This is a genomic window from Delftia tsuruhatensis NBRC 16741 (assembly GCF_001571325.1).
GTDB classification, from domain to species: Bacteria; Pseudomonadota; Gammaproteobacteria; order Burkholderiales; family Burkholderiaceae_C; genus Comamonas; species Comamonas tsuruhatensis.
In genome coordinates, this window is sequence record NZ_BCTO01000023.1 from 167,808 (window position 1) to 225,478 (window position 57,671).

The following is a 57,671-nucleotide window of genomic DNA, read 5'->3' on the forward strand; positions in this document are numbered from 1 at the left end:
CGCTGTCGCTGGGCGTGCCGGCCGGCACCGTGCTGGGCCAGTGGGTGGGCTGGCGGCTGTGCTTCGGCCTCATGAGCGTGCTGGCGCTGGCGCTCATGGTCTGGGTGCGCGCCCGCCTGCCCGACTTCGCGGGGCAGGCGGCAGGCCGCCACCTGCCGCTGCGGCGCGTGTTCACCCTGGCGGGCGTGCGCCCCGTGCTGTTCGTGGTGCTGGCCTTCGTGCTGGCGCACAACATTCTCTACACCTATATCGCGCCCTTCCTGGCGGTGGCGGGCATGGCCGCGCGCACGGACCTGGTGCTGCTGGTGTTCGGCGCCACCTCCGTGCTGGGCATCTGGATCACCGGCGTGCTGATCGACCGCCACCTGCGTGCGCTCACGCTGGCCAGCATTGCGCTGTTCGCCTTGTCCACGCTGATGCTGGGCGTGGCCGCAGATGCGCCGGCCCTGGTGTATGCGGCGGTGGCCGTCTGGGGCCTGGCCTTTGGCGGCGCCGCCACGCTGCTACAGACTGCCATTGCCCACACGGCGGGCGAGGCCGCCGACGTGGCGCAGTCCATGCTGGTCACGGCCTGGAACCTGGCGATTGCCGGCGGCGGCATCGTGGGCGGCCTGCTGCTGGCGCGCATGGGCGTGGGCGCCTTCACGCCCGTGCTGCTGGTGCTGCTGGGCGCATCGCTGGCCGTGGTGTGGGCGGCCAGGCGGCATGGGTTTCCTGCGGTGTGCAGGTAGGTAGGGAGGGAGCAGGGCGCGGCCTGCCCGCCTCAGGGGAACTCAGAGGTGCCAGGCTGCCGCTGAAGCGCTTCATTGCGCTGGCCCAGCCAGCCCAGCAACTGGCCCTTGTCCATCGGCCGGGCAATGTGATAGCCCTGTCCCTCCTGGCAGCCCATGGTGCGCAGGGCCTGCCAGGCGCTGGCGTCCTCTATGCCTTCGGCCAGGACCTGCAGGCCGAGCTTGCGGCCCAGCTGGGCGATCATTTCGGCGATGCGCGCCTCCTGTGATTCGCCAAGCTGGCGCACGAAGCTGCGGTCGATCTTGATGCGGTCCAGCGGCAGGCGCTCCAGGTAGCTCAGCGAGGAGTAGCCGGTGCCGAAGTCGTCGATGGCAATGGTCACGCCCAGCGTGCGCAGGGCGCTGAGCGTGGCCTGCAGCAGCTGGGTGGGCAGCACGGCCACCGACTCGGTGATCTCCAGCTCCAGCTGCGCGCCCTGCAGGCCGTGCTCGGCCAGGGCATGGCGCACCGTCTGCAGGAAGCCCGGGTCCTGCAGCTGCACGGTGGAGACGTTGACGGCCATGCGCCTGGGCGCGCGGCCGGCGTCCAGCAGTTCGCGCATGGTACGGCAGGCCGTGGCCAGCACCCATTGGCCCAGCGGCACGATGAGGCCCGAATGCTCGGCCACGGGAATAAAGCGGTCGGGCGGCACGAAGCTGCCGTCCTGCCGTGGCCAGCGCAGCAGGGCCTCCAGGCCGACCAGGGCATGGGTTTCCAGGTCCACCTGGGGCTGGTAGACCAGGAAGAGCTGGGCGCCGTCGATGGCGGCGCGCAGGTCGGACAGCAGCAGGGCGCGGTCGCGTGCCTCCATACCCATGTGCTCGGAGTACTCCAGCAGCTGGCCCCGGTGGTCGCGCTTGGCGCGCTTGAGGGCGATGGTGGCGTCCTTGACCAGGTCGGTGCCGGCCTGGCGTTCACGGGGCAGGTGCACGTAGCCGCAGGTCAGCGAGACCTTGTGCGGCACGCCGTCCACGGCCAGGGGCTGGCGCGCGCAGTCAAGCAGCTGGCCCAGTGCCACTTCCCTTGTGGGGCCCAGGATGCCGAAGGTGTCCGAGCCCACGCGCGCCAGCAGCACGCCGGCGGGCAGGGCGCCGGCCAGGCGGCGGGCCATGGCTTCGAGCAGGCGGTCGCCGAAGCGGTGGCCCATCACGTCGTTGGTGGCGCTGAAGTCGTCGATGTCCACCAGGGCCAGCACATGGTCCTGCGTGCCGCGCCACACGCATTCGTCCACTTTTTCCACGAAGTGGGCGCGGTTGGGCAGGCAGACCAGGGGGTCGAAGTAGGCGGACTGGTGCAGGCGCTCCAGCAGGCCGCGGTTGTGCAGCAGCGTGCGCAAGTTGGCGCAGAAGACTTCGAGCAGCTGGCGGTCCAGTGCGCTGTGCGAGGCCGGCGCGTCGATGAACACGGCCATGTCCTGCTCGTCGCCCCGGCCTATGTACAGGGCCACGCCGCGCTGCACGCCATAGATGTTGCGGCGGGTCTGCAGCGCCTGGCGCAGCAGGCGCAGCCCGCGCGAGGCCAGCACGGTGGCGATGGGCTGGTCGATGAGCCGGGCGAATGGCCCCGTGGCCGCGAGCACGCGGTAGGGCTCGGCCGGGTGCGTGCCCTCCGAGCAGACCAGGCCTTCGCTGGCCACGCCCAGCAAGGTGGCCAGCTGGGTGATCACGCCGCGTGCGAAGGCGTGCAGGTTGGTTTCCTCCAGCAGCGAGGCGCTGGAGCGCACCATCAGCTCCAGGCTGCGGCGGTTGGCCTCGATGGCGCACAGCTGCTCGTAGGAGCGCACGGCGGTCACCACGATGGCCAGCAGGCGGTCGGGCGTGAGTTCGGTCTTGGTGCGGCAGTCGTTGATGTCGTAGCGCAGCAGGGTTTCCAGATCGGGCGCCTGGCCCGGGCGGCCGGTGCGCAGCACGATGCGGCTGTTGCGCAGGCCGGCCGTGTAGCGGATGAAGTCCACCAGGTCCAGGCCGGCGCCCGTGCCGTCGGTCACGGCGTCGAGCACCACCACGGCCAGGTCCTGCTCGCTGCGCAGCAGGTTGCGTGCCTGCGTGCCGGAGCGGGCGTAGAGGAACACCAGCGGCCGGCCGAACAGGCTGTGGCCTTCCAGCGCCAGGCGGAAGGCGGCGTGCACATCGGGGTCGCTGTCCACGATCAGTACCCGCCATTCAGGCCCGGGCACGGGCGATGGCGGGGGCGGCTGCAGAGCCGGCTGCAGGAGGGCGGAAGCAGGGGCGGGCGCCCTGGGCGCCCGTGCGCGCATCACGAAACTCATGCCTCAGCCCTGTCTGTGTCCGCGCCGCTCAGGCCGTGGCATGGTCTGCCGCGCGCACGACCTGGTTGCGCCCGCTGCGCTTGGCGGCGTACAGGGCCTCGTCGGCCAGGCTGTAGGCCTCGTCGAAGCGGCCGCCGCTCGGGCGCCAGCTCACGCCGAAGCTGGCCGTGATGCAGCTGGCGTCGGGCAGGCCGAAGGGATGGGCCTCGATGGCGGCGCGCACCTGCTCGGCCACCCGCACGGCGCCGTCGCTGTCGTGCTGGGGCAGCAGCACGGTGAATTCCTCGCCGCCCACGCGGCCGATGTGGGCCGTGTCCGGCACGGCGGCCTTGAGGCAGCGCACCACGCCCAGGATCACGCTGTCGCCCACGGGGTGGCCGAAGCTGTCGTTCACGCGCTTGAAGTGGTCTATGTCCAGCACGATCAGGGCCAGGCCCTGCTGGGTGAAGTGGCGGTTCACGCGCTCGATGATGGCCGCGCGGTTGAGCACGCCGGTCAGCGGGTCGTGCGTGGCGCGGTACTCCAGCTCGCCGGCCAGCTCCTGCAGGCGCTGGTTGAGCTGGGTCATCTCCAGCTCGGCGCGGTCGCTGCGGCGCACCAGCCGGCGCGTTTCGCGCAGCAGGCGGTCATAGGCGGCCAGCAGCGCGCCCAGGGCCTGGTGGCAGGCCCGGGCGCCGGCTTCCTCACCCAGCTCGTGGGCCGCGCGGGCCGCCAGCAGGGCCCGGTGCTCGGCATCGAAAAGATCTGCAGGAGCGGCGCAGGCGGCGGGTGCTGCCACGGTGTCCATCACGCGGCCTTCACGGGATGGCCGGTGAAGGCAATGGCGGCAAAGTCGTCGCGCAGCTCCTCGCCGAATTCGCAGATGGTGTCGTCTTCCTCGTCGTAGTACCAGTGCAGGGCCACGGTGCGGCCGGCCTCGGCGGCCTCGCTCAGCGCCTCGATGAGGTTGAACAGCATCTTGGTGCTGGAGCTGTTGAAGTAGGCCAGCGCGATGTGCACCTGGATCGGTGCCTGCTGCTGCGCGGGCTGCGCCAGGGCCAGGTAGTCCTGCAGGCGGGTGAGGATGCCGCCATAGAAGGCGGCGGCGTTCTCCGGATAGGACTCGCCACGCAGGTGCAGCGTGTGCGTGTCGAACCGGAAGTCCACTTCCGGGGAGCTGGGGGTCGGAGCGATGTAGAGGTTGTCCATGCGTGATCTCGGTGCGTTGTCCGTGCCTGCGCGCCCGGCCTGTCCAGGTCCGGTGCCGGAGCGTTCCTGGCTGGCCGGTGCGGCTCAGAGCGTGGCTTTCAGGTAGAAGACGGGACGACCGTCCACGGTCTGGGCGGGATCGAAGTCGAACTGCAGCGGCTCGCGCGCATCGCGGGCCAGGGTCAGGAAACCCATGCCCGCGCCCTTGCTGCCTTCGGGCGCGTCGTCGCGCAGCGACTGGCGGCAGGCCTTCTTGATCTCGTCCAGGGTCATGCTGCGCAGGGCGTCGAGCTTGGCGCGCAGCGCCTCGCCCATGCCGGGCTCGATGGGGTTGGCGCACAGCAGCACGAAGCTGCCGTCGTCCTCGCGGCGGATGCAGACCGCGCCGTGGCGCAGCTCGCCATCGTCCTGGTGGGGCGGGGTCAGTGCATCGGCCGAGTAATGGATGATGTTCTGCGCCATCTCCACGAAGGACGAGAACAGCTTGCGCCGCGTGGGGCCGGGCACGCCGGCCACTTCCAGCTGCAGCCGCACGGCCTCGGCCATGGCCGCGACGATGTTCTGCGAGAAGTAGCCCACGTAGTAGAAGATCACCTGGTGCTGGCGCGCCAGGTGGAAGAAGCTGCCGTACTTGTCGGCGATCTGTGCTTGGGGCATGGGAGGCATTCAGGTTCTGAAGCAGAAGAAGGTCAGGTCGTCACGGCGGTGGTGCTCGCCTTGCCAGGCCTGCAGGGCGTCCAGCAGGGCGCGGTTGATCTCGGCGGGCGTGCGGCCGGCCTGCTCCAGCAGCAGCTCGCGCAGGCGCTTCTTGCCGAAGGTGATGCCGCGCGGGCCGCCGACCTGGTCGATCAGGCCGTCGGTGGTGGTGAAGACCAGGGTGCCTGCGGGCAGCTCCAGGTCGATGTTGTTCCAGGCGAAGTCGAATTCGCTGTCCACATAGCCCACGCCCTTGCGCTGGCCGTCCACCACCTCCACCGCCTCGGCGCCGGGGCGCAGCAGGAACAGCGACAGGCGCGCGCCTGCAAAGCGCAGGCGCCGGTGCGCGGGCTCGAACCAGAAGCAGGCCGCGTCCAGCCCGTCGTCCGAGCCCGGCGTGCCGTCCTTGCCGTCGAGCTGGCCCAGCATCTGCTTGACGCTGCGGTTCACATGGCCCAGCAGCGCGGCCGGGTCGCGCGGGCCGTGTTCCTTGATGGCCTGGCCCAGGCTGCTGGTGGCGATCAGCGTCATGAAGGCGCCGGGCACGCCGTGGCCCGTGCAATCGGCCACGGTGGCAAACCAGCCATCGCCGTCCTGGCTGAACTGGTAGAAGTCGCCGCCGACCACGTCGCGCGGCTCCCAGACCAGGTCGGCGCCGGGGCAGGCGCGTGCCAGGGCCTCGCGCGAGCTGCGCAGCAGCGACTGCTGGATCACGCTGGCGTATTCGATGCTGTGCATGATCTGGCGGTTGCGCGCCACCTGCATGTCCGCCACCGCACGCATCAGCTGCAGGCCGTGGCCCACGCCGGCGAACAGGCCGCCGCGCGTGATGATGAAGCCGTCGGTCAGCGCCTTTTCACCGTACTCCACGGTCTTCACGGTCAGGGTGTCGATGTCGGTGGAGGCATCGACCACCAGCGGCTCCTTGTCCATGAAGGCGATGCAGCTCTTCTTGCCGTACAGCTCCATGCGAAACGGCTTGCTGAACTGCGACAGGAAGATGCTGCGGTTGATCAGGCCGATGGGGCGGTCGCCCTCCACCACGGGCAGGCTGGCCAGATCGCGGTGGCGCGTGAAGACCTCGAGCACCTTCTCGTTGGTCTCGTCGGCGGTCATGCAGGGTACGGGGGTGCACAGGTCCGCGGCGCTGGGTGGGCGGAAACGGGGCCGGGAATCGCTCAGGTAGGCGCGGGACTCATCCATGGAATGCACATCGCAAAATTGTTAGGGAATGTTACGATCTCCCTGTTTCAGTTTTGTGACGCGGATGGGCCTGAGGGGCAGGCACCTCTTTGGAGGACTGTGAGCCGACAGCCTTCGTCCTGGCGCGGCATGGCCGTTCGCGGCCTGGGGCTGCCGTCCATGCAGGCCACCGGGGTGGACAGGCAGCCTCGCTTCAGCTCAGGCCTTCGGCGCGCCGCCTGACGGCGTCCTCGTGCAGCGACTCGCTGAGCTGGTCCACGACGATGGACCACGACGCATCGGCCTTGAGCTGCTCGGCCAGGAACTGGCGCTGCGCATCGCTCCAGTAGGGCGCATCCACCACATCCACATCGGCGGCCAGCTGGTGGGCGCGGATGAAGTCGGCAATGGCCTGGTCGCTGGCATCCAGGCCCAGCTGCAGGAAGAGATTGGACATGCGGACGACGGAGTTGTTCATGGAGGCGTGTTCGGTGCGTGTGGGATCAAAAGGAGCCGGCGGGCCGGCTGCAGGAAGGGGCCAGGGCGCTATCTTCCCCGATTTGCAGGGCGCCGCAGGCCAGTTGCGGCAGCATGGCAGCGCGGGTAGGTGCAGGCTGACAGCCTGCCGCGCTCCGGGCCAGCGCGCGCCCATCGACTGCCCCACTAGCATGGGGACATGAGCACTGCTTTCCCCGATCCCGCATGCCCGCCGACCTGATCGTGGCCCGCCCCGAAGGCCTGTACTGCGCGGCCGGCGACTTCTACATCGACCCCTGGCGGCCCGTGGAGCGGGCCGTGATCACGCATGGCCACTCCGACCATGCGCGCGCCGGCCACGCCCATTACCTGGCCCATGACGACAGCGCAGGCGTGCTGCGCGCACGGCTGGGCGCGGACATCACGCTGCAGACCCTGCCGTATGGCGAAGCCATCGATCACCACGGCGTGCGCATCTCCCTGCACCCGGCCGGCCATGTGCTCGGATCGGCCCAGGTGCGGCTGGAGCATGGCGGCCAGGTCTGGGTGGCCTCGGGCGACTACAAGACCGAGGCCGACGGCACCTGCACCCCCTTCGAGCCCGTGCGCTGCGACACCTTCATCACCGAATCCACCTTCGGCCTGCCCATCTACCGCTGGCCCCGCCAGCCCGAGCTCATGGCCGACATCAACGCCTGGTGGCAGGCCAACGCGGCCCAGGGCCGGCCCTCGGTGCTGCTGTGCTATGCCTTTGGCAAGGCCCAGCGCATCCTGCACGGGGTGGACAGCGGCATCGGCCCCATCGTCGTGCACGGCGCGGTGGAGCCGCTCAATGCCGTGTACCGCGCAGCGGGCGTGGACCTGCCGCCCACGCTGCGCGTCACCGACCCCGGCGTGGATGCACAACGGCTCAAGACCGCACTGGTGCTGGCGCCGCCCTCGGCGCAGGGCACGCCGTGGATGCGCCGCTTTCCCGGCCATGCCGATGCCTTTGCCAGCGGCTGGATGCAGCTGCGCGGCACGCGCCGCCGCCGTGGCGTGGACCGCGGCTTCGTCATGTCCGACCATGCCGACTGGCCCGGCCTGCAATACGCCATTGGCGCCACGGGCGCCGAGCGGGTCTTCGTCACCCACGGCAGCGTGGCCGTGCTGGTGCGCTGGCTGCGCGAGCAGGGCCTGGACGCCCAGGCCTTCCAGACCGAATACGGCGATGAGGACGAGGCTGCCGCCGCCCAGGCTGCACCGGATGAGGCGCCCGCCCCATGAAGGACTTCGCCGCCCTCTACCGCGCGCTGGACGCCAGCACCGCCAGCCGTGACAAGCAGGCCGCGCTGCAGGCCTATCTGCGCGCCGCAGCGCCTGCCGATGCGGCCTGGGCCGTCTATTTCCTGGCCGGCGGCAAGCCGCGCCAGCTGGTGCCCACCAAGGTCTTGAAGGAGCTGGCGCGCGAGGCGGCCGGCCTGCCCGAATGGCTGTTCGACGAAAGCTACGAGGCCGTGGGCGACCTGGCCGAAACCATTGCGCTGCTGCTGCCGCCGCCCGGTGACGTGCACGACCTGGGCCTGGCCGCCTGGGTCACGGACCACCTGCTGCCGCTGCGCGGCATGGCGCCCGAGGCGATGGCGGACACGCTGCGCATGCAATGGGCGCGGCTGGCGGCCGATGAGCGGCTGGTCTACTTCAAGCTGATCACGGGGGCCTTCCGGGTCGGCGTGTCGCGGCTGCAGGTCACGCAGGCGCTGGCGGCCGTCAGCGGCGTGGATGCCAAGCGCATAGCCCAGCGGCTCATGGGCTACACCCACATCGGCGCGCGGCCCGGGGCGGCCGACTACCTGCGGCTGGTGGCAGGCGAGGAGGAGGGCGATGACGCGCATTCGGGCGAAGCCCGTGGCCACCCCTATCCCTTCTTCCTGGCCCATCCGCTGCAGTTGCCGCTGGAGCAGTTCGACGCCGTGCTCGGCCCGCCGTCCCAATGGGTGGTGGAGTGGAAATGGGACGGCATACGCGCCCAGATCGTGCGGCGCGGCAGCGGTGACGCGCTGGGCACCTGGATCTGGTCGCGCGGCGAGGAACTGGTGAGCGAGCGCTTCCCCGAGCTGCAGGCCATGGGCGATGCCTTGCCTGCGGGCACCGTGATCGACGGCGAGATCGTCGTCTGGGCCGAGCAGCAGGGCGAGGCGCCCGCCCATGTGCGCCCCTTTGCCGACCTGCAAAAGCGCATAGGCCGCAAGACCCTGGGCCCCAAGCTGCTGCGCGAGCTGCCCGTGGTGCTGCTGGCCTATGACCTGCTGGAGGAGGGCGGCCAGGACCTGCGCGCCTTGCCCCAGCATGAACGGCGCGCAAGGCTGGAACGGCTGGTGGCCCTGGTGGCGCACCCGGCGCTGCTGCCCAGCCCCGTGCTGGCAGGCGACAGCTGGCAGGCCCTGGCCGAACTTCGCGAGCAGGCCCGCTCCCTGGGTGTGGAGGGCATGATGCTCAAGGCCCGCGATGCCGCCTACGGCGTGGGCCGCACCAAGGACAGCGGCGTGTGGTGGAAGTGGAAGATCGATCCGCTGAGCGTGGACGCCGTGCTCATCTACGCACAGCGCGGCCATGGCCGTCGCGCCAGCCTCTACAGCGACTACACCTTTGCCGTCTGGAACGCGCCGCCCGGCACCGAGGGCCGCGCCCTCGTGCCCTTCGCCAAGGCCTATTCGGGCCTGACCGATGCCGAAATGGCGCGCGTGGACGCCGTCATCCGCAAGACCACGGTGGAGAGCTTCGGCCCCGTGCGCAGCGTGCGGCCCACCCTGGTGTTCGAGCTGGGCTTCGAGGGCATTGCACGCAGCGCACGCCACAAGAGCGGCATCGCCGTGCGCTTTCCGCGCATGCTGCGCTGGCGCGAGGACAAGCCTGTGCAGGAGGCCGACTCCATCGACACGCTGGCGGCCCTGCTGCCGCACTCCGACCCGTGACCCACCCTTGACGCACCGCGCCATGGCCACCCGTTCCCCCCACCCCCTCGCCACCGCCTGGCTTGCCGCACGGGGCTGGAAGCCCTTTGCCTTCCAGCGCGCCGTGTGGAAGGCGCTGGCCCAGGGCCACAGCGGCCTGCTGCACGCCACCACGGGCGCGGGCAAGACCTATGCGGTCTGGCTGGGCGCGCTGCAGGCCCTTGCGGGCCCGCCGCAAACCCCGATGCCGGCGCACACCGGAAAACGAAAACCGGCCTCCGCACCGCTCACCGTGCTGTGGATCACGCCCATGCGCGCCCTGGCGGCCGACACGCTCAAGGCGCTGCAGACGCCCCTGCAGGCGCTGGCCCAGGGCCATCCCGCGCTGGCGCGCTGGACCGTGGGCGCACGCACGGGCGATACGGGAAGCGCCGAGCGCAGCGCGCAGTCGCGCCAGCTGCCCACCGTGCTGGTCACTACGCCCGAGAGCCTGTCCCTGCTGCTGGCGCGCGCCGATGCGCGCGAGCTGCTGGGCTCCGTGCGCCTGGTGGTGGCCGATGAATGGCACGAGCTGCTGGGCAACAAGCGCGGCGTGCAACTGCAGCTGGCCCTGGCGCGGCTGCGCGGCTGGAGCCCGCAGCTGTGCGTCTGGGGCATGTCGGCCACGCTGGGCAATCTGGACGAGGCCATGCAGACCCTGCTGGGCCTGGACGACCATGGCCAGCCGCGGCCCGGCGTATTGGTCCAGGGCCAGGTGGACAAGCGCCTGGTGGTGGACACCCTGCTGCCCGACCGGCCCGAGCGCTTTTCCTGGGCCGGCCACCTGGGCCTGGCCATGCTGCCGGCGGTGGTGCGCGAGCTGGAGGCGACGGCCGGCTCCACCCTGGTCTTTGTGAATGTGCGCTCGCAGGCCGAGCTTTGGTACAAGGCGCTGCTGGAGGCCCGGCCCGACTGGGCCGGCCTGCTGGCCATCCACCATGGCTCTCTGGACCGGGGTGTGCGCGAATGGGTGGAGGCCGGGCTCAAGGCCGGCACGCTCAAGGCCGTGGTCTGCACCAGCAGCCTGGACCTGGGCGTGGACTTCCTGCCCGTGGAGCGCGTGCTGCAGATCGGCTCGGCCAAGGGCATCGCGCGGCTGCTGCAGCGCGCGGGCCGCTCGGGCCATGCGCCGGGCCGGCCCTCGCGCATCACCCTGGTGCCCACGCACAGCCTGGAGCTGGTGGAAGCGGCCGCCGCCCGCGCCGCCGTGCGCGCGCAGCAGGTGGAAATGCGCGCCAGCCCCCGCCAGCCCGCCGACGTGCTGGTGCAGCACCTGGCCACCGTGGCCCTGGGCGGCGGCTTCGTGCCCGATGAGCTGTATGCCGAAGTGCGCCGCACCATCGCCTATGCCGGGCTGGCGCCTGCGGTCTGGCAGTGGTGCCTGGACTTCGTGCACCGCGGCGGCCCCTCGCTGGCCGCCTATCCCGACTACCAGCGCGTGCGGCCCGATGAACAGGGCATCTGGCGCATGCCCGATGCGCGGCTGGCGCGCAGGCACCGCGCCAACATCGGCACCATCGTCAGCGATGCCAGCATGAGCGTGCAGATCCTGCATGGCGCGCGGCTGGGCAGCATGGAAGAGAGCTTTCTGTCGCGCCTGTCGCCCGGCGATGCCTTTGTCTTCGCGGGCCAGGTGCTGGAGCTGGTGCGCATCGAGGACATGACCGCCTACGTGCGCCGCGCCGCGAGAACGCGGCCCACCGTGCCGCGCTGGGCCGGCGCGCGCATGCCGCTGTCCACCGTGCTGGCCGACTTCGTGGTGCAGCAATTGGCGCTGGCGGCGGCGGGCGACTACCACTCGCCCGAGCTGCGCTGCGTGCGCCCCCTGCTGGAAGTGCAGCAGCGCTGGTCGGCCCTGCCCACGCCCGCCACGCTGCTGGCCGAAACCCTGCGCACACGCGAAGGCTGGCACCTGTTTCTCTATCCGTTTGCAGGCCGCCATGCCCATATGGGCCTGGCCAGCCTGCTGGCCTGGCGCGCCGCCCAGGGCGAGACGGGCACCTTCTCCATCGCCGTCAACGACTACGGGCTGGAGCTGCTGAGCGCCACCGAGCGTGACTGGGCCGCCATGCTGCCCGAACTGCTGCGCGCCGAGCCGGTGCAGGCCGTGGCAGTGCCCGGGCGCGTGTCCGCCAGCCAGGCGGTCGCCACGCGCAACACCGCCAATGCGGACCGCCACTGGGACCAGGCCGCCGACGATGCCCACCTGGCGGGTGAGGACGCCCATCACGCCCGCCATGCCCTGCTGCACGAAGTGCTGGCCAGCCTCAACGCCACCGAGATGGCGCGGCGGCGCTTCCGCGAGATCGCCCGCGTCTCGGGCCTGATCTTCCAGAGCCACCCGGGCGAGCGCCGCAGTGCGCGCCAGCTGCAGGCCTCGTCACAGCTGTTCTTCGAGGTCTTTCGCAAGTACGACGACAGCAACCTGCTGCTGCGCCAGGCCGACGAGGAAGTGCTGAGCCAGGAACTCGATGTCGCCCAGCTGCTGGCCGCGTTGCGCCGCATGCAGGCGCAGACGCTGGTGGTGAGCGCGCTGCGCCGTCCCAGCCCGTTTGCCTTCCCGCTCATGGTGGAGCGCTTTCGCGAAAAGCTCACCAACGAGCACCTGGCCGACCGCATCGCGCGCATGCTGGCCCAGCTGCACGAGGCGGCAGACGCCGGCGGTGCAGCCAGCGAGCCGCGCACGCAGGACCTGGTCCCGCCCGATCCGCCGCTGCGTCCACGGAAAAAACCCAAGGCAGACCAGCCCCCCGCCGTGGACGAGGACACGGCCGCCGTGCGCCGCACGCTGGATTTCTCGCTGCAGGCCACCGACGGCCCCGAGGCCGATGCCGCCAGCCGCCGCCCGCGCCGCGTGCGCAAGCCCTCGCGGCCCTTGCCGCTGCTGTAGAACCATTGCACCGCTGATGAAAGGCCACGCACCGTTGCCAAGTCCTGTTTCCCCCGACGCCCTGGCCGGCAGCCTGGGCATGTTCCTGGCCGGCGAGCCCGTGCACCTGCTGGCCCAGCATGCGCTGTGGTGGCCCGCCCAGGGCACGCTGTTCATCGCCGACCTGCACCTGGGCAAGGCCGCCACCTTCCGCGCGCGCGGCATTCCCGTGCCGGCGGGCACCACGCAGGGCAACCTGGAGCGGCTGTCGGCCCTTCTTCTGGGCCTGCCCGTGCGGCGGCTCGTGGTGCTGGGCGACTTCCTGCACGCGGCCGAGGCACGCAATCCTGCCGTACTGGCTGCACTGGCCCGCTGGCGCAGCCGCCATGCGGCCGTGGAACTGGTGCTGGTGCGCGGCAACCATGACAGCCACGCAGGCGATCCGCCGCCCGCGCTGGGCTTTGCCATCGTGGACGAGCCCTGGCACCTGGGGCCGTTCGCCGCCTGCCATCACCCCCCGCCGCCAACGCAGGACCTGCAGGCGCAGCAGGCCCGGCCCTGGCATGTGCTGGCCGGCCATGTCCATCCCGCCATCGTGCTGCGCGGCACCGGCCGCGACGCCCTGCGCCTGCCGTGCTTTGCCGTGCACGCGGGCTTTACCCTGCTGCCCGCCTTCGGCCTGTTCACCGGCATGGCCAGCCTGCCGCCCGAGCCAGGCCGCCAGCTCTTTGCCGTGGGCGCGGACCGGGTCTGGGCCGTGCCTGGGTGAGCCCAGGGATGTAATCGGGCGTAATTCTCCGCAAGGCCGTTGTTCCCTACAGTGACTCCCGCAGCAAGCGTGGCGGGACAGCAGGCAGTGCCCGGGGATGCCGCAGCGCTTTTCGTTCCACCAGGAGGAATGCATGGGCGTTCAACTCAATTTCTTCAACCAATCGAACGACGCGAACCACCCGCAGATCGTCATCTTCCAGAAGAACGTCGCCAGCGACCTCGATGCGCCTGCCGTGGCCTGGCGCGTCATCAAGTACTGCGGACAGGGCGACAACCATCCGTTCACCTTTCCGCTGGGCCTGCAGGTCGGCGCCAGCGACAGCCATGGCAACTGCACGCCGCAGCTGGAGGCGCAGTACGGCCAGCAGTTCCAGATGGCGCCGTCCACCGCCGGCGATCGCCTGGCGCCCGCAGGCTACGGCGCCAGCTCCAAGGAAGTGCAGGTGCTCAACGCGCTGCCCCAAGGCGCCATCAACGCCAGCTGCTACAAGGACGGCAGGCTGCTGGCCGTCAAGACCGCGATTGCCCCCCGGCAAAAGGCCGTCTTCGAATTCAAGCCCAGCATCTGGATCGGCGTGGCCTCGCACATCCAGCAGGGCCAGATCATGAACTCGGCCATCGTCTCCCAGATGAACACCGAAATCTCCCTGCTGGGCATCTCCCGTGCCGACATCGTGATGCGCGGCGGCGGCTCGGGGGCGAATTCCCGCCCCTTCTCGTTCTCGCTGGAGAACGTCGTGATGTGCTGATGCAGGGTCGCGGCAAGGGGAGGGGCGGAGAAGGGGCGGTGAGGGGACGCAAGGGCCTGTGCATGACACCCTGATGACGGCTGTCACATCCCTGTCATGGACGCAGCCAAGAATCCCGCACTTGCCCGGCCCGCGCAGGCCACTTCCGCAGGTGCTTCCTCCTCCCCATGACCGATGCAGCCTCCCCCCTGGCACAGGCCCACGAAGACGCAGGCCTGATCTGCGGCTGGCGCTTCTTCAGTGACACACGGCAGTGCGTGCAGGCCGTGACGGCGCCATCCGCCGCGCAGTGGCTGGCCGATGCCGCAGCCCGGTCCGATGCGGGCCGGCGCGATTTCCTGTGGCTGCACTTCAACCTGACCCACACCCAGTCCCTGCGCTGGCTGCAGCGCCATGCGGGCCTGCCCGACGTGTTCTATGCCGCCCTGCGCGAGGGCCTGACCTCCACGCGCATCGAGCGCGCCGACGACAGCCTGGTCGCCGTGCTCAACGATGTGAACTTCGAGTTCAACTTCGATTCGGCCGACATCGCCACGCTGTGGATCTGCCTGGACGAGCGCCTGGTCATCACCGCGCGCACCCAGCCGCTGCGCTCTGTCGATGCCCTGCGCGACGCCGTGCGCCGCGGCGACAGCCCCGCCAGCACGGCCGAGCTGCTGGAGCACCTGATGCGCACCCAGGCCGATGTGCTGGTCAAGGTGGTGCGCGAGACCACGGCGCGCGTGGACGACATCGAGGACGCCATCCTGGCCCAGCGCTACCACCATCCGCGCGCCCACCTGGGCCGGCTGCGCCGCCTGCTGGTGCGCCTTCAGCGCCTGCTGGCGCCCGAGCCCGCCGCGCTGTTCCGCCTGCTGCAGCAGCCCCCCGGCTGGATGGGCGAGGAAGACCGGCGCGGCCTGGCCGCAGCGAGCGAGGAGTTCTCGCTCATGCTGCGCGACATGCAGACCCTGCAGGACCGCATCAAGCTGCTGCAGGAAGAAGTGGCCGCCGCCGTGAACGAGGACAACAGCAACAGCCTCTTCGTGCTGACCGTGGTCACCGTGCTGGCCCTGCCCATCAACATCCTGGCCGGCCTGTTCGGCATGAACGTGGGCGGCATACCGCTGGCAGAGCACGAGCACGGCTTCTGGATCGTGGTGTCCATCGTGATCGCCTTCACCGTCATCGCCGCCTGGCTGGCGTTTCGCAAGAAGCGGTACAGGGACTAGGGGACGTGTCAGGGAATCTTGCAGAAGAACTCGCAAAATATCTCGCACCAAACGGATTTCATCTATATAAATCAGCTGCTTATATAGGTGATCAATGTCGCAAGAATTCCTGCTCTACGACCATCCTGCCCAGATGGAGCCGCTGCTGCCGGGGGAACACAAGCTGGGCCCTTTGCTGGAGCTCTCCCATGACCTGATCAGGTTGGGTGAGCGGCTGGCCGGCCGCTTCCGACCAGACACATTGCCAGGCCTGCGCCGGCTGCTTCGGGCCATGAACTCGTATTACTCGAACAGGATCGAGGGGCAGCACACCTTTCCGCTGGATATCGAGCGCGCCCTGCACAACGACTATGCGCAGGACGAAGATCAGGCCCGCCGTCAGCGATTGGCGCTGGCGCACATGGCCACTGAAGAGCAACTGGAGTACAGGTCCACGCAATGGACGAATGCGCAGGTCTGGACCCCCCAGATGCTGGCCGATATCCACCAGGATCTCTTCGCCCGTCTGCCCCAGGCCGATCTGGAGGCCGGCGCCCTTGGCGACGATGCCATCGAGCCGGGTCGATGGCGCACGCGGGAGGTTAGCGTGGGCAGGCATGCGGCGCCTGCAGCGGGGCAGTTGCCATTTTTTCTGGACCGCTGGTCGAGCTTCTACTCAGGCGTGCGCCGTGGCGAGTTGCAGTTGGTGGCCATGGCCGCTGCGCACCAGCGCCTGGCCTGGATCCATCCGTTCCGGGACGGCAACGGGCGCGTGGCCCGGCTGCATTCACATCTCGTACTAACCCACATGGGCCTGAGCAATGGTCTGTGGTCCCCCCTGAGGGGGTTCGCACGGTCGCAGGAGCGCTATTACGCCTTGCTTGCCGCCGCAGACGAGCCGCGCCGTGGTGACCTTGATGGCCGTGGCAATCTGACCGAACTGGGGTTGATCGACTGGATCGCATACGTGCTGGAACTGTGCATGGACCAAGTGAGCTTCATGGAGGGACTTCTGTCGCTGGACGGCATGAAGGAACGCATGGCGGCATGCCTTGCCTATGAGGAACGGGTGGTGCGCCAAGGCGTGCGCAGCGAGGCATTGCGCGCATTGCACTATCTTTTTGCGGCCCAGGCGGAGATGGATCGGGCCGACTTCAAGGCCATGCTGGGGTTGGGTGACCGGCTGGCCACCGCCCAGGTATCGGCACTGCTCAAGCGCGGCCTGCTGGAGACGGATTCACCGTATGGAAGAGTGCGCCTGGGCGTGCCGCTGCACGCCCTGCGTTTTTACTTCCCCCGCCTCTGGCCGGAAGCGGAGGCTGACTCGCTGTAGACGGCTCCTCTCAGGCCGCCACAGCCCTCGCCCCGAACGCCATCGCCCGCAGCCTGCCCAGCAGCGGCCACACCAGCATCAGCAGGGCCAGCGTGGTGATGGTGCCCGACAGGCCGTTGTGCCAGAAGATGCCCAGCTCGCCCTGGCTGGAGAGCATGCTCTGGCGGAAGGCGTCTTCCATTCGGTCGCCCAGCACGATGGCCAGCACCATGGGCGCCAGTGGATAGTCCAGCTTCTTGAACACGTAGCCGACCACGCCGAAGACCAGCATGAGCCAGATGTCCGTGGCATTGCCGTGCACGGTGAAGGCGCCGATGGCGCAGACCATGAGGATCATGGGCGCGACGATGGAAAACGGCACGCGCAGGATGGCGGCGAACAGCGGCACGGTGGCCATGACGATGACCAGGCCGGCGATGTTGCCCAGGTACATGCTGGCGATCAGGCCCCAGACGAAGTCCTTTTGCTCGGTGAACAGCAGCGGGCCGGGCTGCAGCCCCCAGATCATCAGCCCGCCCAGCAGCACGGCCGCCGTGGCCGAGCCCGGAATGCCCAGGGCCAGCATCGGCAGCAGGGCCGAGGTGCCGGCCGCGTGGGCGGCGGTCTCGGGGGCGAGCACGCCTTCGGGGTTGCCCTTGCCGAAGCTGTCGGGGTCGCGCGAGAACTTCTTGGCCAGCCCGTAGCCCATGAAGCTGGCCGCCACGGCGCCGCCCGGCGTCACGCCCATCCAGCAGCCCACCAGGGCCGAGCGCAGCATGGTCAGCCAGTAGCGCGGCAGCCGGGCCCAGGTCCTGAACACCACCTTGAGGTCGATGGAGGCCTTCTTGCCCTTGAAGGCCAGGCCTTCCTCGATGGTCATCAGGATCTCGCTGATGCCGAACATGCCGATCACCACCACCAGGAAATCAAAGCCGCGCAGCAGCTCCGTGGAGCCGAAGGTCATGCGCAGGTCGCCCGAGATGGTGTCCATGCCCACGGCTGCCAGCAGCAGGCCCACGGCCATGGCGGCCACGATCTTGGCCTTGGGCTCCTTGCCCATGCCGATGAAGGAGCAAAACGTCAGGAAGAAGACCGCAAAGAACTCCGGCGGCCCGAACTGCAGCGCGAACGAGGCCACGACCGGCGCCAGGAAGGTGATCAGCATCACGCCCGAGATGGCGCCGATGAACGAGCCCGTGAAGGCCGTGGTCAGCGCGGCCCCCGCGTGCCCCTGCTGGGCCATGGGATAGCCGTCGAAGGTGGTGGCCACCGACCAGGCCTCGCCCGGGATGTTGAACAGCACCGAGGTGATGGCGCCGCCGAACAGCGCCCCCCAGTAGATGCACGACAGCAGGATGATGGCCGAGGTGGGCGACATGCCGAAGGTCAGCGGCAGCAGGATGGCCACGCCGTTGGGGCCGCCCAGGCCCGGCAGCACGCCGACGACGATGCCCAGCAGGATGCCCGTGAGCATCAGCCCCGTGTTCTGCCAGGTGGTGACGGCCGCGAAGCCGTGGGCAAGGTATTGGAGTTCGTCCATGGTGTTGCTCCGTGGCGGCGACAGGGGTCAATAGCCGAGCCAGGCTTCAAGCGGACCCTTGGGCAGGGGCACCTTGAACTGGATCTCGAAGACGTAGAACAGCAGCACGCTGGTGAAGCCCGACAGCGCCACGGCCTTCCACCAGGGATAACGGCCCGCAAACACCATGAAGCCCGTGATGAACAGCACCGAGGCCGCGTAGATGCCCAGCGGCGCGATCACGGCGATGTAGGCCGTCAGCGGCAGCAGCACCTGGGCCACGCGCTTGAGCTGCAGCCAGCTGGCGAACTGCTCCTGGCTGCGGCTGCGCAGCGCCTGCACGAAGACGGCGATGGCGCAGATGCCCAGCACGGCGCCCACGCGCAGCGGGAAGTAGCCGGCCTGCGGGCCGGTGTCGCCCCAGCCCGCGCCAATGCGCTGGTTGTCCCAGACCACGAGCACGGCCAGCGCCAGCAGCACGGCGGCCACTCCGTACTCCACATGGCGGCGGGACAGGCCGGGGGCCTGGGCTTCGGTGGCGGGGATGGATTCGGTGGCCGCGCTGGAGGGCTGGGCCGGGGCTGCTGCTGCCGCTGCTGCCGCTGCATTGGAGGAGGGCGGGGCAAGGTGGATGGCGGTGTCCATGGCGCGGCCCCTCACTTGGCTGCGGCGGCGGCCACGCTGGCCGACAGGAAACCGGCCTTCTTCATGATGTCGAGGTGGCGCGTCTCGTCCTTGGCCAGGAAGTCCACGAAGGCCTGCCCCGTCATGTACTCGGGCTTGAGCGCGTTTTTCTCCAGGTACTCCTTCCACTCGAGCGTGTCCACGATCTTGCGCATCACGCCCGCATAGAACTGCGCCTGCTCGGGCGTGGTGCCGGGCGGCAGGAAGAAGCCGCGCAGCATGGTGTATTGCACATCCAGGCCCTGCTCCCTGCAGGTGGGGATGTCCGACAGCGCCTGGCTACCCGTGACCTTGGCCGTGTACTCGATGCGCTGCGTGTCGAACACGCACAGCGCCCGCACCTGGCCCGCGCGCCACTGCGCCATGGACTCGCTGGGGTTGTTGACGTTGGAGTCGATGTGCTTGCCCACCAGCTGGGTGCTGGCCTCGCCGCCGCCCTTGTAGGGGATGTAGGTGAACTTCACGCCGGCGGCCTGTTCCATGTTGGCGGTGATGATCTGGTCCTCGCGCTTGGAACTGGTGCCGCCCATCTTGAACTTGCCGCCGGCCTGCCGCGCGGCGGCCAGGTAGTCGGCGGGCGTCTGGTAGCCGGTCTCGGCATTGACCCAGAGCACGAACTGGTCCTGGGCAATCATGGCCACGGGATTCAGGTCGCGCCACTGGAAGGGCAGGGCCGTGGCCATGGGCAGGGTGAAGATGGCCGTGGAGGCCACCAGCAGCTTGTGCGGGTCGCGCGCCGAGGCCTTGACATCCAGAATGCCCTCGGCGCCTGAGGCACCGGCCTTGTTGAGGATGACCACGGGCTGCTCGATCAGCTTGTGCTTGGTGACGATGGCCTGGATCACGCGCGCCATCTGGTCCGAGGCGCCGCCGGCCGAAAACGGCACGACGAGTTCGACGGACTTGGCGGGCTTCCATTGCGCCCAGGCGGCAGGGGCTGAGAGGGCGCAGAGGGCGGTGGCGGCGAGGGTGGCGACGGCAGTTGCCGCCAGGCGGTTGCGGGGCGATGTCATGTCTCTTGTCTCCTGTTATTTCCTGGTATTGGTGCAATCCACGATCAAGGGGGCGAGCCATGTGCTCCGGCTCTGCCAAGGGTTTTCGGCGCGGGGCCGATGGGTTCAGGCGGCCTTGCGCAGCGCACCGGCTGCGGCGTGGGCAGCGAAGTAGTCCATGGACGCCTGCACGCCGCTGCCGGCCAGACGGATGCCGGACAGCTTCAGCCCCATCTCCACGCCCGCCACCATGGCCAGCAGCGTGAGATCGTTGCTGTCGCCCAGGTGGCCCATGCGGAACATGCGGCCCTTGAGCTTGCCCAGGCCCGCGCCCAGCGACAGGTCGAAGCGCGTGTGGATCAGGCGGCGCAGGGCGTCGGCATCCACGCCCTCGGGCGTGATCACGCCGGTGAGCACGGGCGAGTAGACCTGCGGATCGGCGCACTGGATGGGCAGGCCCCAGGCCTGGACGGCGGCGCGCACGCCGGCCGCCCAGCGCTGGTGGCGCGCAAACACCGTGTCCAGCCCTTCGGCCAGCAGCATGTCCAGCGATTCGGACAGGGCGTACAGCAGGTTGGTGTTGGGCGTGTAGGGCCAGTAGCCGGTCTGGTTCATCTCCACGATCTCGTCCCAGGCCCAGAACGACTTGGGCAGCTTCGCGCTTTTGGCGGCCTCCAGCGCACGTGGCGACAGGGCGTTGAAGCTGATGCCGGGCGGCAGCATCAGGCCCTTTTGCGAGCCGCTGATGGTCACGTCCACGCCCCATTCGTCATGGCGGTAGTCGGCGCTGGCCAGGCCCGAGATGGTGTCCACCAGCAGCAGGGCCGGGTGGCCCGCCGCGTCGATGGCGCGGCGCACGGCGGCGATGTCCGAGGTCACGCCCGTGGAGGTCTCGTTGTGCACCACGCACACGGCGCGGATCCGGCGCTCCGTGTCCTTGCGCAGCCGTGCCTCGATCAGCCCGGCCTGCACGCCATGGCGCCAGCCCGGCGCCTGGGGCAGATGCTCGTCGGAGCCGCCATAGGACAGGAACTCGGTGGACAGGCCCAGGCGCGTGGCCATCTTCTGCCACAGCGAGGCGAAGTGGCCGGTCTCGAACATCAGCACATGGTCGCCAGGGCTGAGCGTGTTGATCAGGGCCGCCTCCCAGGCGCCCGTGCCGGAGGCCGGATAGATCACCACCGGATGCCGGGTCTTGAAGACCTGCTGGATGCCGGCCAGCACCTTGAGGCCGAGCTGGCCGAACTCCGGCCCCCGGTGGTCGATGGTGGGCAGGCTCATGGCCCGCAGGATGCGGTCGGGAACCGGGCTGGGGCCGGGGATCTGGAGGAAGTGGCGGCCCGTGGGATGGTTGTCGAGCGTGAGCATGGTGCGTCCCTTTCAAGGAAATGCCAGGTCGGTCTGCGGGGGAGGGTGTTTGCGAATTTTTGCATTCAAAATTCATAAATGCCTTGGTGATAACCATGAATGCCTTGAGAAATGCCTGCGTAAAAATGAATGCAAAATTCATTCGACCAGGAGAATCCATGGCGGAGATCATCGAGATTTCGCGGCTTGCCCTGCATGACCAGGTGGCGGCGCGGCTGCGCACCTGGCTGGTGGAAGGGCGCATACCGCCCGGCGCCAAGCTCAACGAGCGCGCGCTGTGCGAGCAGCTGCGCGTCTCGCGCACGCCGCTGCGCGAGGCCATCAAGCTGCTGGCCTCCGAAGGGCTGGTGGACCTGGTGCCCAACCGCGGCGCCGTGGCCGTGCGCCTGGGCGAGGCCGATGTGCTGCAGACCTTCGAGGTGCTGGCGGGGCTGGAGGGCATGTCGGGCGAGCTGGCCGCGCAGCGCATCAGCGAGCAGCAACTGGCCGAGGTGCGCGCCCTGCACTTCGAGATGCTGGCCAGCCATGCGCGCCAGGACCTGTCCGGCTACTACCGGCTCAATGCGCTGATCCACTCGGCCATCAACCGCGCCGCCGCCAACCCCGTGCTGGCCGAGACCTATGGCCGCATCAACGCCCGCGTGCAGTCGCTGCGCTTTCGCACCAACCAGGACGCGGCCAAGTGGAAGCGCGCCGTCCAGGAGCACGAACGCATGCTGGAAGCGCTGCAGGCGCGCGACGCCGCCGCGCTGCGCCAGGTGCTGGTGGCCCACCTGGAGCACAAGCGCGACACCGTCATCGCCCTGCTCAAGGCAGGCCAGATCTACCCACGAACCATGAACGAATGAGAGCCGCCATGCTGATGGAATCCACGCACCGCCTTGCCGCTTCCCCCGACGACACCGTGCCCGCCCCCGGCACCGTGCTGCCGCCCGACGATGTCAGCCAGATGCTGGCGCGCCGCCTGCGCTCGGACACGCGCGGCCAGGTCCTGTTCGACGCCGCCTCGCGCGGGCGCTATGCCACCGATGCCTCCATCTACCAGATCATGCCGGTGGGCGTCTTCGTGCCCACCTGCGAAGAAGACATCGCCACGGCCCTGCAGATCGCCCGCGAGCTCAAGGTGCCCGTGCTGCCGCGCGGCGGCGGCACCAGCCAGTGCGGCCAGACCACGGGCGCGGCCCTGGTCATCGACAACAGCAAGCATTTGCGCAACATCCTCTCGGTGGACCCCGATGCAGGCACGGCCGAGGTCGAGCCCGGCCTGGTGCTGGACCACCTCAACGCCCGGCTCAAGAAGCTCGGCCTGTGGTATCCGGTGGACGTATCGACCAGCGCCCAGGCCACGCTGGGCGGCATGGCGGGCAACAATTCCTGCGGCTCGCGCTCCATTGCCTACGGCAACATGGTCCACAACGTGCGCGGCGCCCGCGCCTGGATGGCCGATGGCGAGCTGCTGGACTTCGGCCCCGTCGCCCAGGCCACGGGCCGCGCGGCGCGCATTGCGCAGTTCGTGCACGGGCTGGCGCAACAGCACCGCGAGGACATTCACGCCCACTGGCCCAAGGTCATGCGCCGCGTGGCGGGCTACAACCTCGACATCTTCGACAACCAGAGCGAGCGGCCCTACACGGCCGACGGCAGCGTCAACCTGGCCCATCTGCTGATAGGCGCCGAGGGCACGCTGGCCTACACGCGCTCGCTCACCCTGCAGCTCAGCGCGCTGCCGCGCGCCAAGGTGCTGGGCGTGGTCAATTTCCCCACCTTCCACGCGGCCATGGACTCGGCCCAGCACATCGTGAAGCTGGGACCCACGGCCGTGGAACTGGTGGACCGCACCATGATCGAGCTGGGCCTGGCCAACCCGGCCTTCAAGCCCACCATAGAGACCGCGCTCATCGGCCGCCCGGCTGCCATCTTGCTGGTGGAATTCGCCGGCGACGACCGCGCCGCGCTGCTGGCGCGGCTGCGCCAGCTGGTGGAACTCATGGGCGAGCTGGGCCTGCCCGGCAGCGTGGTGGAAATGCCCGAGGAAGCGGCCCAGAAAAACCTCTGGGAAGTGCGCAAGGCGGGGCTGAACATCATGATGAGCCTCAAGGGCGACGGCAAGCCCGTGAGCTTCATCGAGGACTGCGCCGTGCCGCTGCAGCACCTGGCCGAGTACACCGACGCGCTCACCGAAGTGTTCGCGCGCCATGGCAGCCGGGGCACCTGGTACGCCCATGCCTCCGTGGGCACGCTGCATGTGCGGCCCATCCTGGACATGCGCACCGACGGCGCGGCGCGCATGCGCGCCATTGCCGAGGAAGCGGCCGAACTGGTGCGCAAATACAAGGGCGCCTTCAGCGGCGAGCACGGCGACGGGCTGTGCCGCGGCGAGTGGATTGCCTGGCAGTTCGGGCCCGCCATCACCGAGGCCCTGCGCGCCATCAAGCAGGAGTTCGATCCCCAGGGCCTGTTCAACCCCGGCAAGATCATCGATACGCCCAGGATGGACGATGGCCGGCTGTTCCGCTTTGCGCCCGCCGATGCGCCCCGGCCCTACCGGCGCATTCCCATCACGCCCGTGCTCGACTGGTCGGCCTGGAACGTGCAGGCCGACCCGGTCACCGAGGTCACCACGGCGCCCGGCACGGGCGGCGACGTCACCGGCGGCTTTGCCAAGGCCGTGGAGATGTGCAACAACAACGGCCACTGCCGCAAGTTCGACGCCGGCACCATGTGCCCCAGCTACCGCGTCACGCGCGACGAGCAGCACCTGACGCGCGGCCGCGCCAACACCCTGCGCCTGGCCATCTCGGGCCAGTTGGGGCCGGACGCCTTCACCAGCGAGGCCCTGCACGACACCATGGACCTGTGCGTGGGCTGCAAGGGCTGCAGGCGCGACTGCCCCACGGGCGTGGACATGGCCCGCATGAAGGTGGAATTCCTGGCCCACTACAAGGCCCGCCATGGCCACACGCTCAAGGACCGGCTGGTCGCCCATCTGCCGCGCTACGCGGCCACGGCCAGCCGCATGCCCTGGCTGCTGAACCTGCGCAACCGCCTGCCCGTGCTGCGCCAACTGGGCGAAAAGCTGCTGGGCCTGTCCGCCCGGCGCTCGCTGCCGGCCTGGCGCAGCGACACCTTCTGGCGCGCGCCCGAAGCACATACCTTTCTTGACCGCGACCAGGCCCTGGCCCGCGCGGCGGCCGGCGAGCGCGTGGCCGTGCTCTTCGTGGACACCTTCAACGGCACCTTCGAGAGCGAAAACGCCCTGGCCGCCGCGCGCGTGCTGCAGGCGGCCGGCTATGCGCTGCACACCGCCAGCAAGTCCGGCAAAGAGGGGGGCGGCCACCACTGCTGCGGCCGCACCTACCTGGCCACCGGCATGGTCGAGCAGGCCAAGGCCAGCGCCGGTGCGCTGATCAACGCCCTGGCGCCCTTGGCCCGGGCCGGCATCCCCATCGTCGGCCTGGAGCCCTCCTGCCTGCTGACCCTGCGCGACGAAGCCCTGGTCATGGGCCTGGGCGAGCCTGCGCAGGCCGTTGCCGCCCAGGCCCTGCTGTTCGAGGAATTCATTGCCCGTGAAGTCAAGGCCGGCCGCTTCGCGCTGCCGCTGCGCGCCGCCGAGGCGCCCATCCTCGTGCACGGCCATTGCCACCAGAAGGCCTTTGGCGCGGTCAGCCCCATCCTCGACGTGCTGCGGCTGATTCCCGGCGCCCAGCCCGAGCTGATCGAAAGCTCCTGCTGCGGCATGGCCGGCAGCTTCGGCTACGAGGCCAGCCACCACCAGGTCTCCATGGACATGGCCGAGGCGGCCCTGCTGCCGGCCATACGCCAGCGCCCCGAGGCCATCGTCGTGGCCGACGGCACCAGCTGCCGCCACCAGATCGCCGACGGCGCGGCGCGCGACGCCGTGCATGTGGCGCGGCTGCTGGAAAGCCTGCTGGAAGCCCGCTGACTGCCCGCTGACCGCCATCCTCCATCCCGCACAAGACCAAGGCACTCCCATGAAGCACAAGCCCTGCCTGGACCTCCAGGACATCAAGGCCATCGCCCAGGCCGCCGAGGCGCATGCCACGGCGCGCGGCTGGGCCGTCAGCATCGCCATCGCCGATGACGGCGGCCACCTGCTGTGGCTGCAGCGCCTGGACGGCGCGGCACCGGCCTCGGCCCACATCGCGCCGGCCAAGGCCCACGCCGCAGCACTGGGCCGCAAGGAAAGCCGGCTCTATGAGGAAATGATCAATGGTGGCCGTACCGCCTACCTGAGCGTGCCCGCGCTGCAGGGCCTGCTGGAAGGCGGCGTGCCCATCACCAGGGAGGGCCACTGCCTGGGCGCCGTGGGCGTCAGCGGGGTGAAGCCGGCCGAGGATGCGGAGGTGGCGCGGGCGGGGATTGCGGCGCTGGGGGCCGCGCCGCAGCGGTAGGGGCCCTGGGCTTCAGCGCGCCTTGCGCGGCTGCAGGGCCTCGGCGCGCAGCATGGCCAGCACGGCATCGCGCTTGTGGTGCAGATGGGTGACCAGCAGCTCGCGCAGGGCCGTGGCGTCGCGTGCGCCCAGGGCCTCGATCATGGCTTCGTGCTCCTTGACGGCCTGCTTCCACTTGGCCGTGTCCAGGTTGGTGCGAAAGCGCAGCGACTGCACGCGGTTGTTGATGCGCTGGAAGGTCTCCGTCAGCACGGGGTTCTTGGCGGCGCTGTTCAGCGCCGCGTGGATGGCAGCGTTGAGCCGGTAGTAGGCAGACACGTCGGCGCGCGCCACGCTGGCCATCATCTCGTAGTGCAGGGCGCGGATTTCGGCGAATTCCTGGTCGGTGATGCGCTGGGCGGCCAGTTCGCCCGACAGGCCCTCGATGCCTGCCAGCACTTCGAAGGCGTGCATGACATCGGCCTCGCTCAGCTTGACGGCGATGGCGCCGCGGTTGGGCAGCAGGTCGGCCAGGCCTTCGGCGGCCAGCAGCTTGATGGCCTCGCGCAGCGGCGTGCGCGAGACGCCGAGCTGCTCGCACAGCTCGCGCTCGTTGAGCTTGGCGCCCGGGGCGATGCGCCCCTCGATGAGCATGGACCGCAAACGGTCCGCCACCTGCTCGTGCAGCGCCGCCCGCGATATCTCGATGATCTCCGCCATCTAGCGGTCTCCTTGGCTGTTCCTGGCTGGTGGATGCCCCCGCCACAGGTATTGCGCCATGCGGGGCGGCGCCGATGTTAGCCGAGTTTGCATCCCCTGCGGGCCGCCGGGCGGGCGCACGCGCTGTCCCTGCCAAGCACTACAGGCTTTTCAGCAGGGGCCTACGGCCGGCGGAGACTCTTGATCCCACCATGGATGCCGATCCGACAGACCAACCAGGGAAAAACAATGGCCCAACCAGGAATCAGGCTGCAGATCCAGGTGGATCTTGCCTATGACATCCGCGATCCGGCCGGGGCCGACTTCGTGTTCAACATCCATGCGGCCCACACCTCGCACCAGACAGTGGAGAACGAGCGGCTGGTGCTCAGCCAGCCCGTGGAGCCCGACATTGCCACCGAGCCCGCCACCTCCACGCGCTTCATGCGCCTGCATGCCAACCCCGGCCCCCTGCACCTGACCTACACGGCCACCGTCTGCATCGCGCACCACCGCGAGGATCCGGCGGCGCTGGGCGAGGTTCCGGTGCGCTGCATCCCGCTGGAGGTCCTGCCCTACATCTACCCCAGCCGCTACTGCCAGTCCGACCGGCTGATGCAGCTGGCCTTCCGCAATTTCGGCCACTTGGCGCCCGGCTATTCGCGCGTGCTGGCCATACAGCAGTGGGTGCAGGAGCTGGTGACTTTCGCTTCGGCCACCAGCAACTCGTCCACCTCGGCCGTCGATACCCTGGTGGAGCAGGTGGGCGTGTGCCGCGATTTCACGCACCTGATGATCGCCCTGTGCCGCGCGCTGAACATTCCCGCCCGCATCGCCACCGGCACGGACTACGGTGCCGACCCTGCGCTGGGCCCGCCCGATTTCCATGCCTACGTGGAAGCCTACTTGGGCGACAGGTGGTACCTGTTCGATGCATCGGGCACGGCCATTCCCATGGGCTTCATGCGCTTTGGCACGGGCCGTGACGCGGCCGACGTGGCCTTTGCCACCATCTTCGGCAACGTGGTGGCCATGGCCCCCATGATCCAGACACAGGCCCTGGAAGACGAGCGCAGCCAGCTGCCCCGGCAGTGCAGCGAGGCGCTGTCGACCACCGCGCCTTCGCCCGCCGTGCTGTCGGGCTGCGCATCGTTTGGCAGCACGGCGGACCGAAGGAGCTTCAGGCAGCTGCCTGCCTGAGCTGCCTGCGCTGCGTGAAATGCCTGGGCTGTGTGAGGCGCGCGGCGGCGGTCCTCAGAAGCGGTGCGTTCCCGTCACCGCAAAGGTGCGCCGCTGGCCGTAGAAGCAGTCGCCGCGTGCCAGGCACTGCGTGATCTGCACCTTGTCGGTCAGGTTGACCACGTTGAAGGCCAGGCGCCATGGGCCGGCGTCATAGGACACCATGGCATCCAGCAAGGTGGCCGAAGGCGTGTCCACCAGGCTGGTGCCCGTCCACTGCGAACCCGTGTAGCGCACGCCTGCACCCAGGCTCCAGCCGCCGCGTCCTTCGCTGGCAAAGCGGTGGGTCAGCCAGGCCGATGCCGTGTGGCGCGGCACGCTGGTCACGCGCTGGCCCTGGTCGCCGCCATTGCTGCGCGAGATGATGGCGTCGGTGTACGCATAGGCCAGGGTGGCGTCCCAGTGGCGGGCCAGGCTGGCGGTCAGCTCGGCCTCGAAGCCGTTGACCTTGACCTCGCCGATCTGCAGGCTGTTGAGCGGGTTGGCGGGGTCGGTGGTCTTGCGGTTCTTCTCGCGCAGCGTGTAGACGGCGGCGAAGGCCGACAGGCCCTGGCCCGGCGGCTGCCACTTCACGCCGGCTTCCCATTGCTCGCCGCGCTGCGCCTTGTAGGGCGTGCCGTAGACGTTCACGCCGCCCAGCGGCTGGAAGGACTCGGAGTAGCCCAGGTAGGGCGCCCAGCCACCATCCATCTGGTAGGTGGCGCCTGCGCGCTTGGTCCAGGCCTTCTCGTCCACGGCGGAGGCGGGCCGACCTTCGGTGTCCGTCTGCGCGCTGTCGTGGCGCAGGCCCAGGGTGGCGGTCCAGCGGCCCCACTTGATCTGGTCCTGGGCGTAGAAGCCCAATTGCTTTTGCGACACGCCCGGCTGGCGCACCAGCTGCGAGGCCGTGGGCGGCGTGAAATTTCCGTAGACGGGGTTGTAGACGTCAAACGGCGCGGTCAGGCCGCGCCAGGTGGACTGGCTGGTGCTGTTGCGCTGCGCATCCATGCCGGCCAGCACGGTGTGCTCGGCCGTGCCCCAGCGCAGCCGGCCTTCGAGCTGCGTGTCGATCACCAGCATGCGCCCGCCGTTGACCTGCCAGGAGGCATCGCGGTAGACGCTGCGGTTGTCGGGGTTGAAGACCGGGCGCGCAGGGCGGCCCTGGCCGGGGATGGCGGTGAAGCTGGTGTAGATGGAGCGGTAGTCCACGTCGCTGATGGTGCGCCGCAGGTTCTGGCGCACGGTCCAGTCCGCGTTCAGGCGGTGGCTGAACAGGTAGCCCCAGGATTTGTTCTCTGTGTCGAACGAGTCCCAGCCGGGCTCGCCGATGAAGGTGCTGGTGGGAATCTGGCCGTAGGGGCTGGGCAGGCGCGTGCCCTGCCAGGGGAAGAAGCCGATCAGCGAGCCGCTCTTGTCCTTCTGGTAGAGCGCCTGCAGCGTGAGCGAGGTGTCGGCGCTGGGCCGCCAGGTCAGGCTGGGCGCGATCACCAGGCGGTCGTCGTTCACATGGTCCACCTGGGTGCCGCTTTCCCGGCCCACGGCCACCAGGCGGTACAGCCACTGGCCGTCTTCGGTGACGGCGCCGGTCAGGTCGGCGGCGATCTGCTTGCGCCCGTAGCTGCCCACCTGCACCTGCACCTCGCGCAGCGCCTCGGCCTGCGGGCGCTTGCTGGTGAGGTTGAGCACCCCGCCCACGCTGCCCTGGCCGTAGAGCACGGAAGAGGGTCCGCGCAGGAATTCCACGCGTTCCAGCGTGTAGGGATCGGGCCGGCTGGTGTTGTAGGTGCCGTAGGTGCGCAGCAGCCCGTCCTGGTACTGGCTCACGTTGCCGCCGCGTGCCGAGAAGCTGTCCACCCGGCTGTCGAAATAGTTGGACACCACGCCGGCGCTGTAGGCGGTGGTCTGGCGCAGCGTCTGCACGCCCTGGGCCTCGAACTGGTCGCGCGTGACCACGCTGATGGCCTGGGGCGTCTCTATCAGCGGCGTGTCGGTCTTGGTGGCCGAGATGGCGCGCTTGGCGGTGAAGCCCACCACAGGGCCGGTGGGATTTTCCTTCTCGGTGCCTGCGTTCACGGTGACCGGGGCGAGCGTGGCCTCGGGGACCTTGTCAGGCTGGGCCTGTGCGTGGGCTGCGCCGCACAGGGCAAGCAGGGCGGCATGCGCAACTGCCGTGCGCGAAAGTCTTTGGATAAGCATGGTCAATGGTCGAGAGCTGGGAAACCTGTGCCGTGGGGCGTGCTCTGGGTGCGTCGGCGCTGCTGCCGGCCTGGGGCCAGCGGCGCAGCCTGTCATGGCGGGTGCGGATTTTAGAATGGCAATGAGAATGATTGCTTTTTCTTTTCATTTGTATGTAGCATGCAACGCATTGTTATCAATTTGATAGCGTAGAAGCTTGTTTTGAAGGGACCTGCGGGTCGATGTGCAGGGCGGTGCGATACGCTACGGTCTTGCTTGCGGGAAGTCCGCGCAGCGTGATAGCCCTCTTCGTGCCGGGGCGCCAACGGCCCCGGTCGCCTCAGGCCTGGGCGGCCTGCAAGGGGTTGCCTGGGTGTGAAACGGCCTCGGGCCACAGCCGACCGGCCGCCGCCTGCAACGCTTGCACCAACTGCTGCGTATCCCTCTTGCCGGTGGCGTGCAGCGCTTCGGTCACGATCAGCGCGTTGACGGTGGATTCGCGCACTGCCGAGTGGCCGCTTTGGCGGTTGCACCAGCGCCGGGCGTGGGCGCGGCCAGCCGTGTCGGCAAAGATGATTTCGCCGGGCTCGGGATATTCGATCTCGCCCGAGAAGGTCTCGTAGACCTCGCTGCCGGTTGCGGGGCGCACCTGCAGGCAGCCGCTGATGCGGTCCAGGTCGAAGACGGCCACGGGAATGGCAAAGGCCACCGAGGCCGCATTGCACAGGTCCACCAGCGGATGCAGGCCGGGAAGATCACCCTCCTTGCGCAGGCGGCGCAGCAGGGCCTCGGCGGCGCAGCGGTATTGCGTGGGCTTGAGGCCCATCCTGGCAAAGCCGCGCCGCCAGGCCTGGATGGATGGCATCTCGCTTTCCGGGGTGCAGGCCAGGTTCTGCCTGGCCTGTGCCATGAAGGGGGCGATCACGGCGTGTGCGGGCACGTCGGGCGACAGGCCGCGCAGCAGCAAGGTCTGCGTGGCCAGTTCAGGAAAGTCGCGGGGGATGGAGGGTGCGTAGGAGAACGGCAAGATCGGGCCTTGTGATTGGAGAGGGGATGTGATCCCCATCCTCGCCAGGCCGGTTTGCGTGGTCTTGAAGGAAATTGCAGCGCGTCACGCAGCGCAGGCCTTGGCTGCCCTGGCATAGAAGCCGGGCGCCATGCCGAAGCTGCGCACGAACAGGCGCGTCATATGGCTCTGGTCGGCAAAGCCGCTGTGCGCTGCGGCCTCGGCCAGCGGCACGCCGCTGGCGATGAGCCCGCGCGCCTGGTGCAGGCGCCGCTGCAGCAGATAGGCATGGGGCGTCATGCCCGTGGCGCGCGCAAAGGCGCGCAGGAACTGGTAGCGGCTCAGGCCCGCCTCGTGGGCCAGGGCGCCCAGGGTCAGGGGCGCGCCGGGATCGTCGTCCATCCGGGCGCGGGCCAGGGTGATGGAGGCCGGTGCGCGGGGCGCCGGGGCAGGGCGCTGCAGCATGCCGCCCAGCAGCTGCAGCAGGGCTTCGTCCAGGTCCAGGGCGTCCGCTGGCTCGCCGCTGCCGGTCATCCTGCGGTACAGGGTCTGAAAACACGCGGCCAGGCGCGGGTCGCGCACGGCGGGCTGGCGGAACTCGAAGCCGGCCGCCGGCCCCGCGCCATCCATGTCCGCCATGAGCCCGGCCACGAGCCAGGGCTCCAGGTAGAGCATGCGCCAGGCGCGACCGCCGTCGCCCAGGGGCATGCCGTCATGCAGCTCGCCGGGGTTGACCATGATGAGGTCGCCAGCCCCGGCCTCGTAGAGACCTCGTCCGCTGGCGGACTTCTGCGCGCCACGCTCGATCAGGCCGATGCCGTACTGCTCGTGGGTATGCCGCCCAAAGTGCCTCGCCGTGTCGGCGGCCACGGCCTCCACGCCTGCGGTGCGGCAGCGCAGCCAGCTGAAATGCCCATCCGTGGTCGATACCATGCCGCAGCCTTTCCTACCCACCCTGGCGTGCCAGCGTGATCGCCAGGCCGGCCAGCCCCGCGCCCACCACGACGGGGATCACGCCCACCTTCCAGCGCAGCAGCGCGGCCGCCGCAGCCAGGCCCAGCAGTGCGGACGGCCAGTCGAAGGGACCCGCCCAGCCCTGTGGCCACAGCACATGCCAGGCAAAGAACACGGCCAGGTTGGCGATGACGCCCACCACGGCGGCCGTGATGCCCGTCAGCGGCGCGGTGAAGCCCAGCCTGCCATGGGTGGACTCGATGAAGGGGCCGCCCAGCAGGATGAAGGCAAAGGACGGCAAAAAGGTGAAGAAGGTCACGACCAGGGCGGCGGCGGCGCCGGCCGGCAGCAGCGCATCGGGGCCGAACACCTGCGTGCTCCAGCCGCCCAGGAAGCCCACGAAGGACACCACCATGATCAGCGGCCCCGGCGTGGTCTCGCCCAGGGCCAGCCCGTCCATCATCTGCGTGGCCGTGAGCCAGTGGTAGTGGTCCACGGCGCCCTGGTAGAGGTAGGGCAGCACGGCATAGGCGCCGCCAAAGGTCAGCAGTGCCGCCTTGGTGAAGAACCAGCCCATCTGGGTGAGCGCGCCCTGCCAGCCGAAGGCGGCGGTCAGCAGGCCCAGCGCCAGGGCCCACAGCCCCAGGCTGGCCACCAGCACCTGGCTGAAAAAACGCCAGCTGAACCGTGCATGGGCCGGTACGGGCGTGTCATCGTCGATGACGGCCGGGCCGTGGCTGCCGCCGCCGTGGCCGTGCCCGCCTGCAGGGGCGAAGTGGCGCGGCGCCAGCCTGCCCCCCAGGTAGCCCAGTGCGCCGGCCGCCAGCACGATCAGCGGAAACGGCAGCTTCAGCGCGAAGATGGCCACGAAGGCCGCCGCGGCAATGCCCCACAGCCAGCCGTTGCGCAAGGTGCGCGAGCCCACGCGCCAGGCCGCCTGCACCACCAGCGCCGTCACGGCCGGCTTGATGCCATAGAAGATGCCGGCAATGGCCGGCACATGGCCGAAGGCCACATAGATCCAGGACAGGCCGATCAGCAGCAAAAGCGAAGGCAGCACGAACAGCCCGCCGGCCACGATGCCGCCCCAGGTGCGGTGCAGCAGCCAGCCGATATAGGTGGCCAGCTGCTGTGCCTCGGGGCCGGGCAGCAGCATGCAGTAGTTGAGCGCATGCAGGAAGCGCCCCTCCGATATCCAGCGCCGCCGCTCCACCAGGTCCTCATGCATGATGGCGATCTGCCCGGCCGGCCCGCCAAAGCTGATGCAGCCCAGCTTCAGCCAGTAGCGCAGGGCTTCGGCGCGGGTGGGGGCCACAGGGGCCGCGGGAAGGGGCGCGGGCGGGTTGGGTGTGGTCTGCAGGCTGGAGGGCATGCCGCAAATGTCTCATACGGCAGCCGCCCCCGATGCCTGAAGGCACCCGCGCTGCGCAGGCGCTACATCTGCCGCGCGGCCTGCTTGACCAGCACCGGCTCGGCCCGGTAGCTGTCCGGGAACAGGCGCTTGAGCTGTTGCACCTTGGGCAGGTCGTTGATGACGATGTAGGGATGGCGGGGGTTCTCGGTCATGAAGTCCTGGTGGTAGTTCTCGGCCGGGAAGAAGCTGGGCTTGTCCTCCAGCCGGGTCACGATGGGCTTGCCGAAGACCTTGGCGGCATCGAGCTGGGCCACATAGGCCTGGGCGGTCTTGAGCTGCGCGGCGTCGGTGGCGAAGATGGCCGAGCGGTACTGCGGGCCCGTGTCCGGTCCCTGGCGGTTGAGCTGGGTCGGGTCATGGGCCACGGAAAAGTAGATCTGCAGCAGCTGCCCGTAGCTGACCTGGGCCGGGTCATAGGTGATCTCGACCGACTCCGCATGCCCGGTGCGGCCGCTGCTCACCGCCGAATACGAAGCCTGGGCCGCCGTGCCGCCGCTGTAGCCCGAGACGGCGCGCTGCACGCCCTTGACATGCTGGAACACGCCCTGCACGCCCCAGAAGCAGCCGCCCGCAAAGATGGCTTTCTGCGGCCCCTGGCCCGTGGCCGGCATGTCCTGCGCGGGTGGCGGAATGCGCACGGCCTGCTCGGCCGCCTGCAGGTCGCTGCCCTGCCACAGCAGGGCGCCGCCCAGCAGCACGGCGCTGCCGGTCAGCAGTTGGAGAAGGCCGCGGCGGCGGGGTGCGGTGGCGAGGGGGGAATCGTTGGTCATGGTGTCTCTCCGGTGAAAGTGAAGCGGCCAGGGATCAGCCAAAGGTGAAGGCATAGGCGGAGATGCCGGGGTCCAGGAATTCGATGCTGAAGGTGCGTTCGGCTGCGCCGCCGTCCTGGCGCACCAGCTGGTACAGGCGCTGCGCGGTCACGCTGCCGCTGCCGTCGGCGGCCACGTCCATGCCGCGCGAGGCGCCGGGCGCCTTGCCGTCGATCAGCACCTTGAAGCGCACGGGCTTGCCATCGCTGCCGGGTCCCAGCACCAGGTGCAGGTCGCGTGCCTGGAAGCGGTAGGTGATGCGGCCGGTGGCGCCGTCCAGCGTGGCGCTTTCCGGGCCCACAGTCCATTGGCCGCTCAGGCCCCAGGCGTTGAGCGGCAGGCGCTCGGGCGTGGCATAGGCGGTGGCCTGGTCGTGCACGGCTGCAGGCGTGGCGGCAAATTGCTCGGCGCGCTCATAGCCCAGGTAGGTCTCGTGCGAGCGCACGGCTGCCATGTCGGCTGCCTGCTGCACGCCCTGGGCCTGCACGTCGATCAGGCCCAGGTCCACCTGCTTCGATCCGGCTTCCTGCAGCAGTTGCTGGATCACGCGCTCGGACTCGGCATAGCCGCCTTCGCCAAAGTGGTGGTGCCGGATGCGGCCCTGGGCATCGATGAAGTAGTGCGCCGGCCAGTACTGGTTGTGGAAGGCGCGCCAGATCTTGTAGCCGTTGTCCACGGCCACGGGGTAGCCGATGCCCAGGTCCTTGATGGCCTTTTCCACGTTGGACAGCTTGCGTTCGAAGGCGAACTCCGGCGCATGCACGCCCACCACCACCAGGCCCTGGTCGCGGTACTTCTCGGCCCAGGCCTTCACATAGGGCAGGGTGCGCAGGCAGTTGATGCAGGAGTAGGTCCAGAAATCCACCAGCACCACCTTGCCGCGCAGTTGTTCGGCCGTCAGCGGCGTGGAGTTGAGCCAGTCGGTGGCGCCGTCCAGCGCAGGGGCCAGCCCTTCGTCCGGCAGGGCGGCGCGGGACGGGCCGCCGGCCATGCGCATGGCGCCGCCTGCGGCCATCATGGCCGGGCCAGCACCGGAGCCCCTGTCCACGGCGGCCATCATTGCGGGACCGGCCTGCATGGCCATGGCACCACCCTCGGGCCTGCCGCTCAGGCGGTCCACCAGCCTTTGCTCCAGGCCGCCGGTGGAGGCCGTGGACACTTGCGCCAGCACGCCCGTGTCCAGCCCCAGCGCAATCGCGCCCACGCCGGCCAGCATGGCAGCGCCCAGCCCGCGCCGCACCCATTCGCCCGCGCCCAGCATGCGCTTGAGCGCCGCAAACACCTTGCCGCCCAGCAGCAGGGCCGCCGCCATGGAGGTGGCCGCACCGGCCGCATAGGCCAGCAGCAGCAGGCTGGAGGTGGTGTTGGCGCCCTGCAGTGCGGCGCCCGTGAGGATCAGGCCCAGGATGGGGCCCGCGCAGGGCGCCCACAGCAGACCCGTGGCCACGCCCAGCAGCAGCGAGGCGCCGGGGCGGGCGCCGCCGTCCGTGCCCTGTGCACGCTCGGAAAGGCGCGAGCCCGCCGCCACCAGCGGCCGCGTCAGCCGCTCGGACAGGCCGGGCCACAGCAGGGTCAGCGCAAACACGGCGACCAGGCCCAGGGCCAGCCAGCGGCCGTATTCATTGGCGGCCACCACCCAGCCGCCGCCCACGGCGGCCAGCGAGGCCACCAGGGCGAAGGTCAGCGCCATGCCCGCCAGCAGCGGCAGGCCGCTTTTGGCGAAGGGCTGGTCGGCGCGTGCAAAGACGAAGGGCAGCACCGGCAGGATGCAGGGGCTGACGATGGTCAGCACCCCGCCCAGATAGGCCAGGACGATCAGCAGCATGGCGTGGCTCCCGGGTTCAGGCAGGCTGGGGCGTGAACGTAAGCGACAGCCCGTTCATGCAGTAGCGCAGGCCCGTGGGCCTGGGGCCGTCGTCGAAGACATGGCCCAGGTGGCCGCCGCAGCGGCGGCAATGCACCTCGGTGCGCAGCATGCCGTAGGTGCGGTCCTGGCGCGTGGCCACGGCCTTGTCCAGCGGCTGCCAGAAGCTGGGCCAGCCCGTGCCGCTGTCGAACTTGGTCTTGGACGAGAACAGGGGCAGCGCGCAGCCTGCGCAGGCAAAGGTGCCCGCGCGGTGCTCCTTGTTCAGCGGGCTGGAGCCTGCACGCTCCGTGCCTTCCTTGCGCAGGATCCGGTACTGCTCGGGCGTGAGGCGGGCGCGCCACTCGGCATCCGTGTAGCTGACCTCGAAGACCTCGCTGGAGGCGGCCGCTGGCGCGCGGCGCGGGAACAGGCTGGCCGCCAGCACGGCGGTGGTGCCGGCGCCTGCAGTCCACAGAAGATGGCGTCTGGTGGTCATGGTGTGCTCCTGAAGGTTGCGTGCGTCTGAAAACGATGCGATGCCAGTCAGGTTAGGGCGCCGGCCTCCCGAAGTCCTCACGCAGAGTTCAAAGATTCGTGATAACTCCCGGCCCCGGTATTGCGCACAATGGCAGCCACTCCCGCCACTTCCAGGAAACCGCATCCGATGACCGCCACGCGCCGCGTACTTCTCGTCGAGGACGACGCCCATATCGCCGACCTGCTCACGCTGCACCTGCGCGACGAAGGCCTGGAAGTCATGCACTGCGCGCGCGGCGACGACGGCCTGCGCCAACTGGAGCGCGGCGGCTGGGACGCGCTGGTGCTGGACATCATGCTGCCCGGCGTGGACGGCCTGGAGATCTGCCGCCGCGCCCGCGCCATGGCGCGCTACACGCCCATCATCATCATCAGCGCGCGCTCCAGCGAGGTGCAGCGCATCCTGGGCCTGGAGATCGGCGCCGACGACTACCTGGCCAAGCCGTTTTCGGTGCTGGAGCTGGTGGCGCGCGTCAAGGCGCTGCTGCGCCGCGTGGAGGCGCTGGCCCAGAACGCGCGGCTGGAGTCCGGCAGCCTGTCCATTGACGGCCTGGCCATGGACCCCGTGGCGCGCGATGCCCGGCTTCATGGTGCCCGGCTGGACCTGACCCCGCGCGAGTTCGACCTGCTGTACTTCTTTGCGCGCCAGCCCGGCAAGGTGTTCTCGCGCATGGACCTGCTCAATGCCGTCTGGGGCTACCAGCACGAGGGCTACGAGCACACCGTCAACACCCACATCAACCGCCTGCGCGCCAAGATCGAGGCCGACCCGGCCCAGCCCGCGCGCATCCTCACCGTCTGGGGGCGCGGCTACAAGTTCGCCGAAGCGGGCGAGGGCGCATGACCATGAAACTGCGCCTGACACTGACCCAGCGCCTTTCCCTGGTCTTTGCCGTGCTGCTGCTGGTGTGCAGCGGCACCTCCGCCTGGATGCAGCTGCGCGCCAGCCGCATGCACGAGCTGGAAGTGGTGCAGGGCCTGTCGCGCGACGTGGCCGAAAGCATTGCGCGCGACGCCCAGCTGACCGACGCCAACGGCCTCATGCCCGGCGCCGTGCGCAGCTTCTTCAACCAGCTCATGCTGGTCAACCCCAGCGTGGAGGTCTATCTGCTGGACGCCGACGGCCGCATTGCCGGCCATGCCGCCCCCGACGGCCGCGTGCGCCGCGAGCGCGTGGACCTGGCCCCCGTGCACCGGCTGCTGGAAGGCGGCACGCTGCCCATCCTGGGTGACGACCCGCGCAGCACCGAAGGCCGCAAGGTCTTCAGCGCGGCGCCGCTGCGCGTCAACGGCAAGGAAGTGGGCTTCATCTACGTGGTGCTGCAGGGCGAGGCGCATGACCAGCTGGTGGCGCAGGGCTCGGCCAACTCGGTGCTCAGCACGGCGCTGTGGTCCATCGGCCTGGTGGCGCTGCTGTGCCTGGTGGCCGGCCTGGTGGCCTTTGCGCTGATCACGCGGCCGCTGCGCCGGCTCACCGAAGAGGTGGCCGGCTTCGACATCCATGGCACCCCCCCGGACCTGCCGGCCCCCCAGCCCGGTGCCGCGCAGGACAGCCGCGACGAGATCGCCGTGCTGGACGCGGCCTACCGCCGCATGGTGGCGCGCATCGGCGAGCAGTGGCGCGCCCTCACGCGCCAGGACCAGGAGCGGCGCGAACTCATCGCCAACGTCTCGCACGACCTGCGCACGCCGCTGTCGTCCCTGCACGGCTACCTGGAAACGCTGCTGCTCAAGGACGCCGTGCTCGACACCACCGAACGCCGCCGCTACCTGGGCATTGCCCTGGCCCAGAGCCAGAAGGTGGGCGAGCTGGCGCAAAGCCTGTTCGAGCTGGCGCGCCTGGAGTACGGCTTTGTCCAGCCCGAGCCGGAGCCGTTTTCCATGCCCGACCTGGTGCAGGACGTGTTCCAGAAATTCGAGCTGCGTGCCGAGGCGCGACAGGTGGCGCTGCGGGCCGACTTCCCAGCCCGCCTGCCCGTCGTCCAGGCCGACCTGGGGATGATCGAGCGCGTGCTGCGCAACCTGCTGGACAACGCGCTGCGCCACACCCCCGAAGGCGGCAGCATCCTGGTGGCGCTGGCGGCGGCGGGCAACGCCGTCGAAGTCACCGTGGCCGATACCGGCCCCGGTATCCCGGCCGATCTGCGCGAAGGCCTGTTCGAGCGGCCCTTCACCGTGGGCGGCGCCCGCCGCGGCGGCGGCCTGGGCCTGCGCATCGTCCACCGCATGCTGGAGCTGCACGGCTGCCGCATCGAACTGGTGGACCCGCCGGGGCAGGGGGCGAGCTTCCGGTTCGTGCTGCCTGCGGCCGCGCAGGCAACGGGCGCCGGCGCCCGGCCGCGCCAGGGCTGACGCGGATCGTGGGTTAACCTTGTGCACAGCGCGCCCTCGAAGGCGCGGCATGCACAAGATCGTCAACTCGTTCCGAGGACCCACGCCATGTCAACGTCTGCATCTCCCGTTCATCGCCTGCCCGCATGGGTGCCGCTGCGCTACACCACGTTCTGCCTGAGCCTGGTCGGCAGCGCGGGGCTGCTGGTGGCGGCGCTGGTGTGGGGAGGGCTGTGGTGGTGGCTGGGCTTTGGCGTGTGCGCCGCGCTGGCGCTGCTGGGCGTGCGCGACATGACCCAGGTGCGCCATTCGGTGCTGCGCAACTACCCCATCATCGGCCACCTGCGGTTTTTGCTGGAGTTCATCCGGCCCGAGATGCGGCAGTACTTCATCGAGTCCGACCATGAGGCGCTGCCGTTCTCGCGCGCCCAGCGCTCCCTGGTCTACCAGCGCGCCAAGGGCGACCCGGACAGCCGCCCGCTGGGCACGCAGCTCAATGTCACGGCCCAGGGCTATGAATGGGTGAACCATTCCATGCAGCCCACCAGGCTGGCCTCGCATGATTTCCGCATCACCATCGGCTGCGCCGATGAAGGTGCCTCGCCCTGCACCCAGCCCTACAGCGCCAGCATCTTCAACATCTCGGCCATGAGCTTCGGCGCGCTGTCGGCCAATGCCATCCTGGCGCTGAACAAGGGCGCGAAGATGGGCGGATTTGCGCACGACACGGGCGAGGGCTCCATCAGCCAGCACCACCGCGTGCACGGCGGCGACCTGATCTGGGAGGTGGCCTCGGGCTACTTCGGCTGCCGCAACGACGATGGCACGTTCAGCGAAGAGAAGTTCATCGCCAATGCCACCGACCCGCAGGTCAAGCTCATCGAGATCAAGCTCAGCCAGGGCGCCAAGCCCGGCCACGGCGGCATGCTGCTGGGCGCCAAGGTCACCCCCGAGATCGCCGCCGCGCGCGGCGTGCCCGTGGGCGTGGACTGCATCAGCCCCTCCAGCCACAGCGCCTTCAGGACGCCGGTGGAGATGATGCATTTCATCGCCCGCCTGCGCGAGAAGTCGGGCGGCAAGCCCACGGGCTTCAAGTTCTGCGTGGGCCATCCCTGGGAGTGGTTCGCCATCGTCAAGGCCATGCAGGAGACGGACATCACGCCGGACTTCATCGTGGTCGATGGCGCCGAGGGCGGCACGGGCGCGGCGCCCGTGGAGTTCACCGACCACGTGGGCGTGCCGCTGCAGGAAGGCCTGCTGCTGGTGCACAACACGCTGATCGGCGTGGGCCTGCGCCACCGCATCAAGATCGGTGCGGCCGGCAAGGTGATCACGGCCTTCGACATCGCGCGCATGATGGCGCTGGGCGCCGACTGGTGCAACGCCGGGCGCGGCTTCATGATGGCCCTGGGCTGCATCCAGGCGCAGAACTGCCACACCGGCCACTGCCCCACGGGCGTGGCCACGCAGGACGCGGCGCGCCAGAAGGCCCTGGTCGTGCCCGACAAGGCCACGCGCGTGGCCAACTTCCATGACAAGACCCTGCATGCGCTGCAGGAGCTGGTGCAGGCGGCGGGCCTGGAGCACCCCTGCGACATCACGGCCCACCACATCGTGCGGCGCATCTCCGACACCGAGGTGCGCCAGCTCGCCAACCTGGTGCTGCGCGTGGAGCCCGGCGCGCTGCTGGGGCCGCTGGACAAGCAGCACAACGTGTTCAAGCTCTACTGGCCAGGGGCGCGCGCGGATACCTTCCAGTTCGTGCCGCCCACGCTCAAGCCTTCGGCACCGCAGGCCAAGGCGCAGGCGGCAGGCCAGCCCGCATAGAGACACCACGGCCGATCACGGGTTTTGACGGCGCTCGGGGATAATGCGCCCCGAGCACTTTGGTCCACGACTGTATTTTTCTTTGTAAATGAAAACTATTTTGGTTCGCATTGCAGCCGCCGTCTTCGGCGGCTATGCCTTCACCTGGGGCTTCATCGCCCTGGGCGTGGCGCTGATGTTTGCCGCCGGAATGGAGTTCCACGATGCCGAGCATCTGGGCTACATCCTCGGCTTCCTGGTGTTTCTGACGGTGTTCCTCTGGGCCTTTGCGGCGCAGAGCCTCCCGCGCGTCTGGGCCGTGCTGGCCGGCGGCGGCATTGTCATGACCGGTTGCGCATCGCTGCTCCAGCAGATGCTTCTGCCCTGAATCCGGAGAACGCCCCATGTTCCAGAACTTCCGCCTCTCCATGGCCTGGCTGCACACCTGGTTCGGGCTTGCGCTCGGCTTCGTGCTCATGGCCGCCTTCTTCTTCGGCGCGCTGTCGGTGTTCGACCGCGAGATCGACCGCTGGGCCATCCCGGCCTCGCGCTTCGAGCCCACGCCCATGCCCTCGTACGACCAGATCCTCAAGCCGGTCTTCGAGTCCATGCAGCCCAACGCCCAGGCGCGCGATGCCATGCGCGGCGAGGTCAACGGCCCGCTGCCCGAGCGCTTCGACACGCCCCAGCGCTGGGGCGCCTACACCACCCACCGCGATCCCGTGCTGGGCCTGTTCGCCGGCTACGAGGTGCCCAACGCCAAGAAGCCCGAGACCCTGATCTGGGCCATGCGCACCATCGACCCGCGCAATGGCGAGTCCCTGCCGGACGACCACCTCAAGATCGGCAGCCGCTTCTTCTACCCGCTGCACTACAGCCTGACGCTCAACTGGATGAACCTCGGCTACTGGATCGTGGGCTTTGCCGCGCTCATCATGCTGGTGGCCCTGGTCAGCGGCGTGGTCATGCACCGCAAGATCTTCCGCGAGCTGTTCACCTTCCGTCCGAAGAAGGCCACGCAGCGCAGCGTGCTGGACCTGCACAACCTTACCGGCGTGGTGGCGCTGCCCTTCCACTTCTTCTTCGCCTTCACGGGCCTGGTGATCTTTGCGGGCATCTACTTCCCCATCACCCATACCCAGCTGGAGCCCCTGCACGAGTTGCACGAGAAGATGGAGGCCGAGGAAACCGGCCTGCCGCACGACCGCGCCGGCTTGGCCGCACCCATGGCCTCGGTGGACGCCATGGTGGCCGAGGCGCAGCGCCGCTGGGCCGCCAAGGGCATGGCCGGCGACGTGGGCTTCCTGTCCGTCACCCATGTGGGCGATGCCAACGGCTACGTCAGCGTCTACCGCGCCGGCACCGACCGCATCGCGCTCACGGGCGAGGGCATCCACTTCAAGGCCAGCACGGGCGCCCTGCTGCGCGAAGATCCTCCGCGCACGGCCGTGGACAGCATCAACACCTTCCTCACCGGCCTGCACCTGCAGCACTTCCGCCACTGGCTGCTGCGCTGGCTGTACGTGCTGGGCGGCCTGGCCGGCTGCGTGTGCATTGCCACCGGCTTTGTCTTCTTCGTGGAAAAGCGCAAGAAGCAGCACGCCAGACAGGGCGTGCAGGGCGCGCGCGTGGTCGATGCCCTGGCTGTCACCACGGTCACCGGCATGCTGGTGGCCACGCTGGGCATGCTGATCGCCAACCGCCTGCTGCCCGAGGCCATGCCCCAGGGCTGGCCGGGCCGGGGCGACATGGAACGCTATTTCTTCTGGGCCACCTGGCTGCTGGCCATGGCGCATGCCTTTGTGCGCAGCGCCCCCGTGGCCCGGGGCCTGCCCAACCCCGCCTGGCGCGAGCAGTGCTGGGCCGTGGCCGCCATGGCCGTGGTGGCCGTGCTGCTGAACTGGCTGACCACGGGCGACCACCTGTTCAAGACCCTGGGCGCGGGCTACTGGCCGGTGGCCGGCGTGGACCTGTTCATGCTGGCCAGCGCCGTGCTGGCCGTGGTGGTGGCGCGCAAGCTCAAGACGCGCGCCGCGCCCGCCATGCCCTCGCGCGCCGCGGAGGTGGCCCATGTCTGAGGGACTGATGGACGCACTGCTGCTGGCCGCCGCCTTTGCGGCATCGCTGCTGGGCATGGCCTGGTTTGCGCTGGCCAAGGACGTGCACTGGGAGCAGGTGCACGGCGACATGCCCCAGCCCGATGGCAAGGTCAGGCTGCTGCGCTGGCTGGGCGCCTCAGGCCTGGCCGCCTCGCTGGGCCTGTGCCTGGCGGTGGACCATGCCTCCATGGCCTCCCTGGTCTGGATCATGACGCTGGCAGCCGCCGCCCTGGCCATTGCCTTCACCCTGACCTGGCGGCCGCGCTGGCTGCGCTGGCTGCCGGCCTGACGTTTGCGCGGGACCTGCGCCCGCTGCGGGCTCAGGCCTGCCTTTTCCTCATCCTGCGGCTGGCCAGATAGGCCATGCCGCACAGCAGTGCCAGCATGCCACCCTGGCCCAGGCCGGGAACGGCCTGGACATTTCCGGGGCCGGGACCGGGTCCTGGGTCCGTGCCCGGACCGGGGTCGGGATCGGTGCCCGGGCCGGGGTCGGGAGGATCGGCAGCGATCACCTCGATGGTCACGGATGCCGGTGCGGCAGCGCTCTGGTGCCCGTCGGATACCGTGAAGGCGAAGGTATCGGGCCCGGAGTAGCCGGCCGCCGGCGTGTAGACCAGCGTACCCGTCTGGGAATCGAAGCCGCTGATGCCGCCATGGGCGGGGCCGGTGGTGATCTCGAAGCGCAACGGGTCCGACTCGAAGTCCGTGCCAGCGAGGGTGATGGACAGCGCCGTATCCTGCGGGGTCGTGACGGCTTGCGGCAGGGCCACGGGGGCGGCGTTGGCCGCCATCGCGTTGGAAAAGCGCGAGGTGTCACCGGTGGAAATCCGGGTGGCGGTCGCCGTGACAGCGGCCTGGTCGCCCTGGGGCATGGCGCCCTTGAACACCAAGGGCGCATGGCCGGATGCATCGGTGGTCACGGTCTGCGAGCCGAGCAGAACCTTGCCGGCGGCGCGCTCCACCAGCCCGTCGGGCAGCCTGGGCGTCGAGAAATACTCGATGCGCATGCTCTCGTTGGCAACGCTGTCCAGCGTGCCGGACAGGCCCTCGGGCGTCACCGTGAGCAGCACCGGCTCGGCAGGATCTCCATTGGCCAGGCTGGTTCGTGCGATGCCTCCCTCGGTATTGCCGTAGATGGCATTGCCGAGCATGGAGACGCCCTTGACTTCGTCCCCCCGCAATCCCACGCCGAACAGCCTGTTGTGCGCAATCACGTTGGCATGTGCCGCGTCGTCACCGCCGACCAGGGTGTCATGGGCCTTCTGGAAAAAGGAAACGCCTTCACCGTTGGGCAGGGCGGTTCCCTGGGGACTGACGCCCACGTAGTTGCCCTGCACGAGGTTGTTCTTGCTGGCGCCCTGGAACTGTATGCCGGACGCCTTGCTGCCACCGACGATGTTTGCGCGCACGGTCACCTCGTCCGAATCCTTGATGACGATGCCCCATTGATTGGGCAGCATGGTGCTGGCATCCAGGCTGGTTCCCACGATATTCCCGGCAATCAGGGTGTTCGAGTTGCGTGCGCCGTAGTTTCCATTCAATTCAATGGCCGTTTCCTTGTTTCCGGCAACCAGGTTGCCGTCCTCAGGGCCTGTGCCAATGCGATGTCCGCACTCCGACGAAAAGAATACGGCAATGCCTGGCCCATTGTTGGGAATCATGGCCGTGCCGGCTGCATTGGTTCCGACTCGGTTGCGGGTCACCAGCGTGTGGGCGCCGGAAATGGAAATCGCGGAGGAGCCGCCTGTTTGCCTGACATTGCCGGAGACGAGGTTGCTGTCGATCAGCGTGCCGGTAAAGTCGGATGCCACGCTGATGCCGTTTCCCTGGTTTCCCAGGGCCACATTGCCGGTGATATCGGTGCCTATGTAGTTTCCCTGAATGATGTTTCCTGTACCTGCACCTGGCCAGGAAAGCCATATTCCGGAATTCTCCGCCGCGGAAATGACATTTCGCCCGCCAATATCCAGATTCCCGATGCGGTTGCGGTTGCCGGAGTGGACAAGGATGTTGCTGCGATTGCCCATGGCAACCGTTCCCGATGCGTCAACGCCTATATGGCACCCCAGCACGGTGTTGCCGTCGCCGGTCACCGCCAGGGCGGTGTTGAAGCCGCCTATCGCCAGACCGCGCACCGTGATGGCGCCTGCCAGCTCAAGCCCTGTACCGAACTCGGAGCTGCCTGCCTGCAGCGTGATCAGGGGGCGGCGGGGCAAGTGGTCCTCATAGCCGGGTTGCGTGCTGGCGTCCACCGTGAGCGATGTGGCCGGTGCAATGGGCTGCATGAGCCTGCCATTCCAGTTGCTTTGGGTGACGATGGTCTGCTCTCCCCCCGCACCGATGCTGAACTCGATGCGGTTGTCGCCCCCTTTGTTGCGGTTGGCGTTGGCGTAGGTGATGGCGTCGCGCAGGGTGCAGGGTCCCAGGCCGGTGCTGGCGCACGGGCCGCTTGCGTCGGCGGCGCTGTCCACCACGACGGTCCATGCCTGGGCCGTGGCGACACAGCCTTGCGACAGCAACGCCAGGGCGAGCAGGCGCAGGGGCCTGCGTGCCGCCATGGGAATGAATCGTTGCCTGTATATCTTCATTGCCATTTTCACTTTCCCTGAAATGGGCTGCCGAAACGCATTCTGGATATTGCGCAACACAGGACGTGAAAAAAGCGCTGGCATTCTGCATGCGCGACGTCTGTGTGCAATATCACAGGGGTGGTGAGAAACGGAGCAGCCTTTGTCGATGAATCAATCCGGCAATGATCTCCAGGGCATCGGAATATTGGTTTAAGAATTTTCTTAAAGTGATAGGAATAATGGCATTTTCAAAGAGATTTGACGATTTTCCGATGGCGGATCGATGCTTGAAATCGCTCTTTGGCGAGGCGGCGTGCAAGAGGTTTCAGCATTAAGAAAATTCTTAGTCCAAATTCGCCCTTTGATTTCTAAGATTCGGCAATGCGCCAGTTTCAAGCTCTCTTGTTTTCTTCCAGATCGATACATCACAGGCTGTGCCTGTCCCTGGCACGGCGTGACTTGATGGCATTTGCACTGGCGATCATGGCCATGCTGGCCTGTGCCGGTCACGGCGGCAGGGACGCCGCCGCCCCGGCGACGCCGTCGCGCAGCCTCGGTCATGTGCCCGTGCGAGACATTCAGTTGTTTTTCATGGACCGATGTTTCCTGCTGCTGGACGCTGCGGTGGGGGCCACGCACGCAGCCATCCACACGCAAGCCGGTTATGCCTGGCCGTGGCGCGCCAGCGCACCGCAGGGCCAGCCCGGGCCGCTCCATTCACTGATGCAGGCAGGTCGGGCGCTTCCCGAATCCCTGTTGCTGCGCAAATCCGCGACCAGCGCCGGATGGCTTGCAGCCCGTTGGGAGCCCGCGCGGCAGCTGGTCAGGGCCCATGTCTGGCTGCTGCTGTGGTCCGTGTCGCTGGGACTTGCCTTCATGGCTGCACTTGCATGGTGCGTGCGCCGGCTGCGCCGCGGCGTGCCGGCTTCGGCCTGGAGCCGGGCAGGCGCCTGCGCCGCCGGTGATGCGCTCTGCCGAAAGCTGCTGGACACGGCCCCCGTGGGCCTGGCGCTGGTGCGGTGCAGCGATCGAAGCCTGCTGCTGTCCAACGGGCTGGCGCGGCAGTGGGTGTGCAGTGATACTTCCTGGTTCGAGCAGGCCGTGGCCGGGGGCACGCAGCAGGGCCCGCGTGAGCTGGCGCTGGGGGACGGGCGATGGGTGGAGGTCCGCACCACGCCCACGACCCACGGGGGCGAACCGGTGGTCTTCTGCCTGGTCAGCGATGTGACGGCGCTCAGGCAGGCGCAGGCAGCGCTGGTCGATGCCAAGCAGCGCGCCGAATCGGCGAGCCAGGCCAAGACGCAGTTTCTGGCGACCATGAGCCACGAAATACGCACACCGCTCTTTGGCATCCTGGGAACGCTGGAGCTGCTGGCCCTGTCCAGGGTTCCTTCCGAACAGACCCGCTACCTGGGGGCCATGCAGCAGGCATCGGCCTCCTTGCTGCGCATCGTCAACGACAGCCTGGACCTGTCGGCCATCGAGGCGGGCCGGCTGCAGCTGGAGGCCCAGGCGTTCTCGGCCACCGAATTGCTCGACAGCGTGGCCGCAGGCCTGCTGTCGCGTGCCGAGCAAAAGGGCCTGCAGCTGTATGCCGTCTCCGATGTGAAAACGCCGCCCCTGCTGGTGGGCGATGCCTTGCGGCTGCGGCAGATCCTGGACAACCTGGTGGGCAATGCCATCAAGTTCACGTTCTCCGGCCACGTGGCCCTGCGCCTGCAGGTCATGGGCGACAGCGAGGAAGGCACCGACCTGCGGTTCCAGGTGCAGGACACGGGCATCGGCATCGACCCGGACCAGCAGCCCTTCCTGTTCGACCCGTACTTCCGTGCCCATGCGGCCACCCAGCAGCAGGTCCAGGGTGCGGGCCTGGGGCTGTCCATCTGCCTGCGCCTCAGCCAGGAGATGGGCGGGCGGCTGACGGCCGCCAGCCAGCCGGGACTGGGGACCTGCGTGTCATTCGAGCTGCGCCTGCCGCGCGAGAGCGCGGCAGGCTATGAGGCAGTGCCCAGTCTGTTGCCGCACACCGTCTACGTGGATGGCGCCATTCCGGAAGTCGTGCACAACCTGTGCGCCTGGCTGCGGCATTGGGGCGCCATGGCCCAGCCCTACCGGGACCAGGTGCAGGGTCCCAATGAGCAGGCCGTGCTGGTGCAAGCCTGGCCGCGGTCGCTGCGCCGTCCGCAATGGACGGGCAAGTGCGTTCTGGCGCTGGCGCCGGGCGAGAGCCCCCGCGAGACCGTGCAGGCCTGCGTGTGGGAGGCCAGCGCGCCTGGCGTGCCGGCAGTGGGCCATGCGCTGGGCCTGGCCCAGCAGGGCATTGCGCCGGGTGCGCGCCCCGACCTGTATGCCGCCGCCGCCCAGGTCCACGAGCCCCTGGGGCTGAGGGTGCTCATCGTCGAGGACAACCCCATCAACAGGATCATCCTGCGAGAGCAGCTGCAGTTGCTGGGCTGCGAGGTCCAGCAGGCCAGCAATGGACAGGACGCGCTGTCCCTGCCCGGCCTGCTCGAATTCGATGCCGTTCTCACCGACCTGCACATGCCGTTGCTGGACGGCCCGGCCCTGGCGCGTGCGCTCAGAAAGCGCGGGTATGTCCGCCCGATCGTCGGGCTGACGGCCAATGCGCAGCCGCAGACCCAGACCCAGACGCAGGCGCAAGAGCAATCGCAAGTGCAGGGGCAGGGGCAGGGGCAGGGCGACGGACTGCCGGCCGGCTTCGACAGCCTGCTGTGCAAGCCATTCACGTTGGCGGTGCTGCGCACCACCTTGAACAACATCAAGCAAGGCAGGACCTGAACCCATGCTGGCCCCATTCAAAGTACTCATCCTGGACGACCATCCCCTGTGCTGCGAGCACGCGCGCAGCCTGCTCATGGAGGCGGGACTCACGGACACGCACATGGCCTGCAACGCGCGGGAGGCCCTGGAGAAGCTGGGCGACGGCGGATTCCATCTCGTCATCACCGACCTGAAGATGCCTGACATGGACGGCCTGCAGTTCATCGATGAATTGAGCCGGCGCGACCTGCATCCCATGCTCGTGATATCCACCTCCTGCTCGCGCCGGCTGATGAACAGCGTCAGTCTCATGGCCAAGGAGTCCGGCTTTTCCGTCATCGGGATGTTCCAGAAGCCGTTCGGCACGGACCATGTCCAGGCGCTGGTCAGCCAACTCAGGTCCGTCCATGCAAACGAGGGGAAAGCCGCTGCCGGCATCAGGGAGCGGCCGATTTTCGCCAAGGCCCACCTGGTGCAGGCTTTGCAGGAGAAAACCATACAGGCCTGGTTCCAGCCCAAGAAATCCCTGCTCACGGGCCACATCGTCGGCGTGGAAGCGCTGGCGCGCTGGAACGATCCGCAGTTCGGCTTCATGATGCCGGGCTCGTTCATGTCCGCCATCCGGTTCCATGGGCTGGACCATGCCTTGCTGGTGCGGATGATGGAAGATGCCATGTCGGCGCACCTGGCCTGGCGCAGTGCCGGACATGTCGTGCCTGTGTCCGTCAACCTGCCGATACCGCTGCTGGACGATATCGGCCTGCCGGACGAGTTGCACGGCATGGCGGCCCGGTGCGGCATTGCTGCGGAGAACATCACGTTCGAGCTTCTGGAGGACCAGGCCGTCGGCATACCCGCCAACTACTACATGAGCGCGAGCCGGTTGCGCCTCAAGGGCTTCGGCCTCGCCCAGGATGACTACGGGCGCGGATACAGCTCGATGTACAGCCTCATCTCCACGCCCTTCACCGAATTGAAGATCGACCGGGCCTTCGTGGCCGGCGCCGCGGGTGACGAGGTGCGCACTGCCGCCTTGACGTCGTCGGTGCAACTGGGGCGGCAGCTGGGCCTGACGGTGACGGCGGAAGGCGTGGAGACCACCCGGGACCTGGAGTTGCTGCGCAGCATCGGATGCGATTGCGTGCAGGGCTATCTGCTGTCCGCCGCGGTGCCTGCGGTTGAATTTGCCCTTATGCTGGCGTCCGAACCCCGGCACCAAGGCAACCCCACCTGACCCAAGCACGCAAGGCGTCCATGCCCGACTCCCCGTTCAGCAAGATCACACGCACCACACGCTGGCAGAACCGGGTACTGTTTGGAGCGCTTCCCCTGGCGATCTTCCTCATCGCCGTGCTGCTGTGGGGCTCGGAGAGGATCTTCGAGCAGGAGCAGGGGCGCCTGGCCTTGAACTTCTCCGCCATCGTCGGCTCGCTGCAGGAGCAGGAAATCTTCCTTCGGCGGCTCAAGGGCCGCAACGAGTCCTGGAAAGCGCTGCCGGACCAGAGGATAGCCACCATCGTCGACGTGCCCGCACCTGCGCAGGCGGACTACCGCATGTTCCGTGGCCGCGAGGCCATCGGCGGCATTCCCTTTTCACTACAATGCGCTGCGCGCGTGGCCTGCGACACGCTCCCGGACCGGCTTTTCTCGCTGGGTAGCTCCCTGGCCGCAGGCTATTCCTCCTTCTGGGCAGGCTCCTACTTCCCGGCAGCCGCTGCCTTCTTCACCAAGGAGGACGGGGCGATCAGCATCGGCGTACCGGCCATCGACGTGCCCATCGGCAACGAGAGCGTCACGCAGGAAATGTTCGACAGCACGATTGCCGCCGTCAAGGCGCATCTGCGGGCCAGGGCCGCCGATGCCCGGCCGGGCGCCGGCTCCACGGCGCCGGCGCAGGAAATCGTCTGGTTCCGGTCGCCCCAGTTCCCGGAGAAGATGATCGGCATGGTCGCCGCCGGCTTTTCAAGCCATCTCGAAGCCGGCGACGAAGCCGCCACAAGCCCGATCTACGCCGCCATCCTTTTCAGCCGCCAGCGCATCAGCGCGATAGAAAGAACCATCCATACGCTGCCCAGGCATCTTTTCTGGCTGGAGCACCGGGATTTCGGCGTGCTCATGGGCACCGGCCCCGTCCCGCAGGTGGACGACACGGGGATGCAGTACACGCGCAATGGCCTGATCCTCAAGACCGAGGATGCCTCCGGCCGGTGGACCGGCTACTACCAGGTGGACTACGCCACCTTTTTCCAGGGCAGGCTGTTCGCCCCTTCTGCCGGCCTGGTGCTGGCCCTGCTGCTCAGCCTGCTGGCCGGCGTGGCCTATACCCGGTGGTTCAACCGCAAGGTGATTGCGCCCGCGCAGGAGGCGCAGCGGGTCATCGTCGAGAGCAATGAATTCAACAGGACGCTGATCGAAACCGCTCCCGTGGCCATCTGCCTTGTGGCCTACGGCAGCGGGAAAATCATCTTCAGCAACTCGCTGGTGCAGGAGTGGCTGCACTCGGCCGATGGCTACCTGCGTCCCGGCTCGCCGGAGAACAAGGCGGCGCTGGAGGAGATTGTCCATGCCCGGGCCGCAGGCACCATGGAGCGCCTGGTCACCGAGCAGGGCAGGACGCTTCATGTGGCCTATGCGCCCACGCGCTACCTCGGCCAGGATGTGACGCTGTGCATTTTTGCCGACGTCAGCGCGCGCGCGGAGATCGAAAGCAACCTGGAGCGGGCCAGAATCGCGGCGGACGAGGCCAACGAGGCCAAGTCCACCTTTCTGGCGACCATGAGCCACGAGATCCGCACGCCGCTGTATGGCGCTCTGGGCACGCTGGAACTGCTGGGCCTGACCGAGCTCACGCAGCTGCAGCGCAAGTATGTGGACCGTATCGAAGCCTCTTCGTCCATCTTGCTGCAGATCATCAGCGACATCCTGGACACCAGCAAGATCGAGGCGGACCAGTTGCAACTGGAAAAGGCCCCGTTCAATCCCCGGGAGCTGGTGCAAAACTGCACCAGCTCCTATGCCGCCATGGCGCAGCAAAACGGCCTGCTGCTGTTTTCCTGCGTGGACGCGCAGGTGCCCGAGTCGGTGCTGGGAGACGCGGTGCGCATCCGCCAGATCCTGGGCAATCTCATCAGCAACGCCATCAAGTTCACGGAGGCCGGCCATGTGATCGTCCGCCTGCGCAGCATGCCGGGCCCGGCCTCGCAGGCCCGGCTGGTGTTCGAGGTCTGCGACACGGGCGTGGGCATAGAAAAATCCCTGCATGGCGAGCTTTTCACGCCCTTTTATCTCGTCAAGAACAGCAGCCGCACGGCGCGGGGAGCGGGCCTGGGCTTGTCCATCTGCTGGAGCCTGGCCCGGATGATGTCCAGCTCCATCGAGGTCTGGAGCGAGCCCGGCCTGGGCAGCAGGTTCTGGTTCGTGCTGGGGCTGGAGACCGTCGCGCAGGAGCAGGGGCCGGAGCAGGAGGAGGCTCCCGCGCTGCAGGGCGCCCGGATCGCGGTGCGCACCCCCCACCCGGAACTGACGGACAACATCTGTGCCTGGCTGCAGCGCTGGGGCGGCCAGGCCCGCGCGGCGGCAGCCGTCCCGGTGGCGGCCCATGACGATGAGCTGCTGCTGGACGTCCTGTTGCCGGCGGACAGCCCCGCGCCGCAGTGGAAGGGGCGGCACCTGAACCTGTCCTCGCCGGACAACCGGGGCATCGACGGGCACAACGTCCTGAGCATCGGCCAGGGCATTGCGCAGGTGCTTGGCGGTGCGCAGCGCTCTGCCAGCGCCGGCACCGATCTGCCCCTGTTCGACCTGCGCGTGCTGGTCGCCGAGGACAATCCCGTCAACCAGGTGACGCTGCGCGGCCAGCTCGAGAGCCTGGGCTGCGAAGTCACGGTCGCCGACGACGGGGAGGAGGCGCTGGCGCTGTGGGACATCAGCCCGCACGACCTGGTGCTGACGGATGTGAACATGCCCTACCTCAACGGCTACGAACTCGCCGAGCGGCTGCGTTCGGAGGGGGTTGCCTGCCCCATCGTCGGCGTGACCGCCAATGCCATGCTGGACGAGGAAAACCGCTGCCTGAACGCCGGCATGAATGCCTGGCTGGTCAAGCCCATCCAGTTGCGCACGCTGGTCCGCACCCTGGAGAAGTTCGCGCCGAGAAAACGCCTGCGTCCGGCGCCTGCCCAGGCCGGCGCTGCGGCGGCGGACATTCCCCCACCCCCGGCCCTGTCGGAGCCCAACGTTTTGCAAACGCACAGGCAGGTCTTCGTGCAGTGCATGAACGACGACATCGCAATGCTGGCCCGCGGCCTGCAGGAGCGCCGGCCCGACCTGGCCGCCCAGGCCCTGCACCGCATGCGCGGCGCCTTGCTGCTGGCCAGGATGCAGGAGCTTGCCGCCCGCACCCAGGCGCTGGAGGAGCGGCTCCTGAACGGCGCCCCGGAGCCCGGCCTGCAGGCCGCGCTGTCAGTCCTGCTGGACGACCTCCTGGCCGACCTTCGCGCCATGATGGCGCAATTGCCCCAGCCCTAACCCTTTGCTTGCGATCCCATGAAACTGAAACTGCGCATTGCTGTCGTGGACGACCACGCCGTGGTCCTGCTTGGCGTCAAGGACTTCCTGGAGCAGGACCCCAATCTCCAGGTCGTGGCCACGTTCGATACCCCGTCGTCCTTGATGGAATACGCCAGATCGAACCCCCTGGACGTGGTTCTGACCGACTACTCCATGCCGGGCGATGACCTCTACGGAGACGGCCTGCGCTACGTGGACTACCTGATACGCCATTTCCCGCACATCAAGGTGCTGGTGCTGACGACCGTCTCCAATCCCATGATCATCTCGGCCCTGTATGACGCGGGCGTCGCCGGCGTGCTGCTCAAGGAAGACCCGCTCAGCCAGATCATGGCGGCGCTGCAATGCGTGCGCCTCAACACGCGCTACTACTCGCCCTCGTTCCAGGCAGGCACGCCCAGGCAGGAGAGGACGGTTTTCCTGAGCGAACGCGCCAACAACCTCTCGCCGCGCGAATTCGAAGTCCTCAGGCATTTCGCCAAGGGGGAATCCATCACGGAAATCGCCGCACGCCTGAGGCGCAGCGTCAAGACCGTCAGCCTCCAGAAGAACTCCGCCATGCGCAAGCTGAACGTGGACAGCAACCAGGACCTGGCCGCCTTCTGCGCCGAGCACCATCTCTTCGACTGACCGGCCTGCGGGCTGCACCAGCCGGTCAACCTTCCAGCGCCTGGCCTTGCGCCTGGCTGCCGCCCTCGGCGTCCACCTCGCCCAGGCGATAGTGCGGTTCGGACGGCATCAGGCGAAACCCCAGAAGTGCCCCGCGCCGGCTTGTCTTCATCGCCAGGGGCGCCTGGCAATGCACGCAGCCATAGTTCACGAAATTGGCATCCTGCTCCAGCGAGTAAAAGCGGAACCTCAGTCCGGGGTGCGGCTTGGACAGGGATGTATTGCTCAGCAATTCGTAGCATGGGTCGCACAGTTTCTGGGTTGTTTTCGGCTGCATTTCTGGAAATAAAACGGATCGATATACCGCTGTCCAGTCTTGCCAGAACCTGCGCAATCCAGGTTAAGACGATTCTTATCGTCGGCTGCCATATCCGTTGCAATGAATGCCGCCGCCGCCGGCGGCAATCCGACAGTTTCCGCTGCTGTTGCAACACTTGGTTACTTCCTTGACCCATCTCAAATCCCCCAGGCGGCGGCGCCGATACGCTTCGGCCCATGAATCGCCACGGCTTGACTTGGGTCAGCCTGGCCTGGCACGCAGGCATTCCATGCCGATACCGCGTGCGCACACAACAGCGGCGCCCTACGCCGCACAGGAGATGCATCAATGCACATCGGCCAACGTTTCTGGCGCCGCCAAGGGCTGGGCACCAAACTGTCCATCACCAATTTCGTCTGGGTCGCCTCCATCCTGGGCCTGCTGGTCCTGGGCATTGCCTGGGATGTCAGCAAGTCCCTGCAGTCCAGGATGAACAGCGACATGCAGCAGGGCATACGGACGCTGTACAACTTCATCGAGTCCAACGACAAGGAGCTGCGCCAGCGCACCCAGTTCCTGGCCGACAGCCTGGCGCACAGCCTGCAGGGCACGCTCAGCCTGGACACCGGCGGCAGCGAGCCGGTGCTGAGCCTGGACGGCCAGCCTCTCAACGGCAACGATGCGCAGCTGCAGGCTTTCACGCGCAGCACCGGCGCCGTGGCCACCGTGTTCGCGGCCCAGGGGCAGGGCGACTTCGTGCGCATTGCCACCACGCTCAAAAACGAGAAAGGCGACCAGAGCGCGGCCGTGCTGGGCAGCCGCCTGGACCGCGCCCACCCCGCCTACGCCGCCATCCAGGCCGGCCAAAGCTACATGGGCCTGGCCCATCTGTTCGGCCGCCAGTACATGACGCACTACCGCCCGCTCAAGGACGCGGCGGGCGCCACCGTGGGCATTGCCTTCGTGGGCCAGGACTTCTCGCAACTGCTGGAGCACTTCAAGGACTCCATCCGCGCGCTCAAGGTCGGCCAGACCGGCTACTACTTCGTGCTCAACGCCGAAGACGGCCCCCAGCGCGGCCAGCTGGTGGTGCATCCCGCCATGGAGGGCAAGAACATCAGCGAGTCCAGGGACGGCGACGGCCGTTTCTTCATCCGCGACATGCTGGACCGCAAGCAGGGCAGCATCGCCTATCCCTGGACCAACCCGGGCGAGGAGCAGCCCCGCGACAAGCTGGTCGTCTTCAGCCACTACGCGCCCTGGAACTGGGTCATCGCCACCAGCGCCTACGTGGACGAATTCGTCTCCGAGACCCGCAGCCTGATCCTGCAGTTCGCCCTCATGGGCCTGGGCGCCGTGCTGCTGCTGTCGGCCGCGTGGTTCTGGCTCATCCGCCGCATGATCGTGCGCCCGCTCAAGCAGGCCAGCCACATGGCCTACGCCATTGCCGATGGCGACCTCACCTTGCGCGTGCACAGCGACCGTCATGACGAAATCGGCCATCTGCTGGAGGCCATGAACACCACCAGCACGGGCCTGACCCGCGTGGTCGGCAGCGTGAACGAACAGGCCCACAGCGTGGCCCTGGCCAGCGCGGAAATCGCCCAGGGCAACCAGGACCTGGCCGCCCGCACCGAAAGCGAAGCCAGTGCGCTGGAGCAGACCGCCGCCGCCATGGAGGAACTAGGCTCCACCGTGGCCCACAACGCGGACCACGCGCAATCGGCCGACCGCATCACGCGCGAGGCCCAGCGCGTCGTCACCGAAGGCGGGCAGGCCGTGCGCAAGGTCGTGCAGACCATGCAGGGCATAGACGCCAGCAGCAAGAAGATTGCAGACATCATCGGCGTCATCGACGGCATTGCCTTCCAGACCAACATCCTCGCCCTCAACGCCGCCGTGGAAGCGGCCCGGGCGGGCGAGCATGGCCGCGGCTTTGCCGTGGTGGCCGAGGAAGTGCGCGCCCTGGCAGGCCGCAGCGCCGAGGCCGCCAAGGAAATCAAGCAGCTCATCAGCCACAGCGTCGCCGAAATCCACACCGGCAACCAGGAGGCCGCGTTTGCCGGGGAAACCATGAAACAGGCCATGGAGGAAATCCGCAAGGTCACCCAGCTCATCTCGGACATCAGCCACGCCAGCGCCGAGCAAAACAGCGGCGTCGCCCAGGTGGCCGAGGCCATCACCCACATCGACCAGACCACGCAGAAGAACGCCGCCCTGGTCGAGGAAATGGCCGGCGCCGCCGCAGGCCTGCGCCACCAGTCCGATCAACTGGTGCGCGTGGTCTCCATCTTCCGGTTGCAGGGCGGCAGCAATGCCCAGGCGCAGGCGGCGCCCCGTGCACCGTCGCTGGCGCCCGGCGCGGCCAAGGCATCTGTGCCCCAAGCCGCCCCGCCTGCCGTTGCCAAGCCTGCCACCCCGGCCGCGTCGGCTGCCTCGGCAAAACCGGCTGCCGCCAAGCCCATCGCCATGGCCTCCACGGCCGATGACGACTGGGACAACTTCTAGGCGTCGCGCCCGCCTCAGTCGTGCCGCGCCATCAGGTCACGGCGGCGGCGCTCGTAGTAGTGCCGCTGGCACTCGGCCGCCTCCTGCCAGGCCTGCCTGTCTATGGCCTCCTGCACATGGTCCGGCAACGGCCGGGGCGCAGCCGCAGTCGCCAGCATGGCCTCCATCCCCTCCAGCGGCGCAAAGCCCAGGCAGGGCAGCTCGAATGGCAGCGCGGGCTCCTGCGCATTGGCAAGAATGGCCCCCAGCGCCCAACGTGCCATGCGGTCAAAGAACCCGTCAGGGTGCCCATGGTTCCAGTACCGCGCCATCTCCGGCCCCGCAAACCGCATGGCGTCATAGGCATGCCTGGGGTTGTGGCGGGCCAGCTCCACCACCTCGCTGAACCAGATCTCTCCAATCCCATAGTGCTCATGCCCGCTGTTCATGCGCGGCGGCACAAACCACTGAATGCGCTCCCCCTTCGCATTGCGCCGTGTGAAAGACAGGTCATCGCAGGTGCGGATGCGGCGCAAGACCTTGGGCGCAGGCCCCGGGATCAGGCTCTGGGGCGGGTGCTTGGCCTTGTACTTGGGTTTGCGGTCTTTGGCCGATGCATCCATGCTGGCCAGGACCTTGTCCTTCACCCAGCGCCTGAAGCGCTTGGCCTCCGGTGAGGGGCTGGCCTGGGTCAGCGCATGCAGGCCGTCCACGCTGATGGCCGTCACGGCTTCGCGCCTGGGCTTGCGGCCGGGTTCGCTGGCAAGGCGGACGGTGCAGCGCTGGCCCTCAACGAGCTTGCCGGTGGTCAGCTTGTGGCGGGAGATTCCCAGGGCGGTGAACACATCCTTGGCCAGGAACCAGGTCAGGCCGTTCTTGGAGAACGTGCGGATCGGGATGACGTCGAAGTGGAAGGTTTGGGGGGTGATGTCGTCTGCGGGGACGGCACGGGAGGGGGATCGCAAAGCCATGAATGGCCTCCTATGTCAACACGGTCATAGGGTTGCCCGTCTGTCTTTGCCGCAATGGCTTTATGCAGCGGCGGGCAGCCCGGCCATAAACAAGACTTGCCCTGGGTTGCAGGGCAAGACAAAGCTATGGGCGAAATGCCACTGACTTTCGGGAGTGACTTCCGCCTATGAAGGTGTGTTGAGCACTGGGGGGATCGTAGCAGGTGGGGCGTGCGGGAGACGCCCAAAGCTGTTACGTAGGCGCGTTGGATGGAGGGTGCAGGGACGTGTTGAATGAGGGGCTTTGCAGTGAATTGCGAGGGCAACGTCACCTGTTTGGGTTTCTTCGCAGTTCAGTTGTTCAAGGCCTGTGCGTCAGCAGTAGGCCACCGCAGGCGGTTGAACGACGGCTTCAGGCTGGTAGCCGTCGTTCAGATCCTGGGCTGAGAACGGCCGGTATACGAGAAAGCCGTCGTTTAACGCAGAGTTAACCGGGTAACGACGGATGGATGCCTCGCCTGAGAGGTGCAAGATAGGCAGCGGGTGCCTCGCGGGCAAGGAGGTCAGCAACGCGCCACGCAACCTTCCAGGACCTTCATGAGTTCTTCTCCTGCGCCGTGCGGGTCGACGCGTACGCTCGCCATGTTCAGGCCAAGCGCAACCCGAGCGCCTGAAAGACCTCTGGCATGTGGCATGCGAACGCCCAATTGCCGGGATCGGTGGCGTCCGGCCCGCCGGCCACATGCAATCCCACTGCGGTCCCGGTTTTCGGATCGAACCAAACTGCGCCCGAGTCGCCTCCTTGCGACAACAACTGGCTGCTGCCATTCAGCGGGCCCAGGACAATGCCCTCCATGAGCAACTCGGTGCCGTTGGGGTAGGTGACGAGATGCTTTCCCACGTAAGTTGTTGCTTCGCGCGGCCCGCTCACCGCACCCACCATGGTCAGGGTCTCGCCTGCGGCGAGGTAGCGGATCGTGTCGAGGTTGATGCTGAATCCTACGGGGCGATTACTCCCGCTTCGCGGTGAAGTCGGTGCGATCGCGGCGTCGACTCGGCACGTCAGCACGGGCTGGCGGATCACCCCGATCG

General features: G+C 68.4%; 45 protein-coding genes (2 of these 45 cut by a window edge). 23 read left to right on the forward strand and 22 right to left on the reverse strand.

Features of this window, described 5'->3' with window-relative positions:
- On the forward strand, positions 1-731 hold the 3' portion of the coding sequence (locus tag DTS01S_RS12235; protein WP_061287791.1) for an MFS transporter. Its footprint begins 442 nt before the window's first position; only the last 731 of its 1,173 coding nucleotides appear in the window; its start codon lies beyond the left edge, outside the window; the stop codon is at positions 729-731.
- A gap of 32 nt (positions 732-763) precedes the next feature.
- On the opposite strand, the gene DTS01S_RS12240 is transcribed toward DTS01S_RS12235, so the two are convergent.
- The 6 genes from DTS01S_RS12240 to DTS01S_RS12265 form a co-directional block, all read right to left on the reverse strand.
- Positions 764-3,040 (reverse strand): putative bifunctional diguanylate cyclase/phosphodiesterase, encoded by a 2,277-nt coding sequence (locus DTS01S_RS12240; RefSeq protein WP_061287792.1) that lies wholly within the window; start codon positions 3,038-3,040, stop codon positions 764-766.
- Between the two features lie 28 nt (positions 3,041-3,068).
- Positions 3,069-3,827, reverse strand: a complete 759-nt coding sequence (locus tag DTS01S_RS12245) for a GGDEF domain-containing protein (RefSeq protein WP_016448192.1) — start codon at positions 3,825-3,827, stop codon at positions 3,069-3,071.
- Positions 3,827-4,228: a DUF1987 domain-containing protein gene (locus DTS01S_RS12250; RefSeq protein ID WP_016448191.1), complete on the reverse strand. Its 402-nt coding sequence runs from the start codon at positions 4,226-4,228 to the stop codon at positions 3,827-3,829. Before DTS01S_RS12250 ends, DTS01S_RS12245 begins: the two co-directional genes overlap by 1 nt.
- 84 nt (positions 4,229-4,312) lie before the next feature.
- On the reverse strand, positions 4,313-4,885 hold the full coding sequence (locus DTS01S_RS12255) for a SiaB family protein kinase (protein WP_016448190.1): 573 nt from the start codon (positions 4,883-4,885) through the stop codon (positions 4,313-4,315).
- Between the two features lie 9 nt (positions 4,886-4,894).
- The gene (locus DTS01S_RS12260) at positions 4,895-6,127 is read right to left on the reverse strand and encodes a SpoIIE family protein phosphatase (RefSeq protein WP_016448189.1); all 1,233 of its coding nucleotides are present in this window, start codon (positions 6,125-6,127) and stop codon (positions 4,895-4,897) included.
- 193 nt (positions 6,128-6,320) lie between these two features.
- Positions 6,321-6,584 carry a DUF2789 domain-containing protein gene (locus tag DTS01S_RS12265; protein WP_017404395.1) on the reverse strand — a complete coding sequence of 88 codons (264 nt, stop codon included), beginning with the start codon at positions 6,582-6,584 and terminating at the stop codon, positions 6,321-6,323.
- A 224-nt stretch (positions 6,585-6,808) separates the two neighbouring features.
- On the opposite strand from DTS01S_RS12265, the gene DTS01S_RS12270 reads away from it, so the two are divergent.
- The 7 genes from DTS01S_RS12270 to DTS01S_RS12300 all read left to right on the forward strand — a co-directional run bounded on the left by DTS01S_RS12270 (position 6,809) and on the right by DTS01S_RS12300 (position 16,467).
- Positions 6,809-7,849, forward strand: coding sequence for a ligase-associated DNA damage response exonuclease (locus tag DTS01S_RS12270; RefSeq protein ID WP_017404396.1), 1,041 nt, complete (start codon positions 6,809-6,811; stop codon positions 7,847-7,849).
- Entirely contained in the window at positions 7,846-9,537 is a 1,692-nt protein-coding gene (locus DTS01S_RS12275; protein ID WP_061287793.1) for an ATP-dependent DNA ligase, read from the forward strand. Before DTS01S_RS12270 ends, DTS01S_RS12275 begins: the two co-directional genes overlap by 4 nt.
- Positions 9,538-9,559: 22 nt before the next feature.
- Positions 9,560-12,445 carry a ligase-associated DNA damage response DEXH box helicase gene (locus DTS01S_RS12280; RefSeq protein WP_061287822.1) on the forward strand — a complete coding sequence of 962 codons (2,886 nt, stop codon included), beginning with the start codon at positions 9,560-9,562 and terminating at the stop codon, positions 12,443-12,445.
- 16 nt (positions 12,446-12,461) lie between these two features.
- Complete coding sequence (gene pdeM, locus DTS01S_RS12285) at positions 12,462-13,193, forward strand: ligase-associated DNA damage response endonuclease PdeM (RefSeq protein ID WP_034347934.1); 732 nt, start codon at positions 12,462-12,464, stop codon at positions 13,191-13,193.
- 133 nt (positions 13,194-13,326) lie between these two features.
- Positions 13,327-13,944 (forward strand): hypothetical protein, encoded by a 618-nt coding sequence (locus DTS01S_RS12290; protein ID WP_016448183.1) that lies wholly within the window; start codon positions 13,327-13,329, stop codon positions 13,942-13,944.
- Positions 13,945-14,111: 167 nt separating this feature from the next.
- Positions 14,112-15,155: a transporter gene (locus tag DTS01S_RS12295; protein WP_046987663.1), complete on the forward strand. Its 1,044-nt coding sequence runs from the start codon at positions 14,112-14,114 to the stop codon at positions 15,153-15,155.
- Positions 15,156-15,249: 94 nt separating this feature from the next.
- Positions 15,250-16,467 carry a Fic family protein gene (locus DTS01S_RS12300; RefSeq protein ID WP_061287794.1) on the forward strand — a complete coding sequence of 406 codons (1,218 nt, stop codon included), beginning with the start codon at positions 15,250-15,252 and terminating at the stop codon, positions 16,465-16,467.
- 10 nt (positions 16,468-16,477) lie between these two features.
- Here DTS01S_RS12300 and DTS01S_RS12305 read toward each other — a convergent pair whose 3' ends face one another.
- From DTS01S_RS12305 to DTS01S_RS12320, 4 genes are all read right to left on the reverse strand, one after another.
- A complete protein-coding gene (locus tag DTS01S_RS12305; RefSeq protein ID WP_061287795.1) occupies positions 16,478-17,986 on the reverse strand; it encodes a tripartite tricarboxylate transporter permease in 1,509 nt (502 codons plus the stop codon).
- A gap of 27 nt (positions 17,987-18,013) precedes the next feature.
- Positions 18,014-18,610 carry a tripartite tricarboxylate transporter TctB family protein gene (locus tag DTS01S_RS12310; RefSeq protein WP_082774906.1) on the reverse strand — a complete coding sequence of 199 codons (597 nt, stop codon included), beginning with the start codon at positions 18,608-18,610 and terminating at the stop codon, positions 18,014-18,016.
- An 11-nt stretch (positions 18,611-18,621) separates the two neighbouring features.
- The gene (locus tag DTS01S_RS12315) at positions 18,622-19,662 is read right to left on the reverse strand and encodes a Bug family tripartite tricarboxylate transporter substrate binding protein (protein ID WP_061287796.1); all 1,041 of its coding nucleotides are present in this window, start codon (positions 19,660-19,662) and stop codon (positions 18,622-18,624) included.
- Between the two features lie 105 nt (positions 19,663-19,767).
- On the reverse strand, positions 19,768-21,009 hold the full coding sequence (locus tag DTS01S_RS12320; RefSeq protein ID WP_012204896.1) for a pyridoxal-phosphate-dependent aminotransferase family protein: 1,242 nt from the start codon (positions 21,007-21,009) through the stop codon (positions 19,768-19,770).
- 158 nt (positions 21,010-21,167) lie between these two features.
- Between DTS01S_RS12320 and DTS01S_RS12325 the strand changes: the two genes are divergently transcribed.
- Genes DTS01S_RS12325 through DTS01S_RS12335 form a run of 3 tightly spaced genes read left to right on the forward strand, consistent with a single transcriptional unit; the run spans position 21,168 to position 25,421 of the window.
- On the forward strand, positions 21,168-21,857 hold the full coding sequence (locus tag DTS01S_RS12325; protein WP_012204897.1) for a GntR family transcriptional regulator: 690 nt from the start codon (positions 21,168-21,170) through the stop codon (positions 21,855-21,857).
- A gap of 8 nt (positions 21,858-21,865) precedes the next feature.
- A complete protein-coding gene (locus tag DTS01S_RS12330; protein ID WP_061287797.1) occupies positions 21,866-24,952 on the forward strand; it encodes an FAD-binding and (Fe-S)-binding domain-containing protein in 3,087 nt (1,028 codons plus the stop codon).
- Between the two features lie 49 nt (positions 24,953-25,001).
- Positions 25,002-25,421 (forward strand): heme-binding protein, encoded by a 420-nt coding sequence (locus DTS01S_RS12335; RefSeq protein ID WP_061287798.1) that lies wholly within the window; start codon positions 25,002-25,004, stop codon positions 25,419-25,421.
- A 12-nt stretch (positions 25,422-25,433) separates the two neighbouring features.
- Here the strand turns inward: DTS01S_RS12335 and DTS01S_RS12340 are convergent, their stop codons facing one another.
- Entirely contained in the window at positions 25,434-26,120 is a 687-nt protein-coding gene (locus tag DTS01S_RS12340) for a GntR family transcriptional regulator (protein WP_012204906.1), read from the reverse strand.
- Between the two features lie 228 nt (positions 26,121-26,348).
- On the opposite strand from DTS01S_RS12340, the gene DTS01S_RS12345 reads away from it, so the two are divergent.
- Positions 26,349-27,299 (forward strand): transglutaminase-like domain-containing protein, encoded by a 951-nt coding sequence (locus tag DTS01S_RS12345; RefSeq protein ID WP_061287799.1) that lies wholly within the window; start codon positions 26,349-26,351, stop codon positions 27,297-27,299.
- A 54-nt stretch (positions 27,300-27,353) separates the two neighbouring features.
- Here the strand turns inward: DTS01S_RS12345 and DTS01S_RS12350 are convergent, their stop codons facing one another.
- From DTS01S_RS12350 to msrB, 7 genes are all read right to left on the reverse strand, one after another.
- Positions 27,354-29,513: a TonB-dependent siderophore receptor gene (locus DTS01S_RS12350; RefSeq protein WP_061287800.1), complete on the reverse strand. Its 2,160-nt coding sequence runs from the start codon at positions 29,511-29,513 to the stop codon at positions 27,354-27,356.
- A gap of 319 nt (positions 29,514-29,832) precedes the next feature.
- Positions 29,833-30,519 carry a B3/B4 domain-containing protein gene (locus DTS01S_RS12355; protein WP_016453701.1) on the reverse strand — a complete coding sequence of 229 codons (687 nt, stop codon included), beginning with the start codon at positions 30,517-30,519 and terminating at the stop codon, positions 29,833-29,835.
- A gap of 84 nt (positions 30,520-30,603) precedes the next feature.
- Complete coding sequence (locus DTS01S_RS12360) at positions 30,604-31,431, reverse strand: AraC family transcriptional regulator (RefSeq protein WP_061287801.1); 828 nt, start codon at positions 31,429-31,431, stop codon at positions 30,604-30,606.
- Positions 31,432-31,444: 13 nt separating this feature from the next.
- Positions 31,445-32,824, reverse strand: coding sequence for a chromate efflux transporter (gene chrA / locus DTS01S_RS12365; protein ID WP_061287802.1), 1,380 nt, complete (start codon positions 32,822-32,824; stop codon positions 31,445-31,447).
- A gap of 62 nt (positions 32,825-32,886) precedes the next feature.
- Entirely contained in the window at positions 32,887-33,636 is a 750-nt protein-coding gene (msrA, locus tag DTS01S_RS12370; RefSeq protein ID WP_061287803.1) for a peptide-methionine (S)-S-oxide reductase MsrA, read from the reverse strand.
- A gap of 34 nt (positions 33,637-33,670) precedes the next feature.
- On the reverse strand, positions 33,671-35,500 hold the full coding sequence (locus DTS01S_RS12375; protein WP_061287804.1) for a cytochrome c biogenesis protein DipZ: 1,830 nt from the start codon (positions 35,498-35,500) through the stop codon (positions 33,671-33,673).
- A gap of 16 nt (positions 35,501-35,516) precedes the next feature.
- Complete coding sequence (gene msrB / locus DTS01S_RS12380) at positions 35,517-36,017, reverse strand: peptide-methionine (R)-S-oxide reductase MsrB (protein ID WP_016448169.1); 501 nt, start codon at positions 36,015-36,017, stop codon at positions 35,517-35,519.
- Positions 36,018-36,185: 168 nt separating this feature from the next.
- On the opposite strand from msrB, the gene DTS01S_RS12385 reads away from it, so the two are divergent.
- The 6 genes from DTS01S_RS12385 to DTS01S_RS12410 all read left to right on the forward strand — a co-directional run bounded on the left by DTS01S_RS12385 (position 36,186) and on the right by DTS01S_RS12410 (position 42,583).
- A complete protein-coding gene (locus tag DTS01S_RS12385; protein WP_016448168.1) occupies positions 36,186-36,902 on the forward strand; it encodes a response regulator transcription factor in 717 nt (238 codons plus the stop codon).
- A 2-nt stretch (positions 36,903-36,904) separates the two neighbouring features.
- Entirely contained in the window at positions 36,905-38,410 is a 1,506-nt protein-coding gene (locus tag DTS01S_RS12390; protein ID WP_061287805.1) for a sensor histidine kinase, read from the forward strand.
- Between the two features lie 87 nt (positions 38,411-38,497).
- A complete protein-coding gene (locus DTS01S_RS12395; protein WP_034364403.1) occupies positions 38,498-40,216 on the forward strand; it encodes an FMN-binding glutamate synthase family protein in 1,719 nt (572 codons plus the stop codon).
- Between the two features lie 88 nt (positions 40,217-40,304).
- Positions 40,305-40,583 carry a hypothetical protein gene (locus tag DTS01S_RS12400; protein WP_016448165.1) on the forward strand — a complete coding sequence of 93 codons (279 nt, stop codon included), beginning with the start codon at positions 40,305-40,307 and terminating at the stop codon, positions 40,581-40,583.
- Between the two features lie 16 nt (positions 40,584-40,599).
- Complete coding sequence (locus DTS01S_RS12405; RefSeq protein ID WP_061287806.1) at positions 40,600-42,273, forward strand: PepSY-associated TM helix domain-containing protein; 1,674 nt, start codon at positions 40,600-40,602, stop codon at positions 42,271-42,273.
- Positions 42,266-42,583: a DUF3325 domain-containing protein gene (locus tag DTS01S_RS12410; protein WP_046984647.1), complete on the forward strand. Its 318-nt coding sequence runs from the start codon at positions 42,266-42,268 to the stop codon at positions 42,581-42,583. Before DTS01S_RS12405 ends, DTS01S_RS12410 begins: the two co-directional genes overlap by 8 nt.
- A 31-nt stretch (positions 42,584-42,614) precedes the next feature.
- Here the strand turns inward: DTS01S_RS12410 and DTS01S_RS12415 are convergent, their stop codons facing one another.
- The gene (locus DTS01S_RS12415) at positions 42,615-44,888 is read right to left on the reverse strand and encodes an Ig-like domain-containing protein (RefSeq protein WP_254787927.1); all 2,274 of its coding nucleotides are present in this window, start codon (positions 44,886-44,888) and stop codon (positions 42,615-42,617) included.
- 567 nt (positions 44,889-45,455) lie between these two features.
- On the opposite strand from DTS01S_RS12415, the gene DTS01S_RS12420 reads away from it, so the two are divergent.
- From DTS01S_RS12420 to DTS01S_RS12435, 4 genes are read left to right on the forward strand one after another with little or no spacing between them, the layout of a single operon-like run.
- Positions 45,456-47,663, forward strand: a complete 2,208-nt coding sequence (locus DTS01S_RS12420) for an ATP-binding protein (protein WP_254787924.1) — start codon at positions 45,456-45,458, stop codon at positions 47,661-47,663.
- A 4-nt stretch (positions 47,664-47,667) separates the two neighbouring features.
- Positions 47,668-48,879 carry an EAL domain-containing response regulator gene (locus DTS01S_RS12425; protein WP_061287808.1) on the forward strand — a complete coding sequence of 404 codons (1,212 nt, stop codon included), beginning with the start codon at positions 47,668-47,670 and terminating at the stop codon, positions 48,877-48,879.
- Positions 48,880-48,899: 20 nt separating this feature from the next.
- Positions 48,900-52,172 (forward strand): hybrid sensor histidine kinase/response regulator, encoded by a 3,273-nt coding sequence (locus DTS01S_RS12430; protein WP_061287809.1) that lies wholly within the window; start codon positions 48,900-48,902, stop codon positions 52,170-52,172.
- Between the two features lie 18 nt (positions 52,173-52,190).
- Positions 52,191-52,844 carry a response regulator transcription factor gene (locus tag DTS01S_RS12435; protein WP_016448158.1) on the forward strand — a complete coding sequence of 218 codons (654 nt, stop codon included), beginning with the start codon at positions 52,191-52,193 and terminating at the stop codon, positions 52,842-52,844.
- A gap of 25 nt (positions 52,845-52,869) precedes the next feature.
- Here DTS01S_RS12435 and DTS01S_RS12440 read toward each other — a convergent pair whose 3' ends face one another.
- The gene (locus DTS01S_RS12440; protein WP_223275363.1) at positions 52,870-53,115 is read right to left on the reverse strand and encodes a hypothetical protein; all 246 of its coding nucleotides are present in this window, start codon (positions 53,113-53,115) and stop codon (positions 52,870-52,872) included.
- Between the two features lie 375 nt (positions 53,116-53,490).
- On the opposite strand from DTS01S_RS12440, the gene DTS01S_RS12445 reads away from it, so the two are divergent.
- Complete coding sequence (locus tag DTS01S_RS12445; RefSeq protein WP_061287810.1) at positions 53,491-55,650, forward strand: methyl-accepting chemotaxis protein; 2,160 nt, start codon at positions 53,491-53,493, stop codon at positions 55,648-55,650.
- Positions 55,651-55,664: 14 nt separating this feature from the next.
- Here the strand turns inward: DTS01S_RS12445 and DTS01S_RS12450 are convergent, their stop codons facing one another.
- Entirely contained in the window at positions 55,665-56,600 is a 936-nt protein-coding gene (locus DTS01S_RS12450) for a BRO-N domain-containing protein (RefSeq protein WP_061287811.1), read from the reverse strand.
- Positions 56,601-57,225: 625 nt separating this feature from the next.
- Positions 57,226-57,671 carry the 3' portion of a chymotrypsin family serine protease gene (locus tag DTS01S_RS12455; RefSeq protein ID WP_139223803.1) on the reverse strand. Its footprint extends 400 nt past the window's final position, so the window shows 446 of its 846 coding nt (coding positions 401-846); its start codon lies beyond the right edge, outside the window; it ends in the stop codon at positions 57,226-57,228.

Bases quoted from the DNA above. Each gene is read 5' to 3' on its own strand.
- DTS01S_RS12240 (WP_061287792.1), bottom strand. From the start codon at position 3,040: ATGAGTTTCGTGATGCGCGCACGGGCGCCCAGGGCGCCCGCCCCTGCT.
- DTS01S_RS12245 (WP_016448192.1), bottom strand. From the start codon at position 3,827: ATGGACACCGTGGCAGCACCCGCCGCCTGCGCCGCTCCTGCAGATCTT.
- DTS01S_RS12250 (WP_016448191.1), bottom strand. From the start codon at position 4,228: ATGGACAACCTCTACATCGCTCCGACCCCCAGCTCCCCGGAAGTGGAC.
- DTS01S_RS12255 (WP_016448190.1), bottom strand. From the start codon at position 4,885: ATGCCCCAAGCACAGATCGCCGACAAGTACGGCAGCTTCTTCCACCTG.
- DTS01S_RS12260 (WP_016448189.1), bottom strand. From the start codon at position 6,127: ATGGATGAGTCCCGCGCCTACCTGAGCGATTCCCGGCCCCGTTTCCGC.
- DTS01S_RS12265 (WP_017404395.1), bottom strand. From the start codon at position 6,584: ATGAACAACTCCGTCGTCCGCATGTCCAATCTCTTCCTGCAGCTGGGC.
- DTS01S_RS12270 (WP_017404396.1), top strand. From the start codon at position 6,809: ATGCCCGCCGACCTGATCGTGGCCCGCCCCGAAGGCCTGTACTGCGCG.
- DTS01S_RS12275 (WP_061287793.1), top strand. From the start codon at position 7,846: ATGAAGGACTTCGCCGCCCTCTACCGCGCGCTGGACGCCAGCACCGCC.
- DTS01S_RS12280 (WP_061287822.1), top strand. From the start codon at position 9,560: ATGGCCACCCGTTCCCCCCACCCCCTCGCCACCGCCTGGCTTGCCGCA.
- pdeM (WP_034347934.1), top strand. From the start codon at position 12,462: ATGAAAGGCCACGCACCGTTGCCAAGTCCTGTTTCCCCCGACGCCCTG.
- DTS01S_RS12290 (WP_016448183.1), top strand. From the start codon at position 13,327: ATGGGCGTTCAACTCAATTTCTTCAACCAATCGAACGACGCGAACCAC.
- DTS01S_RS12295 (WP_046987663.1), top strand. From the start codon at position 14,112: ATGACCGATGCAGCCTCCCCCCTGGCACAGGCCCACGAAGACGCAGGC.
- DTS01S_RS12300 (WP_061287794.1), top strand. From the start codon at position 15,250: ATGTCGCAAGAATTCCTGCTCTACGACCATCCTGCCCAGATGGAGCCG.
- DTS01S_RS12305 (WP_061287795.1), bottom strand. From the start codon at position 17,986: ATGGACGAACTCCAATACCTTGCCCACGGCTTCGCGGCCGTCACCACC.
- DTS01S_RS12310 (WP_082774906.1), bottom strand. From the start codon at position 18,610: ATGGACACCGCCATCCACCTTGCCCCGCCCTCCTCCAATGCAGCGGCA.
- DTS01S_RS12315 (WP_061287796.1), bottom strand. From the start codon at position 19,662: ATGACATCGCCCCGCAACCGCCTGGCGGCAACTGCCGTCGCCACCCTC.
- DTS01S_RS12320 (WP_012204896.1), bottom strand. From the start codon at position 21,009: ATGCTCACGCTCGACAACCATCCCACGGGCCGCCACTTCCTCCAGATC.
- DTS01S_RS12325 (WP_012204897.1), top strand. From the start codon at position 21,168: ATGGCGGAGATCATCGAGATTTCGCGGCTTGCCCTGCATGACCAGGTG.
- DTS01S_RS12330 (WP_061287797.1), top strand. From the start codon at position 21,866: ATGCTGATGGAATCCACGCACCGCCTTGCCGCTTCCCCCGACGACACC.
- DTS01S_RS12335 (WP_061287798.1), top strand. From the start codon at position 25,002: ATGAAGCACAAGCCCTGCCTGGACCTCCAGGACATCAAGGCCATCGCC.
- DTS01S_RS12340 (WP_012204906.1), bottom strand. From the start codon at position 26,120: ATGGCGGAGATCATCGAGATATCGCGGGCGGCGCTGCACGAGCAGGTG.
- DTS01S_RS12345 (WP_061287799.1), top strand. From the start codon at position 26,349: ATGGCCCAACCAGGAATCAGGCTGCAGATCCAGGTGGATCTTGCCTAT.
- DTS01S_RS12350 (WP_061287800.1), bottom strand. From the start codon at position 29,513: ATGCTTATCCAAAGACTTTCGCGCACGGCAGTTGCGCATGCCGCCCTG.
- DTS01S_RS12360 (WP_061287801.1), bottom strand. From the start codon at position 31,431: ATGGTATCGACCACGGATGGGCATTTCAGCTGGCTGCGCTGCCGCACC.
- chrA (WP_061287802.1), bottom strand. From the start codon at position 32,824: ATGCCCTCCAGCCTGCAGACCACACCCAACCCGCCCGCGCCCCTTCCC.
- msrA (WP_061287803.1), bottom strand. From the start codon at position 33,636: ATGACCAACGATTCCCCCCTCGCCACCGCACCCCGCCGCCGCGGCCTT.
- DTS01S_RS12375 (WP_061287804.1), bottom strand. From the start codon at position 35,500: ATGCTGCTGATCGTCCTGGCCTATCTGGGCGGGGTGCTGACCATCGTC.
- msrB (WP_016448169.1), bottom strand. From the start codon at position 36,017: ATGACCACCAGACGCCATCTTCTGTGGACTGCAGGCGCCGGCACCACC.
- DTS01S_RS12385 (WP_016448168.1), top strand. From the start codon at position 36,186: ATGACCGCCACGCGCCGCGTACTTCTCGTCGAGGACGACGCCCATATC.
- DTS01S_RS12390 (WP_061287805.1), top strand. From the start codon at position 36,905: ATGAAACTGCGCCTGACACTGACCCAGCGCCTTTCCCTGGTCTTTGCC.
- DTS01S_RS12395 (WP_034364403.1), top strand. From the start codon at position 38,498: ATGTCAACGTCTGCATCTCCCGTTCATCGCCTGCCCGCATGGGTGCCG.
- DTS01S_RS12400 (WP_016448165.1), top strand. From the start codon at position 40,305: ATGAAAACTATTTTGGTTCGCATTGCAGCCGCCGTCTTCGGCGGCTAT.
- DTS01S_RS12405 (WP_061287806.1), top strand. From the start codon at position 40,600: ATGTTCCAGAACTTCCGCCTCTCCATGGCCTGGCTGCACACCTGGTTC.
- DTS01S_RS12410 (WP_046984647.1), top strand. From the start codon at position 42,266: ATGTCTGAGGGACTGATGGACGCACTGCTGCTGGCCGCCGCCTTTGCG.
- DTS01S_RS12415 (WP_254787927.1), bottom strand. From the start codon at position 44,888: ATGGCAATGAAGATATACAGGCAACGATTCATTCCCATGGCGGCACGC.
- DTS01S_RS12420 (WP_254787924.1), top strand. From the start codon at position 45,456: ATGGACCGATGTTTCCTGCTGCTGGACGCTGCGGTGGGGGCCACGCAC.
- DTS01S_RS12425 (WP_061287808.1), top strand. From the start codon at position 47,668: ATGCTGGCCCCATTCAAAGTACTCATCCTGGACGACCATCCCCTGTGC.
- DTS01S_RS12430 (WP_061287809.1), top strand. From the start codon at position 48,900: ATGCCCGACTCCCCGTTCAGCAAGATCACACGCACCACACGCTGGCAG.
- DTS01S_RS12435 (WP_016448158.1), top strand. From the start codon at position 52,191: ATGAAACTGAAACTGCGCATTGCTGTCGTGGACGACCACGCCGTGGTC.
- DTS01S_RS12445 (WP_061287810.1), top strand. From the start codon at position 53,491: ATGCACATCGGCCAACGTTTCTGGCGCCGCCAAGGGCTGGGCACCAAA.
- DTS01S_RS12450 (WP_061287811.1), bottom strand. From the start codon at position 56,600: ATGGCTTTGCGATCCCCCTCCCGTGCCGTCCCCGCAGACGACATCACC.